Raw genomic sequence first — 57,671 nt, forward strand, 5'->3', positions numbered from 1 at the left:
GGGGATCGCCGTTCGGCAATCCCCCCTGCAGCATCAATCGATCTGGATGTCGATTGCATCCACGACTTCGGCCCACGTCTGTACTTCAGACGGCAGGAAAGCCGCAAACTCTTCAGGATCGCCGCTCAGCACAGTGCTGCCTTGAGCCTCGAGAAGGCTGCGCAGCTCCGGGTCGGACATCGCCGCCGCAATAGCAGCGTTCAGCGATGCGAGGACATCCTCGGGCATGCCAGCCGGACCTACAAGGGCCTTCCAATCGGATGATTCATAGCCCTCAAAACCGAATGATGCGACAGTCGGAACGTCGGGCAGCAAGGGGTCCGGCTGCGCCGATGTCACTGCCAATGCCCGCAAACTGCCCGAAGTGACATGTGGCAAGACGCTGGGCACACTGCCAATATAGATATCAACGACACCAGCCATGACATCGGAGATGGCCTGGGCTATGCCGGTATAGGGTACATGCTCGAGTTCAAGGTCACCCTGCACCGCCAAACGCTCGATCGACATGTGTGCGACTGTACCCGTCCCAGGCGTGCCGAACAGGACCGAGCCCGGATTTTCTCGAACTTCGTCGATGAAGTCCTGAAAGGTTTCAAATGGGGAACCATTGTGGGTGACGATCCCCATCGGCTGCGTCGTGACCAGCCCGAGGAGCGTGAAGTCCGTTAGCGGATCGTAATTGACTTCAGGATTAAGGGCGGGATTGACAGCAAGATTGGACGTTTGCGCCATGCCAATCGTAAGGCCGTCCGGATTGCTTCTTGCCAGCTGATCCAGCCCGATGGTTCCCCCGGCGCCCGGCTGGTTCAGAACGACGACGTTCCAGCCAGTCTGCTCCATCAACTTATCAACGACAATACGCGCCGGGATGTCAGTGCCGCCGCCCGGAGGGTAGGGCACGATGAAATTGATATTGCTGCCCGGGTAGTTCTGCGCGACAGCCGGAAACGCCACCACCAGGCCTATTGCGAGTGCAACTAAGCCGGATCCGTTACGATAACGCATGAGTAAGTCTCCTCCTTGAGGTTAAAAGACAGTCAGTTCTGTCCATGGAAGTCGCATCCCAATCGATGCAACGAGGCGTCGACCCAGGTTCGATCATTGGTCTGAGCCTTGATCGCCTCCATTTGCTGGGCCTCACTGCGCTGCTTTGCGCGAGCTTTCACAAGTATGTCTTCTGCATCATTCGCCGGGATCGCGACGACACCATCGCTGTCGCCCAGAATGAGATCGCCAGGCTTCACCACCATCCCACAAATAGCGATCGGCACATTGATCTCGCCAGGACCATCCTTGTATGGGCCCCTGTGAGTTACTCCGGCTGCATAGACAGGTAGATTTGTCTCGTAGATGGCGTCGGCATCCCGGATCGCTCCATTGAGCACGAAGCCGGCGATCTTTCTGTTGAGTGCGTGCGCAAGCATGAGTTCGCCAAAGAGCGCATTGGTGAGATCGCCTCCGGCATCCATCACAATGACGTCGCCGGGGGCGGCCATGTCGAGCGCCTTGTGAAGCATGAGATTGTCGCCTGGCCGGGATTTGACCGTTAGTGCCGGTCCAATGAGAACGCCGGAACGATGCATCTTCCGAATCTGTGGGCCGGCCGCACTCATCCGGCTCATGCTGTCGCTGACGTTGGCAACCGGGATGTCCCTGAACTGAGCAACAAGCTCTGGAGCGATTGAACCTTGGCGCGGGAATAACCGAAAGCCGATCGGCATGAAGTGATCCTTGAATTGCAGTTTGGTTAGGAGGTCGCGGCAGAACGCATCTCATCACGCACTGACAGGCTGTCTGCATTGACGATGCGGCCGGGTTCAATTGCCTTGCCTAGAAGGAAATCAACCACGCCCTGGGCCGCCTGCTGACCCACACGAATGTTTGCCGCGCGGGTCACACCTCCGATGTGAGGGGTCAAGACCAGATTTCTCTGGCTCCAGAAGGCATGATCTCCCGGCGGCGGCTCCTGCGCGAAAGTGTCGAGCCCCGCTCCGGCGAGGCGCCCCGCATCAAGAGCATCAACAAGGGCGCTCTCATCGATCAATCCCCCTCTGGCGGTATTGATCAGTATCGCGTCCCTTTTCATCAACCCGATGCTGTCCGCGTTGATCAGGTGCCGCGTTTCCGCCGTGAGAGGGCAATGCAGACTTATGGCGTCACTTGCCGAAAGCAGTTCTTCAAGGCTCCCAACCCGCTCGACGCCCGAGGCGACGAATTCGTGTGCCGGACAGAACGGGTCGAATGCCAGAACGCGGATGTCAAACGACTGGGCATACTTGGCGAAACGCCGCGCGATCGCTCCAAACGCAACCATGCCAAGTGTCGAGCCCGCCAGTTCGCGACCACTGAAGCCTGGCTTCTCCCACCGTCCCTCACGCACCCCGGCATCCAGCGCGGGAAGCCGCTTTGCGACGGCGAGAAGCAACGCCATCGCGTGCTCGGCAACCGACACCGCATTGGCTCCGCTGGCGACCAATACGGGGATCCCTTTCTCCCCGGCGAGCTGGATGTCGATATTGTCGACGCCGACCCCGTGCTTGGAGATTACCTTGAGGTGTGGCGCAGCATTCAGTACCGCGCCGTCAATTTTGCCCATCCGCGAAATGATCGCCACCGGGTCGGCGCGACGAACGGCTGCGACCAACTCTTCTCCCGAGCTGTAGGCATCAACGAATACGGGTGAGAGGCCGGCCGCCTCCAAGGTCGAGACCGCATCAGCCGCCAGGCTTGGGCCGGTTATTATTACTCTAGAGTTCATTTCACTCCCTTGGCGTACAGGCCGCAGTGCCGCCCGGTAGCAGCGCATTGGGGTCTCTGCATTGGTGCCTCCTCGTTCAACATGGCAGTGCTCTCGCCAGACGGGCTGCTGTTGACCAACACACGACCGTTGTACTTGGTACAACGCTATTTCATTTTTAATATGGCCTGCTAAAGGAAGGGCTGTCAACCTTGAGGTTGGCAAAGCGTTTCGTCGCGCTGCAAAGTGGTGAGAGACGTTTCTAGTGAGGCGGGCAAAAAGGACTGGTGTCGCTGGGACCGAATGCGTCGGTCGCTCTGCCGTAGGCCGATCGGCAGGCTGAGTGACCTCGCAGCCACTTTCTTGCCTCCCTGAGGTGGATTTCTACCGCTACATCTCCCCAGGCTTTCGCCGCTTTCGGGGAGAGGTGATGTCGCACCCGATAACCCGGAAACGCTTTCCAACCGGGGATTTTGCGCATGGAGGGCTAGCCCTCGCGCGCTTCGGTATTGCACAGTGCTGTACCAGCTGAGGCGAAATTGTAGGTCACCTAAAAGGGAAGCCATGCCCGGAAATTCTGCTGGCGTCGCCGCTGTCGAGCGAGCGGTCTCCTTGCTGGAGGCCTTCACCGAACACGATCGCTCTCTGACATTGGGAGAGCTATCCCGGCGCGTCGCACTCGACAAAGCAACCGTGCTGCGCATAGCGCGTTCGCTGGCTAAATCACATATGCTGGTCCGCAACGAGGACGCCAGTTGGCGGCTTGGACATAAACTGGTGCAGCTCGGCGCGCTCTATCAGTCCACCTTTAACCTTACGCCGATCGTCGAACCGCTGTTAGCCAAACTCAGCGACGACACAGGCGAAAGCGCAGCGGTTTATGCCCGAGAGGGAGATATGCGCATCTGCCTGCACCGGCACGATTCCAAACAGGCTATCCGTCACTCCGCTCGGGTGGGTAACGCGTTTGCGCTCGATAAAGGTGCGCCCGGCCACGTCATTCTTGCTTTCTCGGGTCAGTCGGGGGAGCTCTATGACCTCATACGGCAGCGCGGCTATCACGCAACGTTCGGCGAACGCGATCCCGAAGTTTCGAGCCTCTCCGTACCACTCTTTCGGGACGGCGCGGAGCTGTTTGGCTCCATCGCAATAACTGGACCGACAAACCGATTTACCGAAGAGTCGATCGAGCGGAACATGCCGAAAGTAAAAGCTGCTGCCGCGCAAATTAGCCAGGCCATGGGCGGCAGATCGATCTGAGGCACGCGCCGCTCCGCCTTGCCTGTTGAGTATCCCTCTCGGAGTTCTGCGCCTATTCCGAGGCCGGTGTTCGGCCGCGGCGACATTTTCCAATGCCGCTGGAAGCTCAGTCAACGCTGCGCCTCAACTTCCCTGCTATTGTACTTCATGAAAGCGCATTGTACCAAGGATGGCGCGTGTCTTCCTCCGCGGGGTCGAGCGGGTTGGTACGGGGCTGGACCGGCAGCACTCCGCTACTGCATTCCTGCGACCACGGTACCTCGCGCTGTCTTTTATCCGGACAATCAAACGGGGCCGGACCGCATACCCAATGAGAGCAGCGTTGCGGATGAACATCTGGTGTCTCACCTTGGGGGTAGCCCGGCATCGCACCCCCGGTGCGTTGTGGCCGATCTGCTCGCGGCTGTCCGAAGAGATGTTGATCCTGGTCTTGGCACCGTGGCCCGAGCCAGCGGGAATACCATCTTGCATGCCGGACGGAGTGCGCTCTCGCGTCGTCACGTGCAACTTGATGAAGTTGGCGCCACCTCTCCACATCAAGCCGCCGGCGCTGTCGACCGGCGCATCAGGGATATTCCGTTGCATTTCCAAGGCACTGGAGCGGCGTCGGGCTCGAAGGTTAGGGAGTTCAGACACCAGAAAGCGGTATTGGCGGACGAAGTCGGCTTTGGCGCTCCCGTTGGTACTGCGCCATGAAATTACCCCGGGCCGCCGAGCCACTTCGCCAGCCATCCTTCGTTGCCTACCTTTCCGGCCACGCCTTATCGACAGTTGGGACCTGGGCGCAGCGCGTGGTGATCTACTGGATCGCCTGGGATACCTCGAAGAGTACCGCAGTGCTCGGTCTGCTCGCCGCCGCCGACCTATTCCCCGCCGTTTCGCCGCTCCCTTGGCTGGCACGATGGCGGACCGAATGGATCGCCGCGTCTTGGCACTTCGCCTCCAATTATTCTCGGTCATCCCCGCTGTTTTAGCTCTGCTTGCAGTGCTTTTCGGCGCAACGAGCGTGCCCGTGCTTGTCGGCCTGTCACTGTTGACCGGAATTCTGAATGGGTTCGACCATCCGGTCCGAATAGTATTGGTGGGCGGCCTCGTAGAGCGCAACATGCTCACAAGTTCCGTGACACTCAACTCCATCGTTTTCAACCTGGGGCGCATGGCGGGTCCCGCGCTGGGAGGCGTAGCGATTGCCAGCGGACAGATCGAGGCGGTACTCTTATTCAATGCAGTGAGCTACCTGGCTTTCGCACTGTTGCTGGCGCGCCTGCGTTACAAGGCACATTCAACGTATCTGGGTCAGGGAAGTGACCCTCTGGGATGGCTGCATGTCTTGCCGCACCTCACGGTCACGCATCGGGTCGTGCTCGTCTATTTCGCCGCGGTGGCGCTGTGCATCCGGCCAGTGTTTGAGTTGCTGCCAGCTTTTGCCGACGGCTTGGCGTTGAGACCGGACTTGGCGGCTGAATTGTTTGCTTGGCTCACATCGGCCCAAGCGCTTGGGGCGGTTCTCGGCGGCGTGGCCATTGGCATACTGTCAGGACATGCTGCTCCTCTACGCTCAATACTGAGTTCGGGCCTCGCCATCATGGGCAGCATGGCGCTGTTCCTGCTCTCAAGCCGGCCATGGCTTTCGATAGTTGCACTGACATTGGTCTCGAGTGGGATTGTCGCCAATGGCGTAGCGTGCCAGGTCGTATTACAGACCCAAGTGTCAGACCGCGTTCGAGGCAAGGTCTTGTCAGTATACACGATGATGTTCCGTGGCCTTCCGGCCCTGGGCGCGCTGGTCGTCGGCGTCCTGGCCCAGTCCATTCCGCAGGCAAACTTGTTCTGGACCGGTATAGCGCTGATCGCGTTGGCGACATGCATCGCTTGGGCTCTCCTCAGACGGAGCATCGGTGGCGACAAGTCGGCCTAGCGATCAGCAACTACGGGGGCTGTGGCACGCCCGGGGCTCAAACTCGAACAATTCCTCGACAAGTCGCACGAGCGTCGGCGTATCTTTACCTCTTGACCGATGTGACGATCGGCATCGTCACAGGCTGCTCCTATTGCGACGAAGCGCTCGGCGTCACGAACCTCACCTAACGATATGGCAGCTTACAGGCCGTGGCAGATCGAAGTCGAAGTGCAGAAGGTCGACGCACATCCAATCCTACAGCACGCGAAAATCGGACGCGCGCAGTTGCGCAAGTTCCTAAAGCCGGAGCCCCCTACGGACACCCTCGCCGGTGAACCAAGAATGAGGGGGATTCAAGCAAGGAACAAACACTCAGGTCGCTGTGACGGGATGCTGTGACAGAATCCGCTCTTTGATTCGGATTCTACGCTAGCAATTTCAATGACTTAGGAATGGCGGAGGAAGTGTACCAAATACCGAACTCTCTCCACGCGGACTCCATGCAGCAGACCCGCAACAAACTGATGTGGCGCACCAATGCAGGGATCACGACGCGTTTCATGATCCGCGACGCCGATACTCAATTCTAAGCCAAGTTGGATGATATCTGAAATCCGATTGTGCCCGGGTCATCCAGATCTCGCACAAGGTACCGAACCCCAATTCCCTCTCCAGAACCTTCATCGGCACGGCGCGCGGGATGAAGAGGAGACGGACCAGATTTGACCCAGGCGATCAGAGACCAAACCGAGACATCGCCCAAAGGTCCGATCAGGTGAGGGGTCACATGTGACCAACCGTTGACATGCGGCCCCGTCTAGGGTCTTTCATGGACATTGCTGGTCAATGATGGCCATGCTCGCGAGGGGCGAGGAACATGAAGCTTCTCACAGTTCAGGACGTCGCGGACGCGATGAAGGTCTCCGAGAAAACGGTCCGACGACTGATCAAGCGCGGTGATCTTGCCGCCTACAAAGTGGGCGAGCGCGGTCAACTCCGCGTCAAAGAGTGCGACCTTGAGGGGTACTTGGAGGCGCAGCGAGTGGAGGTCGGATCGACGGGAGAAGCGAATGCGGAAGGGACGGAATCAGGCGAATGAACACCACTAGACAACAGGACTTCTCGATTGTCGCCGTCGACAAGTTCATCCAGGCGACCCGCGACTCGGGGTACAAGGGAACGTCGAATGCTGTCGCAGAACTTGTCGACAACTCGCTGCAGGCGGGCGCGACCTCAATCACGGTGTCCCTCACGGTGGACGAAGAAGAGGACGGGCGCTCGATCGTCCTAACCGTTATCGACAACGGATCTGGCATGGACGCCCAGACCTTGCGGACTGCGCTTCGGTTCGGCGGTAGCACTCGCTTCAACGATCGTGACGGCCTTGGGCGTTACGGCATGGGTCTGCCGAACAGTTCGTTGAGCCAGGCTAAGCGGGTCACCGTGCATAGTTGGAACTCGAAGCGCGGTCAGGTACTCACTTCCTATCTCGATCTCGAGATGATTGCGGCCGGGAAACTGACCGAGGTGCCGCAGCCACGTTGGGTCAAACGACCAGAGTTCGTAAATGGATATGAGTCTGGCACCGCCGTAACTTGGTCGCGCTGCGACCGGCTCGATCACAAGCGCATTTCTACGATCACACGGAAACTCTTGGGGGCTCTGGGGCGGCAGTTCCGACACTTCTTGTGGAACGGCGTGTCCATCAAGGTGAACGGCGACGCTGTACAGCCCATCGACCCGCTCTTCCTCCACCCTGCCGCGCTGTACAGTGGCGCAACTCAGTTCGCAGAGGACATGGTCTACGAGGTTGCAGCGAACCCCGACGACCCCAGCATCACCGGTATCGTGAAGGTACGCTTTTCGGAACTGCCTGTCGACGATTGGTCGAAGTTGAGTAACGAGGAGAAGAGAACCCGCGGGATCGCTAAGGGTGCGGGCGTATCAATCGTACGTGCGGGTCGCGAGGTGGATTACGGTTGGTTCTTCCTTGGAGGAAAGCGCCGCGAGAACTACGACGACTGGTGGCGCTGCGAGATCAAGTTCGACCCAATCCTAGACGAGGCGTTTGGCATCACCCACACGAAGCAGCAAATCCGGCCACGCCTCCACCTCATCGAGGCACTGAGCGCAGATTTGGAGGTGATGGCTCGCGCACTCAATAGCCGCGCGAGAAAGGCACACCTAAATGCGAAGGTCGCGGAGCGCTTCACGAGGTCTGAATACCGCGCAAGCGAGAAGGACGAGATGCTGGTGCCGCTGCCGCCGAAGCCGCGGCTTCGCGACAAGAGGGTCCTCGACGCGTTGGGAAAGAAGCTGACGTCAACCGAGAACGCACGCGACAATTGTGGTGGCTCGACCGAGTACCGAATCGTCCCTACTGCACTAAACGAGACGGCCTTCTTCAACTACGCGCGCGACAAAGGCCGGCTGATCCTCGTGCTAAACCCGGAGCACCCATTCTATAAGCTTGTTTACAAGCCGCTGCTTGAATCGGACAATCCAAGCGACGACATCGTGCGATCGCAGATCGACTTACTGCTGCTCGCGGCGGCGCGTGCCGAGGCGCTGCTCGAGAGCAAAGAGACTCTCAAAGTCGCCGAGCAGTTGCGGGCCGGTTGGAGTGACACACTAGCTACTTTCCTGAACGGTTAGAGGATGAGCCGCCAAGCACAAAACAATTGGGTCGTGCTCTCACCACCACTCCCAGAGCGCAGCCACGCGAAGAAGGCCTTCCGCGCCCATGCGGCGAGTTTGTCAAAACTGCTGAGTGAGGAAGGCGACGGCGAGAACTTCGATGAGGCTCTCAAGCGCTTACTACGCGTCTACACCGAAGACGAGCACGATGCCGCCTTGCGCGCTGCGCTGTGCGTCTTGACTGACCTGGCTCGGCAGCGCTGGTCCATCCGCGTCAACGAGGAGCGCGGCGTCGAGGTGAAGCGCCCCGCAGAAAATCAACTCGACCCTTTGCGCGAAAAGGCGCGCATCCGAGCCCAGGAACTGATCAAACGCGATGAGCAACTGCGAGAACCCGCAGCGAGGCGATTCATTAAGGGGATGGAGCAGAAGTCCTTCCACAATGGGAATTTAGTGTCGATCTACTCGGTCATTCGGGACGGGCGAGAACTCGCGGAGGCGCTCCGCGCCGCGCGCGCACTAAAAGGCGAAGATCGCGTTCGCGCGTTGAGGAAGGTGATCAATCCCTACCTCCAGTTCGTCGACGGGGCCGAGTACTGCGAGCATACCGGGCTCCGTCTGCAAGACATCTGGCGATACTTCCGCCACACATGGACGAACCAGTACACGGCCACACCCGGGCGCTCAATGGCCTTCTTAATCCGAGACCGCGCGCGTGAGTACCACCCAGTCATAGGGATCGGGTCTCTCGGGAGCCCAATTGTGCAAATTCGCGAACGCGATGCCTGGATAGGCTGGCAACCAGAGGCGTTCTTGGAGTTCGCTAGCGAGTCGCCGTCCGCAGAACTCGGGATTTGGCTCCACAAAACAGTGGAAACCGCGATTGGCGAGATCTACCTCGACGACTTTTTTGAGGAGGAACTGCTGTCTCCGCTCGACCTCCGCACTCCGACGCCGGAGGTCCTACGGTATCTGTCCGCTTTCGGGGAGAACCAGCGGGAACTCCACCATCGACTTGCCAGTTCGAAGGATCTGAAGCGCTCAACAAAGCGCGACGATACAGGCAGCACTGATGCGCACTGGAAGGCGCGTGCACGGACACACCTCTACCGCAGCAAACGAGCGCTCTCACTGGTGGACATGCTCCGATCGCGCATGGTTCTTCAGCAGCACCTGTCCTCGCCGCCAACTGCCGAAGAAGTGCGCGCGCTGCTAGACACGAGCGATGGGCGCAGGATAGTGAAGAACATCCTGCGGAAAGCCAAAGCTGACCGCGTCGGTATCGCAATGGCGGACATCACGGTTTGCGGCTCGGTAGCCCCTTATAATCTGATCCTCGGGGGGAAACTCGTCTCGATGCTCGCAGCCAGCCCGGAGGTCGTGACTGCCTACCGCAATAAATATCTGGAGCAAGAGAGCGAAATCGCTTCCTCGATGGCGGGACGGCCGATTATCCGGCGATCAGAACTCGTGTTCCTAGGGACGACTTCGCTCTACGGGATCGGATCCAGCCAATACAACAGGTTGCGGATGCCGGCCGAGCGCATCGGTGGCAAGAAAGGCGAGCAACTCGCGTTTCTTGAACTTGGCAAGTCAGACGCCTACGGGACTTCGCAATTTAGTTCGGACACGGTCAGAGCCCTCGTCTCTTTGGTCCAGCAGTCTAGTAACGGCCAGCGTGTCAACAGCATCTTCGGCGAGGGCGTGAGCCCAAAACTCCGGAAGATCCGAGACGGGCTCGACGCGCTCAAACTTCCGACCGACGTGCTCCTCCAGCACGGACGGCAGCGCATCGTGTATGGCGTTCCGGTCGTAAGGAACCTTCGCGAGTTCCTCCTTGGGATGGATGATGAACCTGAGTACTGCTTTGACATGAACGAACCAGAACGCAGCACTGAGGAGATCGGCCGCTGGTGGACAGAGCGTTGGTTGAGAAATCGCATCGAGTCCGACGACGTCTTGGCGCGGGTAGAGCAACATACTCTAGTCCGACCTATCCGCCACGGGGCGCGGGTCGTACTCCCTAATATCGACGACGGTCAGGCGACCCTTTTTGAAGATTTCACATACTAGCGCTGAGCAACTATGGCCCACGAGGTCCCACGACCAAGCTTTAAGCATTACAGTGCCTTGCGTGCTGCGCCGCTATCGCGTTCCAGAAACGTATTGTCGGCTGTTCGACCGCCTATGAAAGCGAGTTCGCCGCTGGAGAGGACGAGATGCTCTTAAAGATTGCGAACGAGGGCAACTGGCGCGCGAGCGAGCGCGTCTCCAGCCACGCTGCATCTGCGTCGTGCGACGAATGCCCGAAATTGCTCCGTGCTCACTGCGCTGTTCGGAAAAACCTATCGCGCGGCGGGCCCAATGCTTGAGACGCACAACAGACTCGACGAGAGGTACCGCACGCTCCGGGATTCAAGAACGGGGCCGGTCTTCTTTTTCGAGCACGGGTTAAGTGAAGACGAGGTCACTGACGTCTTCGCGAACGTTAGCCATGTCTTAAGCACGCACCCGATTGAAAGCGGATGGTGGCGCACCAACTGCCTCCCACTGCTCGTCGCGGCCACAGAGGTCGGGTACCGCTATAGAGGGTCAGGGACTGACTTTTGGCCGGTATTTGAGGCCAAACTCGGCCTGCGTATCAGTGCGCCTGATCGACATCACATTCGCGATCTCTTCGCCAGCGCTGCAAAGACCTACCGAGGTGCGCAGCCGCCAGTTACCCCGTGGGCCGACGCCTTCCGCTTCATCGCCTGGCCAATCACTCACGCGCTTGTGCCTCTTGAGTTCCATCGTCCGCTCGCGCTCACGCTTGCGAACCTGCGCGTGAACGTCGCCGAACTCGATGACGATGGTCTGCACCGCGCAATCCGAATAGTTGCTTCCAACTCTTCGGCGCGGTTCGCGACTTTGCTCGAGGACGCAACTCTGGTGGTAGCCGTGACGAGAAGGTTGTTGGGTGACGACAGTGCCGAACTCTGTCCCCAGACGATGGAGCGTATCGCAACTGACCTCGCCTCCGACCAAATCGCTCGGCGCGCAGTTGCGGTCGCTCGCCGGAGACAACGGACTGTCGCGCAGCGAAAGACACCTGCCGCATCATCGGGGCTGCAACTTCCATCGATCGCAGGTTCGCTCACAATCCGACGCCAAGACAGTTCAATGACGCTCCAGGCCGCCTTTCCACAAGTGGAAGCGGACCTGCAAGGGAAACTCCGTCGAGCGCTGCGCCGTCGCCGATACGCCGCACGTCTGTGGGGCGTATCAGGGCCGGTTCCCAGTGAACAGTTGCTCTCCGGGCTCCCCTTCACGCTCAAGTTAACGTCGGTCCCGTCAGAGGTTGCGGAACTCTTTCCAGACCTCGGCCAGGTAGAAATCGACCAGGAACTTCGCGACGTACTTGCCACCTTCGAACTGAACATCGCGTGCCCCTTGCTATTCGCCGTTGATTCCGATGAAGAAATTGGACGTCGAGTTCACGGTCCGAGTATCTCTGGCCACCGCAAGTATTGGCTCCTCTCCCCGTCAGGCGAAGGCCCTCCGGGTTTCGCAGCCCTGAGGGACGTTGGGCCGTACGACTGCTATCTGCTAGACCCCGCGGAAGAGATCGCGCGGAAAGTTCTGCGCGAACTTGGATTTCATGTGCACTTCGGCATCTCAGTTGAATTTGCAGGCAGACCTCCGCTTGAACGCGATGCGCCGGTTCCGGTCTTCGTGGTCGGCGACCAACGGACTGTGGTGCCTCGACGTGTTCCGCCAGAGGGCTTGAGTGTCCAGTTGGACGACGAACAGGTCCATCTTTCGAGCGACGACGTCGTGACCGTTTTAGTTGAGCGAGGTGACCATACGCTGCGGGTGTCGAACGGTAGTGAGGACCGCGATTACACGTTCCGCGGGACGCTAGCGCCTCGATCTGTGCCGCCCACGATCTGCTCAATAGAACCGCGTTTCGGTGACCTGACAGTCCAGGCGTTCTTGCGCGGCGCGCTCGAATTCGCCGTCGAGAGTTTTGCCCCGCTCGACGGCCTGGAACTTACAGTTGAGATCGATGCCAGCGGTCGAAGGCTCTTTGCCACCGCCCCGCTCGGCCCTCTCCCCTGCTCGGTTTCCTCGGAGCAGGAGCCCTTCGCGACGCTACTTGATGACGAGACTCGTGGGCTACTGGCGCGGTCTCCCTCGCTCAAACTGCGGCTCAGCGTGGGGAACCTATGCTCACACTATATGATGTTGGAGCAGCGCGTGCGGCCCTGTTGGTGGCAGCGAACTGACGACGGTACGATTGCCCTAACAAGCGAAGTCGGGATGCTCCCCTTCGGCTGGGTGCTGGCGACCACTCCAGCGACTCCGCCAGCGCCGGAACTCGACGACGCGCACGAAGTGGCGCGACTGCTCGCACCGATCGGGCTTGACGTCTCGGAGCACGGCGGGGTCGCCGAGTTCACCACGCTCTGCATCGCTCCCTCGCATGCGCGACTAGGGTTACCCGCTATCAAGAAGCCGATCCTCACCAGACGCCGTTACGCTGGAAATGGCGCGCTCGGCCTCGAGGACATGGTCGAGAGTTACCTAAGATGGTCCCTCGCCGAAAGTACTACGTTCATCGCCGAGATATGGCGCCGGCAGATCGCCGCGGTACTGGACGGATGGCTCACAGAAATCTGCTGCGGCGAGGAGTGGGTGCGTCGCGAGGCGGCGCTGGGCGATGTGGACCCGTGGGAAGAATTGGCCCGAGACTGCGATGAGACAGGCTTCGGACGTGACTCGTATGTCGAACTCTCGCGCGAGGACGAGGTTGAGGTGACACGCATCGCCGTCCGAGAGATTCGGTCTGAGTTCCCAGACCTCTGGGCGCGCGTCGGCCCGCTTTGCGCCCTGAGCCAGGAAGACTATGAGGCGCTCGATCTGGCCTGCGCCCGCGCGTATACAGAACTTGCCGATAAGTACCGAAATAAAGGTAAGGAGGACTTCGCCACAGGGATTGCAGAGGGCGACCCCGGCGCAGCGCCAGACGACTGGGACTCCGTCCTTAGACGCGTAAAGTCTACGGCAGAACTTCAGCCGCTCGCCGAAATGCTTCTCCCATCCGACACCGCTCATGGGCTCATGACGCTCGAACCGTCCATGATGACGCTAGACGAACTTACCGAGGAACTCACCGCGTGGGCCCGAAGCGCGAGGAGAGCGCTTTCCGGGAGCGTGCCGCCAAGCGACACCCTCAAGGTAATCCTCGCGCTGTGGGCCGAGCCCGAGGCCGCCGCAAGCCTGGACTGGCGCCGCGCACTTGACGTGCTGCTCGCTGAGCGGTCCGTTGCTCGCGCTGCACGATACTTGGCCCTGCGAAGTCGACGGGCGGCCCGAGGAAGTAGCAGCAGATGAGAAACATTTACGTCGACCTGTGTCTACAAATTCAAGCCGTCCGGCGCGATTTCGAACGCATCCGGACGCCGCTTGCTCCCGCAGTCGGCATAGCTGCATCGCTCTACACACATCAGGTCGCGAACGTGCATAGGGTGCTGACGGACGTAAGGGTTAGGCATCTGCTTGCCGATGAGGTTGGGCTCGGCAAGACCGTCCAAGCTCTGATGGTGCTGAACGCGCTTCGGAGCCAGAGGGCTGACCTGCAAGTACTGATCATGGTGCCCGATCAACTTGTCGCTCAGTGGCGCGACGAGATCATGACGCGAGCTCATACCGCACCGTTCGGGGAACACGACGCGGCCGAGGGCAGGCAGTATATCCGCTTGGCTTGGGAGGAGCAGTTCGGGATGCGTGACGCCGCGGGCAACCCGAAGTTCGCGCTCTCTGACATCGACCCCGACCGCTTCGATGTCCTCGTAGTTGATGAACTCCATCGCTTGCGCGCAGATGTCCAGGACCGGATTGTTCGCGTCGCTGCCCGCTTCGAGCACGTACTGGCGCTCACGGCGACGCCCGCCTTCCAGCACGTCAAGCGACATGCGCAGCTATTCGCGTTGCTAGAGCCGGAGCGGGCCTCGCTCGCGCGAGCAAGAATCTCCACCGGAGACCGCGGAGTTGCCGAAGGTCTGGCGGCTGGCGACGACGTCTCTAAGTGGCCCGAATGGGCTGCGGCCGCCGTGGTCAATGAGTTTATCGAGGCTGATCGCACCGCGGCGTCCGCCTCAGTGCATTCCAGCCTTTGCACTGCGGCGCTAGCTCATTGCGCGTACCGTAGGGTCATTCGAACGAGACGGGTGGATTACAGCGGCGTGCTCCCTCGCCGCTGTCACCGGCCGCTTGTCGTCGAGCCTCTCGGCGCGGAAGTTGAGCGGCAGTCCTTGATGTGGCAGTACTTCGAACACCTCGGCGATCTGAGCCGGGAATTCGATTCAGTACGTCTCGCGAAACGTGTTGTCCTCAGCCCACCGTCGCTCGAGCAGCGCGTAGACTTCCTCCGGCGAAGAGGGCACGAGCGCGCTGGCCTGCTTGAGCGCGTCAAACCGCTCGTTCACCGCAGCCAAGGTGACTCCCGCGCCGATGCCCTCATCGATCTTCTGGCGGAAATCTGGACCGAGGACCCAACTGAACGCGTACTCGTAGCAGCGCAGGACAACCTGACAGTCGATTATCTCTTTGATCTCGTCCAGGCGCGACTCTCGGTCGTTGGTCCACTCTCCCAGCGAGTCCCGCTGGTTGCAGCTCGGGTTCGCCAAGGGATGATGACGGGGGCGGTCGAGGATCTCGGTGGATTTGGCAACGAGACAAACGAGAACCTTGAGGCCTTTCAACGCGGCGACGCGCAGGTATTGTTCGCGCCAGAGGCCGTGCAAGTCGGCCTGAATCTCCAATGCGCACGCGTTCTGGTTCTCTACAGTGTCCCGTGGCGCCCCGAGGAAGTTGAGCAGTGGATCGGCAGGCTCGACAGGATCGGCAACGTCGCCGCCTTCTCGAACGAGGGCGGTGCAAAGACGATCGACGTGTACACCATTGCTCAGCGTGGCCTCGTCGATGAGAAGGTCGTCACTGTTCTCCAGCGCTTCCATGTCTTTGAGAGAAGTGTGAACCTCGACGGAGACCACCTCGACGAGCTAGCGAGCCTCATTGAAGACGCCGCGTTACGCCCAAAACGGATCGACTGGCGAGAACTAGCGGACACTACGGAGGAGATGGCGGCCGAAGACGAGGTACAGGAACTCGCCTCTGCTCTGCGCAAGCACCTCCCTTGGACAGTCGACTCAGCCACCGCTGAGCGCCAGTGGCTGGATTCAATACCTCCCGCTCCTCCTGTCCTCAAAGCTCTTCCCGAGCACTCGGCGTTAGGCCCCCGAGCGTGGGATCGGGCGCTCGAGGGGATGCTAAGTTTGCTTGACTATGCTGCCGACTACCACATCCGCTGGAACACAGACCCGGAGACAGGTGGCCGTTTTCGGACGCTGTGGTATCAGTTCGGTGAGAAGGGGATGTACGGCCGGCGAGAGGTCCGGTCGAAGGTGGTTTTCTCGTTCGGCGCGGATCCATCGCACGAGCGCAGCCCACGACACGCGTACGCATTCATAACTCGTCGCGGTGACATCGGGACTCCCCCTCGGCGGAGCGTCACCATGGTGCTGGACGGTGACCATGTCCGACGGACTCTTCGGTTCCTCAACTTTGGCGATGCGCTCCACGATGAACTAATTGACGGCTGGTTACCGCAACGTAATGGCCTATTGAAGCTGGGCGTCACGTTCTTCGACGATCACACCGTTTGGCAGTATGGGGCGCCCGGTCTGTACCTTCTTAGGCTGTCCGTCATTGATCCGGCGGATGCACTCATGGCACGAGGCTTGGAGGAGAGGACGCTCGGAGCCGTGGTCCAAGCCGCAACTCTCAGTGAAATTGATCGACTTCCCGATCTGTTGCGTCCTTTTAGGAAAGTTATGCGTTGCGCGATGGAAGCTGACGTTCGTTGGCTCCGCGCACAGTTCACCGCGTGCATGACCCTCGATTTACGAAGACAGGAGCACGGAAATTGGGTCCAGGTCGAAGCCGAGGAGGCTGCGGCGCTCTTCAACCCTATGGCACATGAGCGCAATGGCGTCCCGAGGGCAAACGACCTGCGCAAAGACGGGGCGGACATCGCCTCCGCTGAGGCGGAACTGTCTAGTCAGCGGCAGGCTGACGCGACGGCCGCACGCTCAGCGTGGAGCCATCGCTTTTCTAACTTTGAGGAGTCGCTCACGGCTCGCTTGGTGGTCGTCGAAGAGGAAGGCCACGATGCGGTCGCAATTGCCACTGAGGAACTGCGTCGGGCTGAGGCGGCTCTTGAGTTGGCACGGGAGCGAGGCAATCGAGCACAGATCACGCGTGCGGAGAATGCTCGTAATGCCGCTGGGGACACTCTGGGCATGACCCGCGCGTTTTGGGACGAGCGCACTCGCTGGCTTCGGGAGTGCAAGGAGGAGGTTCGCACGGTCCTCCCTCGAGAAAAGCTGACAGCAATAATTCAAACTCGAAAAGTCTCCTAGCCATGGGAGCGTTGGCCTAGGTTAGCAGTCGCCACAGGTCGGGGCCCTTCGGACTCACATCCCATGCCCATGCGCCGCTAGGACTTCCAAGGATATCCATGGCCGCGCGCAACTGAACCGGCGCCGGGAACGTTAACTGGATCCTGAGCCCGTCTGCACGTACGACCTCCTCGGCGCCGACACGCCTCCCACGCGCGAGCACAGCCCATCGCCACTCATCCTCGTCGTAGAGGTCAAGCGCCCGCTGACCGTCTCCAGCCACGGCGACGATGCATGGGTGCCAGTGAGTGTCTCCGTAGCCGCGGCGATAGGCACACCACAGCCCCTCTCCCGGATCTGTCGTCCACCTACCCTCAGGCTGCGCCGAGTTGTGACGGCCGAAGAAATCTCCTGGACGCCCCCCTAGAAAACGCACCTCAGCGTCAGCACTCACCGTCAGTCCTTCCTCGGTCAGTGCCTCCTCAAGTAAGTCCCAGAAACGGCCGAGCGTGACCGCGTCGCTCCTCGCAGGCTGCCGCATTCGCCTACTTGCGTGACGAAGGTAGCCTGGAGGCACCAACCACTCCGAGAGCGATACCTCCTGCACCCCAGCAAGTTCCAAAATAGCGACTTCGTCGTCAGTGCCGACACGAAGTCTGCGAACTATGTCGTGGTTGTCGCTGTCCACCAGCGAGAGTCCATCGGGGGGCTCCGACACTCCCAGAAAAGCGGAGACACCCTCACCCACTGAGATCCACCTCGGTGTAGTCGGCGCCAAATAGAGTTCGTGCCCAACGTAAACCTCTTCGCATTCGCCTATATCGACAAGCCGCCGTAAGACGCGTGGGATATCGCTAACATCTTCAACGCCGCTGGCCCGGAACTCGGCGCGTGCGTGCTTGACAACATCTCGCTTGGGACTCAGCCCCCAGCGGCTCAGCGGCGCGCGCACAATATTTGCGATTGCACGTTCGCTCGGCCTCCCCTCGGCATCGAGGTAGCCAAACTGGGTGCTGAGTTGGGCACGAGACTGCGTTCGAAGTCTCATGCCTACGCCTCGGAAACTGATTGGGCCGCTGTTATAACCTCGCGACACTGCTCCCCATGCACGACCGCGATCAGCAGCACCTTGGCGCGTGTGCACGCGACGTAGAGGTCCTCCCTTCGGAACAGTCGGCCGAAACCGTCGAGATCATACAGCACGACCACCTCGGCCTCGAGTCCCTTGAATGAGCGGGCCGTGGTTACGAGTATACCCCCACCGTCGCGCCACTCCTCCGCTGACATAACTAGAGGTACGCCATCAATGTCCGTCAGGTCTGACAGACTACCGTTCTCCTTGGCTGCAGGTCCTATCACCGCGATCTGTCTAGGCGCCACGTCCTCCCGCTGCAACAACGACCGTAGTTCCTGAATTACCAACCCCTTTTGCTGCCTAGAGGAATTGGCGCGGAGCACTCGCAGAGCACTCCCCTGGGGTGCACGCGGGAATATGTGACACTCTAGATTGAGAACCGAGGCGCTCGCCAAGGCGATCCGCCTTGTATTTCGGCAGTTGATCGTCAACTTGAAGCGCGCTGCAAATTCGACATCAGGCCACTGCACTTCACCGCGAAGCGACTGATTGGGATCTATGAAGGCATAAAGGGGGCCATCTGCCTCCGACAGAAGCGACTGTGTCAGCGTGTACCACCAGCCCAACGAGAAGTCTTGCGCCTCGTCCACGACAATGGCGTCGAAGTGGATCTCGCGACCCTCCATGGCGAGATCGACAATGGCCTGCTCCATGAGGTCAGGGACTTCGTCGTTCCAGAATGCCTCCGTTCGAGCGCCACCAGCCGCAGGGCGGAAATCTAAGCCCGCCTCAGTTGCAAGTTCCGCGGCGAGACCATGGAAATGCTTGACCGTCAGCAAATCGCGGAAGTCGGCCGTACTCGGATCTTCCTGCACCTGTCGCCGAATCCAGGCCGCGAGTTCCTTGTTGAAGCAGACGAACAGGGTCTTCATACCCTCGCGCGCGAAAGCTAGCGCCCGATGTATCGCGAGGAACGTCTTACCAGACCCAGCCACTCCCTCAACCAGCACCCGGTCTTGGACGTAGAGACCGGTGAACACTTGGGCCTGTGTCTCGGTAAGTTCGAGCAACTGGTTGGCCACCAGTTCAATATCCGGGCCTACGGGCCTGAAGACCCTGAACTTGGGCATCAGGCAGTCGTTCACGAGCATCGTGTATCGATCGCGAGGAAGCAATCGCGGTTCATCGGTCCAAGCCGCGAATGCAGTCTCGATTGCCTGTGCCATGAAGGGGAGATTGCGCCGAGAGATCACGATGGCCTTGTCGGCGTGAGGTGGCGGCAAACCCTCGTAGTCTAGGTGTGGGAAGACAACCGCATAACCATGTACGAGGTCCTGCTTTCGGATCCGTTCTCCCGATCGCTCTCGTACGATTTCCAAAAGCGCGTGCATGTTGCGCTGCGCCTGCCTAAACGGGTCTTGGAACTCGTCCGGCCCGGTCTTTGTGTCGCGGAACCACCGGTAGCCATCGTAGCGGATCGTATCCCCTCCCTTGACCTCGAGGATGAGAAGACCGCGGGAAGGGTGGAGCACGACAAAATCCGCTTCGCCTTCGGCAAGAGCCTTGCTGCGCCACGGGCGAAGCCACGGATAGGAATGTAGAACGATATAATCGTCGCCCAACTGGTCGCGTAGCGCGACATATACAGGTTCCTCTGAGGCGTGCTGGAGTTGGGAAGGATCAACGTCGGGCAGCATCCGCGCCATTACGCCTCTCCCAACTTGTGGAGGACACCGTTTACGAACACGCCAAACGCTCTCCCTAGGACGCTCACGTCCTGGGCCCGCGGCGTCTCCGAGCGGGGCGCGACATGGGATAGATACAGGACACTCACCTTGTCCTTCCGGAGGCGCGGCAAGCCAAAGGTCCAGCGGTCGTTTGTGGCGTTGAATGCCCCAGCCTTGCTGACAAGCAAGCGAGGCGTGTGGTCTTTGTTGCCGACTACGAAGTCATCCTGATGCGTCGGTGTGAAGACCACCCAAGCCCCCGCGGCGAACTCACTATTTCCCATTCGTTCCAGCGTGGGGCGTGCTAGCTGTACGATGAACGATCCCGATGGGGCACCGCCAACCGCCACCCTAGCGAGCGGCTCTGGCTGCTCGTCGATAGCGAGAGAGGCCGGGTCGTAGACGGGGCAGCCGTCGTCTTCTGAGGGGAGAAACGCAGGTAGCGTGAATCCAGAGCTGCCGCCTGTTTTTGCCCCAGTGGCCTCCCGAACCGCTGCTGGGAGTGCTCTGTCCACGAGCAACTTATCCACTACGACGTGAGGCGCTCCGCTCGCGATGAGTGCTCTGCCGGTCGCTGAGCCGGCCGCGCCGGGCGTCATCGGATGCCCGAGCACCACGATCCGACCCGAGAGGTCCAACAGCCTTAGTCCCCCCTCTAGCCGCTCCACTGTATGTCCCGACTCAGTCAGGTCCACCTCTAGCGCTTGAAGGAGGCGTCCTTCGTCATCGGTCCCGAGTGTAGGCGCTTCACCATGAATGACGTGGCGAATGAATGCCGCGCCCAAGTTGCGGTCGAGATACTTGTGGTCCCACTTGTTCTTGTAGCTGCGCAGGCACTCGTAGCAGGAATGCGTGCAGTCACAGGACTCCAAGCGCGTGAGGGCCTCCTCGAAGAGCCTTTTCGGATCTGCGGCCGCAGAGCGCACAAACCCGGCGCCGCCCGGTGTGAGGTCATAAAGGTATACCTCGACTTCGTTCCCCGTCCGGCCTCCGCTTGTCATCGCCACGCGGAACTCAGCGCCGATATCAGACTCTTCTATGTCCATGATCTTTGCCGCTGCGGAGGCAAGTGCCTCCGCAGCGGTGGTGAGCACAATCTTGGCCACGACCGACCCCGGCGGTAGGGCGACAGCGCCGGCCAATCGAAAGCGGAATAGAGCGATGTCCGTCTCAAACTCATTGCCTAGGACCACCACCGTGGGGGTACCGTTGCAACTCGCGCCATGCGGATGATGGTCTGGGTTTGGACGAGGGTGACCGCCCCGCTGGAAGCGGCCAGCAGCCCACCCGTTCGGCTCTGCTCGACCGCACTTCGGGCAATAGAGGAAGCCCGGCTTCATCTGATCATGGGAGCCCGTGTTCGTTAGAACGAGCCGCTGCTTGGCAGTCCAGATTTCGTAGCCTGCGCCGTTGGCTGCAATGTCCGACCTTTCGGCTGGTCCGCTGTCGGTGAAGGGCGCGCTCAGTTTCGCGCGGGTCGGCCTTGTGGGAGTGGGGCTGTCATCTAGGGGGAGTTCAGCGTCGAGGTCGACCGGATGCGCGAAGCCCGGCGGACGAAGCCAGCGCGTACCGACCCCTAGGGAACCACCAGAACCACAGGCTGGGCAGTCTAGAACTTGGCCAACATAGTGTTCGTCGCTCCGCTGCTCGACGCGAGCGTAACCGCAGCGGTCGCACTCGAAGTAGACTTTCATGCCGAACCACGCCTGCCAGCAGTCCCGGCGGTTGAATGGCGTCCAGATGGCGAACGAGTAGTGGCGCTCACCGTTCACCCAAACCTCTCGACCTGGCGCATAGCCCGATAGCGCTTGGTTGAGACCGAGTTGCGGAGAGTACTTGAGGACTGCCTTGCGCTCGGTACTCGCGGCCGGATCAAAGACGTGAAAGGTCACCACATCAGTAGGGAACGCGTATCGTGGGAGCACCCCACGATCAAAGAGACGATCCAGCAACTTCTCCGGATCGAGCCCTCCGTCGGGCGCGTCCTCGGTCCGATCAACGTCCGCCGAGGTGTGCGCTGCTTCAGGTGCGCCGGTATCGACCGCATCGAAGTCTACGTCGTCACCCCAGCCCATCATTAGCGTGCCACGGGCAGCTTGTGCCTCCTCCCCGCCACCTTCCGCGACGAGTTCCTCGACGGCGGGTGAGAACTGATCCTCCACCTCCGATGCCTCCAACGGGCCGGCGCCCACCTCGCGGAGTGCGGACAGCAGCGCCAAAGGCACGTCGTCCACGAACCCTGGTGCCGCAGCAACAACGGACGCAGGGACGATCTCCTCTAACGCACCGCGGACTCGGGCCGCCTCTCGATTGAGCCATGCCTTGAGGCCGGCGTAGGAGAACTCCATCGCATCTCCGGTCCGGAAGTCCTGCAGCATTCCGAGGCTCTCGAAGACGTTGGAACTGACGCTTTCGTCGTCGGGATCGGCGATCGCGGCCATCTGGAACATGCTCATCACGAGCGCGAAGCAGTGCCGGCGAATGATCTCAAGGTTGTCCAGGTTCAGCGTCGGGTCAGGCACTGGGCCGCTAACCATCGCTGCGGGGTGCGAGTAGAACTCCTGGTCATGGCTGTCCGCGCCGCAGTAGGTAATTACGGTCGAGAGAGCAGAGCCCCGGCGACCGGCCCGGCCGGCGCGTTGCTGGTAATTTGCCCGCCCAGGCGGCACGTTGCGCAAGGCTACAGCCGTGAGGCTGCCAATGTCGATGCCGACTTCCATCGTCGTCGTGCATGACAGAACGTCGATAGGGCCGTCGCGCCGCCCCTCCGGACCCTCAACGTCGAGATCTTGGAACCTCAGTTCATGCCATTCCGCTCGCGCCACTGCGCCGCTGTTGCTGCTGTCGTTGAGCGCAGCGGAGTGCTCGGCGGCGACGTATGGGTGGGGCGCGTAATCGGGCTCGGCCGCGAGCCTCTCCACATGTCGGCGGAAGTGCCCCTTTCGCGACCGGAACACGGTGTCGGTCGCAGGATCTAGCGCGCTAGTCGTGCCGGTGCAGACCCTGTGGCCCGGACGAACGCGGCAGCGATCGGCGGCGAGCGGGTTGAACGGCTGGGCTGTGGTGCACGTATCGCAGCGGCGCCACTCGATTTCCTCTGTAACCACTCGGAGCTTGGCGGCCCTCAGTATAAATCCATTGGCGGTCTCGTTGGTCCCGAAGACCTTCGAGAGGAACTTCCCCCATTCCGACGGCGCTCCTGTTCGTCCTTTGAGGTTTGCGTTGAACCACTTCGTACCGACGAAATCCTTCACGAACGATGGAAACGTCGCCTTTGTGCGCCGTATCTTCGCCCCTGTGCTAGCGTCGAGCCACTCGCTCGGCGTGGTGGGCAGATACAATGCGTGACTAAGGACCGCGTCGTTCAGCCAAAGATCAAGCAGCGCCCAACGGCGCTCTTCCTCGCTAAGGTGAGCGGGCTCAGGCGGCGCCGGCAACTTCTGGAACGCTCGCAGGTCTGTTGGGTCGAGCGAGGCGCGGATTGTCGCCAAGCCAAGGGCGCTGAGCCCGGTATGTGGGTCCTTCAGCACCGGATAGAGCGCGAGCATCAGGGCCTTATTTGTACGGTGCGTGTTCAGTTCCGCTGACCTGCTGCGGATTTCCTGCTCCGTGGTTGGCGGGGCGCTAGTCAGCAATTCCCGGAATAGAGCAAGATCCTCCTCAAAGTGCGGCGCCTGAGCGGGGCGCAGGGTGACACCGTTCATGGCGCAGCCTGTCAGGAGGGCGGCGTAGGCATGGTCGAGTGTCACCGGACCTCCAAAACGCTGCTCTAGCTGGCTCAACCCGTCCAGGAGCAGCGGCCGCACCGCGTCGCGCATCGAATACTGTTGAAGTTTCCCGGCAAGCCGTGAGGCTGCTTGTCGCCCGTCGGAGAAGATGAGTGCTTTGCGCCCCTTGAGCGGAGTGTCGACCTCTTGGCGCGGGGGCTGCTCGAGGACCTGCGAGGAAACGATCTCCTGGAACGGCTCATCGCCTTTCGTCACATGGTCCATTATGTGGTCTGAACCGTCCGCTCCGCAGCGGAGGCAGTTTTGAAACTCTCCGGGGCTCGTGTCCTTTTGCCCAAGAGGCGGGAGCCATATCTCACGAGCTGCGTCGTTCCCTGATCCTACGCGGCCAGACACCGGATCCAGGTACTCGAACCGCGCTCCTGAGCCTGCGGGAGGTTCCTCCAGTGAGAGAAATACGGGCTGGACGACCCCGTCCACGCCGTCCACTTCACCGATATCCTCTGCCCACAGATAGTCGGGAGCGCCGGGATCGAACGAATAGGCCTTAAAGTATGCGCAGCCACACGACCGGCACGTGTAAACTTCGAACACCCGCGCTCCACACTCGCATGTCCGACGAGGCTGAGCGTAAAGCGCTCCAGTCGGCGGTAATGTGTCCCAACGCTCTCGCTGAGAGTCGGAGACATGGGAGCACTGCGGATCCGAGCATGCCCATAAGCCCGGGAGCCCTCGAAAGAATGCATGGGCGCGAGCAGCTAGGAGTGGTGCCTGCTTGCTGTCAGGCTTCGCCATGGAAGTGAGTTCAACCAAGGCGTTAGTGGCAACGCGGGCAAGATCAGCCTCAACTTCCGGAAAGAGCCGTGAGGCCAGTTCTCCGATCTCCTGAGCCGGTCCCACGCCTGCAGAGTCACGTTCGAGGTCTTCGTCGGCTACCGCGCCGCTTGTGAGGTTCACGAGGCGACCGGTCACCGGGAACTGCTTGAGCGCGCGGTGGAGAGCCCTCCCCAACGGATCTCCGTCAGGCGACGCGCTTGCCTCGTCCAGCAGGGACTCAGACGAGACTTGAACGTCTGCCAACTGAAGAACCGGCATGACCGCGTCAAGACGAGCCGCCAGGTCGCCTTCGTAGACCCGGCGGAGGTCCACTCCCGCAAGCGTCTCCGCAACTCGCCTGTCGCCGGGCCCGGAGGGATGAGACGCGCGCTTCGTCCCTCTAAGAACCTCAAATCCTTCTGGAGGCTTGCCCGCGAGGTCAGCGGCGAACTTCTTTGCCGCTGAAGGATCTGAAAACGACGCGCTCGTACAGATGACCTGCAACTGCTCCGGACGAAGTGCCAGTCGGTTACGCAGGCGGCGGATCAACATCGCCACCTCAGTCCCCTGTGCGCCTCTGTAAAGGTGGGCCTCGTCCAAAATGAGGATCAGCCGCTCTTCTGGATGATCCGCATAGTACTCGGCGGTCACCCTGAAGATGTCCCGTTCAATGGGACGAAGGAGCATGTACTCCAGCATCGAGTAATTGGTGACAAGGAGATCAGGAACCCCCTCCTGCGCCTCGTGCCGCAGGAATAGTTCTGGATCCTCTGGACGCTCGACAGTACGGACCCACTCGTCACCTCGCTTCCAAGCGCCCTTGCCCAGCCAGGCGCTCATGCCGTCCTCGCAATCCGGGCTGGTTGGCGGCTTCGCTGGCCATTTGCCGCGGCGCCGCAACTCGCCGATCAAGCGTTTCACGTCGGCATCAGAAGCTGCGCGATCTTCGAGTTTCGTGAAGAACTCGAGCGGCTCTTTTAAGCGCGTCCAGTGCTTTTTAGTGTCCTCCTTGCGGCTGCCTGGGTACAGGGTCCGCCCCGTATAGCGAGCGAACTTCATTGGGCGCCCACCTTTGTCAGTGAACCAGCGTGCGACGTTGTTGTCGCCGAAGAGCACACGCAAGCGGCCGAGTTGATCGTTGACCAGCGCGTTCATCGGGTAGAGGAGCAACGCCCGAACGGCGCGCGTCGAGAACGAGCTCCCGCACATAGCCTCCTCCGCCATTCGGCCCAATATCGGGAGGAGGAAGGTCTCAGTCTTGCCCGAACCAGTTCCGGTCGTCACGACGAGGTCACGGAACGGTGGTGTAAGCGCGAGTTCGAGAGCATGCGCCTGGTGGTCGTACGGCGGATCGAAAATAACCCCTCGCTCGCCGAGCCATCTCAGAAGGCCCGCCACATCCGACGGAAGCGAAAGTTCCTCATAACGTCGCGAAGCTGCGTACCTCGCGGTGCTCTCTAGGTAGGGTGTCTGCGCAATAGCCCCACTCCGAAAGAGCAATTCATCTCGTAGATCGACCAAGGCGGGGTTCGAAATATGGTAGGTGGAAGTAATGTAGGTGCGGAGCGCGTCCGAATAATGCTGGAGTTCTTCGTACACCTTTAATCCTCGCTGCCTCGCAAAACACTAGCGGCTTCATTGGCGCCGCCCTGACGGACCCACTGATCGACATCTGCCAGCTTAAGCTTCCAGTGCCGGCCAACGCGGTACGCAGGAAGACCCTTCGTTTCGATCCAACGGTAGATAGTGTCCCGTGAGATACCGAGATGCTCAGCGACATCTGTCACGGAGACCCAACGATCGCTCATTGCTTCCCATACGTCTGGATACGACTGAGGTGAGGCTATCACAATCGTTATACTGCGGATAGAGTCGGAATGAGTCGGCTTAGATAGCAACTGCGATCCGAGACGAACGGAGGCCGCGACACATACTAGGCTGACGCCCTGTCTGGGCAGTGCGACTGCGCTGCTGCTCCTCAGCCAACTTTCATCCCCCAAAACGAGGTGTGATCGGCGGCGAAGTAGCCGTCCGCGACCCGGAAATACCCCTGCAGCTCGACGGTATCGCCTGCCGTCAGCGGCACCATGGTCTGCAGCCAGATCGCGGTAGCGAGCGAGACGTGGGTGGCGGAGATTTCCCCGAGGGAGCCGCGGATTTCGGTCGTGCCGTTCAGCACGAGCCGTCCGCGCATGCGGGCCGTGGCGCTGGCGTTGATCTTGTAGAGCAGCGTCGCGCCGAAGAGGTAGGTGCCGTCCACCGGCGCCACGAAGTGGTTGTTCGCGGCGTCGAACGCCCCCTGGTCGTTGTAGTCGGTGTTGTTGAGGCCGATCTTCGTCCAGGTCCCGACGCCGACATAGTTGTCGTAGTTCGTGTAGGCCTTGAAGCGCGGCAGCCGGGGCTGATCGACGATGCCGGTCGCGTTGTCGACGCTCAGCCCGTCGAAGAAGGTGCTGCCGTCGGCCGAGACTGCGAGGCGGAAGCGGTCCGAGCCGAACAGCCCCACCAGCGCCTTGGTCACGAAGCCGGTCTGCAGTGTCAGGCCGAGATCGTCGCCCGCAGCCTCCTTGTTCATGGTGTAGAACAGATCGCCGGTGCCGCCCTCGGCGACGGTCTTCGCCGTCCAGAGCGCGGCGTTTAGCTTGGCCGAGAATGGGTTCGACGCATCCGCCGTTGTGCCGACGCCGAGCAGGGCGAGGTTCTGCAGCGCCGCGGGCGTGGTGCCGACCCAGCCAGACCCGTCGTAGACCATCAGCAGGCCCTCGTCCTCGACCCACGCCCGCCAGCCGGTGCGCGGTGGCAGGCGCAGCCAGGCGCCGTCGGTCCAGAGCGCGACGTTCAGGTCCCAGCCCGCCCAGTCACCCGTCGCGCCCGAGGCGACGATGTAGCGGTCGCCGTCGGTGGGGCTCGCCGGGGGTGCTGCCAGATCCCGGTCGAGCACCGAGAGATGGACGAGACCGTCGAGGATCCGCAGCGCCTCGTTGTGGGTGACGTGCTTCTGGGCCTGCGCCGCCAGGATGTAGGGCAGCAGGAGATGGGTCGTGGCGTCGGACATGGGATCCTCAGAAAGTCAGCGTGGCGGTCTTGGGCGCTCCTCGCCCGACGAGGGCGGAGAGCTGGTAGATGCGGATGTCGAGCGTGTCGCCGGGGCCGAGCGGCACGCCCCAGTCGGCGGTCTGCTGGGCGGCGGTGTAGACCGCGCTGGTGGTGGCCGTGCTCAGCACGCGCTTCACCGTTGCGCCGTCGAGGATCTCGACCTCGAGGGCGTCACAGGCGGCGAGTTGCGCATCGACGGAACGCTGATCAATCGCCTCCCTCCCAAGGACAGGGACATCGCGATGGTTTTTCAAAGCTATGCGCTCTACCCGCACATGAACGTCGGGGACAATCTCCGGTTTACGCTGAAGCTGGCACAGACGCCGAAGGCCGAGATCGAATCTGCGATCGCAAGAGCTGCTGAAATCCTGGGCTTATCAGATCTGATGGAACGGTATCCGCGGGAACTCTCAGGGGGGCAGCGCCAGCGCGTCGCCATGGGCCGCGCTCTTGTGCGCGAACCAAAGGTGTTCCTGTTTGACGAACCCCTTTCAAATCTCGACGCCAAGCTCAGGGTGCAGATGCGCGCGGAGATCAAGTCGCTCCACCAGCGGCTGGCAACCACGACCATCTATGTCACCCATGACCAGGTGGAGGCGATGACGATGGCTGACAAGATCGTCGTCATGCGGGATGGGCGGGTCGAGCAGATGGGCTCCCCGCTCGAACTTTACGATGAGCCCGACAACATCTTTGTCGCAGGCTTTATCGGCTCGCCCGCGATGAATTTTCTGGAGGGCCGGTGCGTTGACCGGCAATTCGTCACGACGGGCGGGACGAGCCTGCCCGCGCCCTTTTCCTCGGCCGAGGCGCGAACCTATGGTGTGCGGCCGGAACACATCATGCTGTCGGAGACGGGACTGCCGGCAAGGATCGTGATGCTCGAACCCACCGGCTCGGAAACTGTCGCGACGCTGGAACTTGGGTCGCATCTGGTGAACGCCCTCTTCCGGGAGCGAATGCCGCAAAAGGTCGGCGACGCCATCACCGTCTCAATCGCACCTGATCGCGTGGCACTTTTCAATGAGGATGGCAATAGAATCCGGAACCATGACATGCACGTCGCGATGGCGGGACTTTCCGACAGACTCGCAGTTCAGGAGACACACCTCTGACATCGGGCTATTGCCGCGCGACGCGCTAGGGGGCGAAGCTTTCCAACATTGGCCAGGGGTCCGGGGTTGGTCCTGATACGGTTCGGGCGTGGCTCGATGCATCAGACTTCGCGTCTTACCGCCGGAGGAAGGTCCTCAAGGAGGTAATCGGCGGCCAAGGGCAAGCGGCGCAGGTTTGCTCACACTGCCGAAACAGACAAGGTGATTGAGGATCATCTGTCAGCAGGCGAGACCTTCCTCTCGATTGCGCGTGAGCTTGAAACCACGCGGCGAGTTGTTCGGGCTCGCGTCAGGTTTGTACAGGCTAAGCGCCTATTGCATCAATCGGCAAGATGATCCTGGCCGTGTACTCTAATCACCGGACCGAGCAGTTGACGCCAGATCGCCCCTGCTCGCCAATCCTTTTCGACCAAGGCGCGCGTCAGGATGAATCGTCTGGTCGACCTACAAGAACAGCAGTGCAGCGGGTAACGTTCAGACTAGGGCCTCAGGCCGCTTGCGAATGCGACAAACACTCAAAGCTCAGCAAACGGATTGCCACGATGATCCTGCGGGAGGGGATCCCACGGCCGCCGGCCCAGCGTCGCCATGGCGGAGACGCGGCTGCGCGAGGATGGGGACAGCCCAAGCTCCGTCATGAACTTGTGCATGAGCTCGAGGTTCTTGTTGGCGATCGCGAGCCAGGGGTTGGGCTGGACGTAGCCGGCAGGCGTCCTCAGCAGCGCCGGGGTGGTCTTGAGGTTCTTTTCCGCCTCGGCCCAGCGGCCATAGGCCTGGCAATAGGCGGCAAGGGCGCTTCGGTCGAGTTCGCTCAGCACGCCCAGCCCGTGAAGCTGCCGGGCCAGCCGTTTCCACTCCGCTTTCGCCGTCGGGGAGAGATGGGCCGGACAGGTGGGGATCCCCGGCTGTGGCCTTGGCTCACGATGATTGAGCGGCCGGTGTCCTGGATTGCCCTCGATCAGCTTCAGCGCCGTGGGCTTGGGCTTGCGACCGCGCATGGCTCAGAAGGCCTGCAGGCGCTCGAACAGGCGGCGCAGCAGGTAGGAGCGCGCCAGCGAGCCCAGCATGAAGAGCGCGGCAATCGCGCTGTCCTCGGCAAGGGTGGTGTCGATGCCGAAGAGCGGATAGGCAAGCTGCTGGATCAGCAGCGCCAGGACGTACCCGANGGATTGCCCTCGATCAGCTTCAGCGCCGTGGGCTTGGGCTTGCGACCGCGCATGGCTCAGAAGGCCTGCAGGCGCTCGAACAGGCGGCGCAGCAGGTAGGAGCGCGCCAGCGAGCCCAGCATGAAGAGCGCGGCAATCGCGCTGTCCTCGGCAAGGGTGGTGTCGATGCCGAAGAGCGGATAGGCAAGCTGCTGGATCAGCAGCGCCAGGACGTACCCGACCAGGAGGTTGGCGACCGCCTCCAGCATCGAGCGGGCGCGGCTCTGAGCGACGCGCTTCGTCATGATGCCGCCCCCTGCCCGTCCGCGGCGGCAAGGCTCGCGAACGCCATGCCATCCTCCCGGGTGGCGGTGCCGCCGGTCTGCTCCTGCCAGCGCCGGATGATGACGTCGCAATAGGCCGGGTCCAGTTCCACCAATGCCGCCACACGCCCCGCTGCCTCGGCAGCCATCAGGGTCGTGCCCGAGCCGCCAAAGGGATCGAGGATCCTGTCCCGGGTCTTGGAGGAGTTGCGGATCGCCCGCTCCACCAAGGCGATCGGCTTCATCGTCGGGTGCAGGTCGTTGCGCACTGGCTTTGCCAGCGGCCACACATCCCCTTGGTCCCTCGCCCCGCACCAGTAATGGTCGGTGCNTGCCTCGGCAGCCATCAGGGTCGTGCCCGAGCCGCCAAAGGGATCGAGGATCCTGTCCCGGGTCTTGGAGGAGTTGCGGATCGCCCGCTCCACCAAGGCGATCGGCTTCATCGTCGGGTGCAGGTCGTTGCGCACTGGCTTTGCCAGCGGCCACACATCCCCTTGGTCCCTCGCCCCGCACCAGTAATGGTCGGTGCCCCTGGGCCAGCCATAGAGGATGGGCTCGTACTGGCGCTGATAGTCGGAGCGGCCAAGCGTGAAGCTGGTCTTGGACCAGATGACGAAGGTCGACCAGTGCCCCCCTGCCCCCTCGAAGGCGTGCTTGAGCGTGCCGATCTCGGAGGAGCTCNCACTGGCTTTGCCAGCGGCCACACATCCCCTTGGTCCCTCGCCCCGCACCAGTAATGGTCGGTGCCCCTGGGCCAGCCATAGAGGATGGGCTCGTACTGGCGCTGATAGTCGGAGCGGCCAAGCGTGAAGCTGGTCTTGGACCAGATGACGAAGGTCGACCAGTGCCCCCCTGCCCCCTCGAAGGCGTGCTTGAGCGTGCCGATCTCGGAGGAGCTCATGCAGATGTAGATGGCGCCCTTGGTCACCTCCAGCATTGCCCCGCAGGCGGCTCCGAGGAACCGGGCAAACGCCGATCCCAGGGCGTCATTGGCAATCGGCCGATGGCCATCGGGGGTGTAATCCACGTTGTAGGGCGGATCGGTGAAGACCATGTCCGCCAGCCCGCCTCCCAGCACCCGGACGAGGTCCTCCCGCCGCGTGGCATCGCCGCAGAGCAGCCGGTGTTCGCCGAGGCACCACAGATCCCCCGATCGCGTCACGGGACGGGCTGGCGGCACCGGAGCTTCATCCGGGAAGCCGTCGCCCTCGTCCTGATGGTTGAGCGCGAGCAGGCGGTCGANTCGGTGAAGACCATGTCCGCCAGCCCGCCTCCCAGCACCCGGACGAGGTCCTCCCGCCGCGTGGCATCGCCGCAGAGCAGCCGGTGTTCGCCGAGGCACCACAGATCCCCCGATCGCGTCACGGGACGGGCTGGCGGCACCGGAGCTTCATCCGGGAAGCCGTCGCCCTCGTCCTGATGGTTGAGCGCGAGCAGGCGGTCGATCTCGATGGCGTCGAACCCGGCCAGCTCGGGATCGATCCCCATGGCACCGAGATCGGCGACTTCGGCGGCCAGCATGGCATCGTCCCAACCGGCGTTGAGCGCGAGCTGGTTGTCGGCGAGGACGTAGGCGCGACGCTGCGCCGGGCTCATCGCCGCAAGCTCGATGACCGGGACCCTCGTCATCTCGAGCTTGCGTGCGGCCAGCAGCCGGCCATGACCGGCGATGACACCGTTGTCGCCATCGACGAGGATGGGGTTGGTCCAGCCGAACTCCCGGATCGAAGCCGCAATCTGTGCGACCTGACGATCGNATCGGGGGTGTAATCCACGTTGTAGGGCGGGTCGGTGAAGACCATGTCCGCCAGCCCGCCTCCCAGCACCCGGACGAGGTCCTCCCGCCGCGTGGCATCGCCGCAGAGCAGCCGGTGTTCGCCGAGGCACCACAGATCCCCCGATCGCGTCACGGGACGGGCTGGCGGCACTGGAGCTTCATCCGGGAAGGCGTCGCCCTCGTCCTGATGGTTGAGCGCGAGCAGGCGGTCGATCTCGATGGCATCGAACCCGGCCAGCTCGAGATCGATCCCCATGGCGCCGAGATCGGCGACTTCAGCAGCCAGCATGGCATCGTCCCAACTGGCGTTGAGCGCAAGCTGGTTGTCGGCGAGCACGTAGGCGCGACGCTGCGCCGGGCTCATCGCCGCAAGCTCGATGACCGGGACCCTCGTCATCTCGAGCTTGCGTGCGGCCAGCAGCCGGCCATGACCGGCGATGACACCGTTGTCGCCATCGACGAGGATGGGGTTGGTCCAGCCGAACTCCCGGATCGAAGCCGCAATCTGTGCGACCTGACGATCGGTGTGGGTGCGGGCGTTGCGGGCGTAGGGGATGAGGCTGGCGACGTCGCGATAGCTGATGGNGCTCATCGCCGCAAGCTCGATGACCGGGACCCTCGTCATCTCGAGCTTGCGTGCGGCCAGCAGCCGGCCATGACCGGCGATGACACCGTTGTCGCCATCGACGAGGATGGGGTTGGTCCAGCCGAACTCCCGGATCGAAGCCGCAATCTGTGCGACCTGACGATCGGTGTGGGTGCGGGCGTTGCGGGCGTAGGGGATGAGGCTGGCGACGTCGCGATAGCTGATGGCCAGGTCCCTGAGCACTGCGGAGTTGGTCGCATGATCGGGCCCTCCAGGATGCTCGCCAGCGACTGCCAGGGCTTTGGATTGTTTGAGTTCTGCTGCCTGCGCCACTGCCGGTGACCCCCATGCCAATTTCGCGGGTGTGAAAGTTGGACGGCCCCACCGGTCAGGGATCGGATCGGCGGAGACTTTTCCACCTCCCCCCCGCCTTCAGGCCATGGTCAATTCTACGCCGGCAGCTATGGCTATGGGAATCCTGACATTTCTTCGAAAGGAGCCGCAGCTCTACGCAGGATTACTCCGATCTGAAGACCGACCCGGCGTGGGAGCCCTTTCTGGCCAATCTTTGACCCGTGCGATTCGCAGCGGCTGATGCTCGCGCCGGAGGTTCATTCCAGTTCGGATTGGACTTTGGCGGGTTCCATGCGTTGTGCCCATCTACGGAGGACACGCCATGACCAAGCAGAAGAAGCCTGACGATCGAAGCAAGACCACAGCGGCCACCCGACAGACACCGATCCAGCCCTACGATGTGGCCGACGGCGTCATGACGGTGAGAGGTGCAGATGGCCGGCCACATGAAACGCCAGCCTCAGAGGCCGAGGAAGCCAATGAGGCGCTCAACAGGTCGACGGAGAAACCTGAACGTCCATCGGTCGGGCCGGCGGGTCTGCGCGGCAGTCCCGACTGACCATTCGCTCCTTGAGCCCCCCGCCAAAGCGCGCACTGCGCGAGCGTCGCGTCGTGCCGTTCTCTCCCCTTCCGGAAGGCGGGCCGCGCGGTGCGGCCACGCCATACCTTTAGGTATGGTCATGAGTTCCGCAAACCTCCGCTTTATTTTTCAAGGGGTTAGACACCCAACCTCCGCGACTTCCGCAAACAGTTCCGCACCAGCAAGATCAATGACTTAGTACATGGACTTCCGCAGACCTCCGCAGACTTCCGCACGGGTCAGAGCCAGTTCAACACACGCAACCCTTTACGCTTGCTCCGGCGTTCAAGTATGTCCAGGACGATGATCTCATTGTCGGTCCAAAGGGACAGGAGCCGGCTGATATCGGCCTGCTTCAGGCCGAAGCGCTCCGCCAGACATCGTGGTGCATATCGGCCTGTCGCCTTCGACTGCGGCGCGGTCGATAGCGGATTGTTGCTCTTCCAGCCTTCATCGATGACTTTCAGCATCTGGCGGCAGACCTCTCGCGACGGTAAGGCCTCGGCGTCGTCGGCAGTTTCGGCGGCAACCACCACGCAGCTTGTCACCTCTTCGCCATCCTGATCCTTGCCGAGCGAGACGGTCTCCAACGCGAAGCTGAACGTGTCGCCGCCCTGGTGATCGCGCTGCTTGGTCACTGCCGCGACCCGCGTCCCGGCCTCATCGAGCTGCACCTCGATCTCGGTATCGGTGGCGGCCCTCAGAGAGTTGTGGCCGCGGGCGCCGCGGGCAAGGTCCTTGCCGGTGTGATGGACGACAAGAACATGAGCGCCCGTCGCCTGCCGCAGTTTGTCGACGTTCGCAACGAACGCCGTCATGTCTACCGGACCGTTCTCGTCGCCACCGGCGATGACGCGCGAAAGGGTGTCTATGACCAGAAGCCTCAGAGGATTGCCGGTGCTGATCGCCCCGGCAAGTTCGATGAGCCGCGGCAGGTCCGCATCCGGATGGAGCAGGTCAAGGCCCGCCCGCCGCAGCGCCAGCGGTACTGCGGTCCGATCGAGCCGGCGACGCAGCGCCACCATGCGATTGGCAATGCCGTTGCCGCCCTCCGCCGCAAGGTAGAGCACGGTCCCGCCTGCCACCCGTCGCGTGCGCCAAGGCATGTTGGCCGCCACGTGGAAGGCGAGATCGAGAGCGAGGAAGGTCTTGCCCGAATTGGATGGGCCGTAGACCACGGACATGGCGCCCTGGTCCAGAAGACCCTTGATGACATAGGCAGACCCAAGGGCAGGCTCGATCTCGGAAAACCATTCGATCTCGTCGATCATCGGCGTTATCGGCCTTCGGCCTGCCGCCGACCCGTTCGGACCGGTCGAGGGCGTGAACGGCTCGTAATCCCATGGGTCGGTGCTCATGCCGCCCTCGCATTGTCTGCGGCAGCAACGACGATCTGTTCGTCGTCGACGACGCTATGAGCCATGCGCAGCAGCTCCCGGGCGTGAGCGCGATCGCGTGCTGCGATGGGACCGGGGATATCCATCAGCTGGCGCGCCGCAAGCCTCGGTGTAACGACCGCCGCGCCCGCACACCCGGCCTTGAGCCAGTCAAGCGGCGTGCGGTGCATGACGAGCGCCTTGCCCAAGGTGTAGGTCGCAGGATTGAGCGCGTGCCAAAGCCCTAGCAGCGGCGCCCGTCCGAACATGGTGAGCACATGGCCCGGCCCGTCGACCGGCCAGGCCACGATGTCGATGGTAGTTTCGCCATCGACGTCATAGGCCTCGCAGACGAAGGCATCGTACCGGCTGCCCGTAGCGTCCCAGTCGAACCTGCCATTGCCGCAGTCGACTACGGACATGACCGCCGTCCCCCCGACAAAGTCGGAGATCAGCCCCACGTCCAGGACATGGCGACGCACATAGGCGATGTAGGCCGGGGTCGGCCAGGCACGCTCATAGAATTGGTGGCGGGCGACAAGGAGACCGGGATCGAACCGCTCGCACTGGCCAACGGAGCGCTGGCTGGGATATCGCGGATCCCGTCCGCTCATGGCTGCTCTCGCGTCGGAGACGCCGAGCCTGGTGAGACGATGTGCAATCTGGCCGACTCATAGGCCTCGACATCCTCGAGCCTGTAGCAGACCCGCCCGCCGATCTTGACGTAGCTCGGACCATCCTTCTGCCAGCGCCACCGCTCGAGCGTGCGAGGGCTGACATTCCAGCGGCGTGCGAGTTGGCGTTGATCGAAGTGCTGAGTGGTCATTCCTGTTTCCTCACATTCGCAATTGAACGTGAGCAAGATCGTGCAGGACAGAGAAGCGGATCGACCAGCCAGAGAGGGCGCAAGAGCACGCAAGAGAACTCTGCCCGAACCCGGGGAGATCTCTGCGAACGAGCGGGGAGAACTCTTACCTCGCGCTATTGCGCGGCATCTTCGCTCTCGCCAGTATCGGCATTTGGCACGAGCCTGCACCTGCCGTTGCCGAATACGATATGCCGGCGAAGTTTCTCCCAGTTGGGGCTTCCGGTGAAAGCCTTCGCGATGGAATCCGCATTGGAGCCTGCCTCAAGCAGCACCGCCCTGGTCTCCAGATCGCGATCTTCCTTCCAGGCATCGACCAGCAGCTTGACGATGTGTTGCTGGATCTCGCCGCGCAAATGCATGCGGTCCTCGCCGATGACCAGAAGTTCCAGATCCTCGGACAGGGAAACCAAATCGGTGTCGTCGTCAGCATCGTTCGGAGCGGCCCGCTCTCTGTTGGTGAAGAACGAGCGGCCGAGCAGATGGGCCATCGGATGCTCGTGCAACTCGATCCCGATCAGTTCGATGTCTTCAAGCCGCGCCGTGGCGGACGCGTAATCGAGCTCCAGCAAGCCCCAGATGTCTGCCGATATCTCCTCGCGCCGACTCTGAGGTGTGAGCGGCCGGCGAAGAGCCGTCGCCACGAGCCTGTATTCGCGAATGGCGCAGTTGAGCTCATGCTCCAGTCGACCACGGTACACTTCCCGCTGCTCCTCAATGGCGATGTCCTCGCCCACGGGATGCTGATCGAGCCATTCCACGATCTCGGGATCGCCAAAGACCCTGAACGCCTCCGAGAGCGGATAGGAACGGCGCGGTAAAAACATCCCGAACATCCAATTGCTCCAACTGCCAGGGCAGGAACATAGAATGAACATGAACAGTGGTGGAGTCCTGACCTTCCTTGTGAACCGCATCGCTTCGCGGCCCTGCTTTTGTAGCCGCACCTCTTCGCCAAGCCCCTGATTTTGTTTGTGTGGCCCATCCGGTAGCGGCATGTTCGGGCTCATGAACCCGCTCCATCCACGCCATATGAGCACCAGCGAGCGCCTCGCTGCACTGACGAAGATCCTGGCGCTGGGTCTCGTCCGGCTACGGCTCGCGCAGTCAAGCGAACACTTGCCGCATGATGGAGATAGTTCGCTACGCTACCTGCCCGACCAGAGCGGTCATGCAACTCCAACTCATCGGAGAAGTGCATGACGATCCCCGACCCCATCCCCGCGCGCCTGGCCGCGCTCAAGACTGCTGCCACGGCTGACCTGAAGCAGCAGTGGCGCGACCTGTTCGACAGCGAGCCGCCACCGTTCAACCGGCGCTATCTCGAAAGCCGCCTCGCCTATCGCATCCAGGAACTGGCTTATGGCGGGCTCAGGCCCGAGACGATCCGAAAGCTCGAACGGCTTGGCGAGGACCTGGATGGCGGCGACAGGACGAAGCGCGGCATGCGTCTCGACCGTGACCGTCCCATCACCGGCACACGGTTGCTGCGGGAATGGCAGGGTGTCGAACAGATCGTCACGGTCACCGCTGACGGCTTCGAGTGGCAGGGGCGGCCCTACAGGTCGCTCTCGGCCATCGCCCGCGCCATCACCGGCACGCGGTGGAACGGCTGGACCTTCTTCGGGCTCAGGAACCACAGGGGGCGGACATGACGAAGCTCCCGGAGAAATCGAAACTCGTCCGCAAGCTGAGATGCGCGGTCTACACCCGGAAATCTTCCGAGGAAGGGTTGGAGCAGGAGTTCAACAGCCTCCACGCCCAGCGGGAGGCCTGCGAAGCGTACATCGCCAGCCAGCGTTCCGAGGGCTGGGTGCTGGTCCGGGACCAGTATGACGACGGCGGCATATCAGGCGGCACGCTGGAACGCCCGGGGCTGAAGCGGCTGCTGGGGGATATCGAGGACGGCCTGGTCGACGTTGTCGTCGTCTACAAGATCGACCGCCTCAGCCGCTCGCTCGCCGACTTCGCCAAGCTGGTCGAGGTGTTCGACCGGAACGGCGTGACCTTCGTCTCAGTCACGCAGTCCTTCAACACCACGACCTCCATGGGCCGGCTGACGCTGAACATCCTGCTCTCGTTCGCCCAGTTCGAGCGCGAGGTCACGGCCGAGCGCATCCGCGACAAGGTCGCCGCGAGCCGCAGGAAAGGCATGTGGATGGGCGGCGTGCCGCCCTTCGGCTATCGCGTCGAGAACCGGAAGCTCCTGGTCGACGAGCATGCAGCCAATCATGTCCGCTGGATCTTCACCCGCTTCCTCGAGATCGGGTCATGCACGGAACTGGCGCGGGAGGTCGGCACGCGCGGCATCCGCACACCGCGCGGCAACAGGATCGACAAGAAATACATCTACCGCATGCTCGGCAACCGCGTCTATATCGGCGAGGCGGTGCACAAGGGCGACAGCTATCCAGGCGAACACGACGCGATCATCGACCGCGAGACCTGGGACAAGGTTCACGCCATCCTGCAGGAGAGCCCGCGCAAGCGCGCCGCACGCACCCGCGCCGACACGCCCGCGCTGCTGAAGGGGCTGCTCTTCGGACCCGATGGCGCGGCGTTCTCCCCGACCCACACCCGCAAGGGCGGCAGGCTATACCGCTACTATGTCAGCCAGACAGTGCTGAAGCACGGCGCTGGGTCGTGCCCGGTGGGCCGCGTGCCTGCGGGCGAGATCGAGGCTGCCGTCATTGACCAGCTGCGCGCCGTGTTCCGCCAGCCGGAGATCGTGGCGGGGACGTGGAAGGCAGCACGTATCCAGGACGAGGAGATCACAGAGGCCGACGCACGGGCAGCGCTTCAGCAGCTCGACCCGCTGTGGGATGAACTCTTCCCCACCGAGCAGGCGCGTATCGTTCAGCTGCTGGTCGAACGTGTCGACATCGGCATCGATGGGCTGAGTGTCCGACTGCGCATGAATGGTCTCGACGGCCTCGCGCGCGAGATGCAGGCAGACGCGCTGGAGAAAGCTGCATGACCCCGGCGCAGCACGATGCCGACACGGTCACGGTCCACGTCCCCTTCCGCATCGTGAAGCGCGGTGGGCGCAAGCAGATGCAATTGCCGGATGGCGCAGCTCGACCACGCAAAGCCGACAACACGCTGATCAAGGCTCTGGCGCGCGCCTTCCGCTGGAAAAGGATGTTGGAGTGGGGCGAGTTCGCCACCATCGCCGAACTGGCCCAACGCGAGGGCATCGCGTCCTCTTACATGACCCGGGTCCTGCGCCTCACCCTGCTCGCGCCAGCAACCATCGAGGCGGTCCTCGACGGAGCGCAAGCGGCCGATCTGACGCTGTCGCGGCTGCTGGAGCCGTTTTCCGAGATCTGGTGGATGCAGCCCGGCTACGGGGCGGCCGTGGGAGCTCGACCTGATGACCACAGCAGCTGATCGCCCTGAGCCCTCGCCACCACGATCACGTCTGCGGGGAGCAGACAACGACCTCGCTACGGCGGCTTTGCGCCCTCATTTCAGCCCCTCAGGCCGCCTTTTCGATTTCCTGAAACCTGCCGGTCCCCTTAGCCACTGGCGGTGGCAGCAAGGGGGTGGAAAACGGACTGTCGGGTTTTGGCGTGGCGCCGCCGAAAGCGGCCTCGGCTTGTTTGCCCCGTGCTTGCAGGGTGCCACATAGGCTTCTTTGTCGACAAAGTTTTGGCGGCATATCCAGAACCCTCATATCGATATTTGACATATCAACGTCGACGATCTAGGCATCAATCATTGTGTGTTTAGAGGACTCCTATGATCACTGGGCCACAGATGCGCGCCGCGCGCGCCATGCTCGGTATCGACCAGAAGACACTGGCGGAACTAGCCGGGCTTTCCGTTCCGACAATACAGCGCATGGAAGCCAGCAATGGAAATGTGCGTGGTGTCGTAGATAGCCTGACCAAGGTGGTCGCGGCACTCGAACTTGCTGGCGTCGAACTCATCGGAGAAGGATCCGCCAGCACGGCAAGCGGACGAGGCGTGCGCCTGAAGGCGCCCCCACCCAGACACTGATCCCTCAACCCCGCGACGGCGACCGCCGACGACATGCCGACGATCCCGCCGCAACCCTCAAAGGTGCGGCCGAAGATGGAAGACCAGACCACCAGACAGAGCGACGCTCCGAGCTTCGCCGAGCTCTTCACCCCGAAACTCGTCACTGTCCTGCGCGAAGGCTACGGGCTGCCACAATTGCGCGCCGACGCCATCGCCGGAGTGACCGTCGCCATCGTGGCGCTGCCGCTGTCCATGGCCATCGCTATTGCATCGGGCGCAACTCCGGCGCAGGGCCTCTACACCGCCATCGTGGGCGGGTTCCTCGTCTCGCTCCTCGGCGGCTCGCGCTTCCAGGTCGGTGGCCCAGCCGGCGCCTTCATCGTTCTGGTGGCCAGCACCGTCGCGCTCCACGGAATGGATGGGCTGATCCTCGCGACGTTCCTGTCGGGACTGATGCTGGCCGCTGTCGGGTTCCTGCGGCTCGGCACCTTCATCAAGTTCATTCCCTTCCCGGTGACCGTCGGGTTCACGGCGGGCATTGCGGTGATCATCTTCGCCAGTCAGATCAGGGAGCTGTTCGGGCTGGCGCTGGAGCATGAGCCTGGCGAGCTTCTGGAGAAGCTTCCCGCCTTGTGGGCGGTCCGGGACAGCGTAACGCCTGCTGCGGTCCTCCTGTCCGTCGCGACAGTTGCGGTCATCCTCGGCTTGCGCCGCTGGCGTCCACACTGGCCGGGCATGCTCATCGCGGTCGGGCTGGCTGCGGCGGGGGCCGCCCTCCTGGGGCTGCCCGTAGAGACCATCGGCACGAAGTTCGGCGGCATCCCGTCGTCACTGCCGGCCCCGAGCCTGCCGGATCTGTCGATGGAGAAGATCATGGCGGTTCTTCCGGCTGCGATCTCCTTCACCCTTCTTGGCGCCATCGAGTCGCTTCTGTCGGCAGTCGTCGCCGACGGCATGACCGGCCGCAGGCACCGCTCGAACTGCGAGCTAGTCGCTCAGGGGGCGGCAAACATCGGCTCGGCGCTCTTTAGCGGCTTCTGCGTGACGGGAACCATCGCACGCACAGCGACCAACGTGCGTGCCGGCGCGCATGGGCCGGTCGCGGGGATGCTGCACGCGGTGTTCATTCTTCTCTTCATGCTCGTGGCGGCGCCACTCGCCGCCTACATCCCGCTTGCGGCACTGGCGGGATTGCTGGCCGTGGTGGCGTGGAACATGATCGAGAAGCCCGCCATCGCGATCCTGCTGCGCTCGGGCTGGGGTGAGGCGACAGTGCTTGGCGCCACCTTCTTCCTGACCATCTTCCGCGACCTGACCGAGGCCATCGTCGTCGGCTTCGCGCTCGGGTCGGTCCTGTTCATCCACCGCATGAGCCGGACGACCGAGGTTGCCACCAATACCGCCTTCGTCGGCCGCGATGAGGCGGACACCGTGCGCCCGCGCGAGGCCTATGACGAGGAACAGGCGGCGGACCCAGATGTCGTCATCTACCGCATCAGCGGGGCGCTGTTCTTCGGCGCGACGGCTTCGATCGGTTCGGTTCTCGACCGTATCCAGGACACCCACAAGGCGCTGATCGTTGACTTCTCCGAGGTGCCGTTCCTCGACTCGACCGGCGCCAACATGATCGAAGGTCTGGCGCACAAGGCGCATCGACGCGACGTCACGCTCTGGCTGACAGGTGCAAGCCGGGACATCCGGCGCGCGTTCATCACCCATGGTCTCAGGAAACCGCTGGTGCGCTATGCGGCGAACGTCGAGGATGCAATCACCAACATTGAAGCTGCGCAAGCTACTAAGGAAAGTGAAAGACAGGACAGTGCCGCCGTCCTTGCCTCTCAGTAGTTTGTAGGCGCTGAACAATGGCTGCTTTCGATCAGAGACAAAAGCTGCGGGAAGGGCAAAGGTGGGGTCGGTTGCCGCCAGATGGTGATCGGCGGCGATGCGCATCCGGGGTGGTAAGCAGAACGGCCGGTTCCGAGTAACATGATGGCCTGAACCAGACATTCGCGGTCTGTCGCTGCCAGTGATGTCAAAGGAGAGTTGTCGGACCCGTAACAGCCAGCATCTCGGCTACGCGTAGAGAGAAAACGGCCCATCTGCTAGAGCCAAAGTACCGCCGAGCTGACGAATGATCTGTTGTGCTCGGTCACTAGCGGAACTGTTTCCGTCCAGTTCCAGCGAGCTTTGACACGCAGGCTCTGCGGCCACGCTGAGGGCGGCCCGACTGACGAGGAGGCCAAAATCGTACGAGCGCATAAGTGCGCCCATCTCGCCGCCGCCAGCCAGGAACGCTGAGGACGCTATATGGTCATGCATGTGGATGTTGCAATCTGCTGCTGATCTGGGTCGCTAATGGCATTTCGCGAGCAAGTAGATCAGGGCAAGCCATTTCAACGCAAGTAGATTTCGACGACACTTGGTCGCCACATGCCGGAGACAATGGCGCTGCCGCCGTCGAATTCACCGCATGCGAGTTGACCGATTTGATCACCGCCATCCAGGCGGTGGAGGTCCAAGCACCTGCCTTTAGGGCAGACATCCTGTCCGTGTCGGTTGTCGAAGCTGCACCCAGGGTCTGAAACTGCCTTTGCTCTGCGTCAACGTCGACAGGAAGGAAGCAGAAGGAACGAGAATACCGCTTGCGGTTCATCGGAGCGCGGGGGCGCAACGGATGCAACTTGGCCGATGTGTTCGAGAAGTTCTGCAACAGTGATAGTCAGGCCTGTCTCAAGGCCGCCTTGTTCCTGCACCGCCCGCAAATGGGCGGCGGCTCTTCCATAGTGCCGAGCAGACGGCCGCGGCTTACCTTCCCGGAGCTTGACCCCAGCGGCTGCAAGCAGGATCAGCGCCTTGTAGAAAAGGCGCTGCGGCGTTGCTGACTCCGCCTGCTGCCACAGCAGCTCCCAGGCTTCGTGGGCCTCCCAGTAGTAGCCCTGATTGAACAGGTCTGCTCCCCACACGAACTCTTCAGATGCATCGGCGAGTTGACTGTCATTACCAGCTCCGAAGCTGTGTCCTGCCGGATCACGCACGGGATGAGGGAACTTGCCCGGCAGATAGGCGTAACGTGGCAGAGGCCGTTCAGGCAGCAAGCGGACGGGGCCAACTTTATCCATCGTCATCTCCGGTTTTCGACTGTCAGCAACCTGTGCGCATGCAACAGGCGCCGCCTCAACCCCTGCGTCTGGAGCGGCGATTGGCCGGCCTCATGAACCAAACATAGCGATGGCTCGTTGGACCACCAGACCCTCAACCGTTGCCGGAGCGCCAGCATGTCGAACAATGACCGGTCCCGCCACATCACTCAAGGCATAGCTCGCTCTCCCAACCGGGCCATGTTCTATGCACTTGGTTACGACGAGGCCGATTTCGACCAGCCACTGATCGGTATCGCCAATGGTCATTCCACAATAACCCCGTGCAACGCCGGGCTGCAGAAATTAGTGGATGCTGCGGTGGCGGCCATCCAGTCCGAGCATACAAACGCCCAGGTGTTCGGAGTGCCGACCATCTCGGACGGGATGGCGATGGGGACGGAGGGCATGAAGTACTCTCTGGTCTCGCGAGAGGTAATCGCTGACTGCGTTGAACTTTCCGTGCAGGGGCAGTGGATGGACGGCGTGCTCGTTGTCGGAGGGTGCGACAAGAACCTTCCCGGCGGTTTGATCGGTATGCTGCGTGCCAACGTGCCCTCGATTTATGTGTATGGCGGGACGATCAAACCAGGACGCTGGAAGGGCGAAGACCTTTCCATAGTTTCTGCCTTTGAGGCGGTCGGCGCTTACATGGCAGGGCGCATGAACAAGGAGGACTTCGAGGGCATCGAACGCAATGCATGCCCAACGACCGGGTCGTGCGGGGGAATGTACACCGCCAATACCATGGCCGGCTCGTTCGAGGCCTTGGGCATTTCGCTTCTGGGGTCATCCACAATGGCCAATCCGGACGAGGAAAAGGTGGGCTCCGCTGCTCTATCTGCACGGGTACTGGTGGAGGCGGTGCGAAATGGCCTGAAGCCGCGAGACATCGTGACACGCAAGGCGATCGAAAACGCCGTTGCCCTGGTCATGGCAACGGGCGGCTCCACCAATGCGGTGCTGCACTACCTTGCGATCGCCCGTGCGGCAGAGGTGGAGTGGGAGCTCGACGACTTCGAGCGGATGCGCCAGCAGGTTCCCGTCATTTGCGATCTCAAACCCTCTGGCCGCTTCATGGCCGTTGATCTGCACCGTGCCGGCGGCGTACCGCAGGTACTCAAAATACTGCTCGATGGCGGCAAGCTGCACGGGGAATGCATGACCATCACGGGCCGCACACTCGCGGAGGAATTGTCGACTGTTCCATCCACACCATCCGTTGACCACCAGGTCATCACCACCCTTGATTATGCGATTTACCCCGTAGGCCATCTGGCCATTCTCAAGGGCAACCTGGCGGAGGATGGGGCTGTGGCCAAGATCTCCGGCCTTTCGATGACATCGCTCCAAGGGCCGGCAAGGGTTTTCGAGGATGAACAATCCGCCCTGGACGCTATCCTTGACGACAGGATAGTTGCCGGCGACGTCGTCGTGCTCCGCTACCTGGGACCTCGCGGAGGGCCTGGCATGCCGGAAATGCTGTCGCCCACGTCTGCACTGGTCGGCAGGGGCCTCGGCGAAAGCGTGGGCCTGATCACCGATGGGCGGTTCTCCGGCGGCACATGGGGGCTGGTGGTTGGCCATGTCGCCCCCGAAGCTTTCCAGGGCGGTGCAATTGCCCTGGTGGAGGAAGGAGACCTGATCACCATCGACTCGGAGACCCGCTTGCTCCAGCTCGAGGTCGACGATGCTGAGCTGCAGCGACGACGCGCCCTATGGAAGCAGCCTGCGCCGAAGTATACCCAGGGCGTGTTAGGCAAGTATGCGCAGCTGACCGGACCGGCAAACCACGGAGCGGCTACGGGTTGAGCGCCGACCTCGTTGGTAATGCATTAAGATACTGGGGACAACCATGGCTCTGAGACATGCCGATTCCGCCGAAGTCGTAAAGCTTGTGCCTGGAGAAGCTGAAAAGCCGCATAAGACAGCAGCCATCGTCAAGCACCACGATTTCGAGGCGGTGCGGCTAGTGGTCAATGCCGGAACCGAGATCCCGCCTCACCAGGTGGAAGGTCCAATCACCCTGCAGTGCGTCTCAGGCAGTGCTGTTCTGGGATTGGAAGGCAAGGAACTGGAACTCAGGCCGGGGCAGTGGACCTATCTGGAAGGTGGCGTGCGGCATTGGGTCAGGGGGGTCGAAGATTCGGTTCTGCTGCTGACGATCATCTTTAAAGCCTGAGTGTTGTTGTCCTTGCCGGCTGCACCAGAAACCACCCAAGGGGATGCTGAATGAACGTCGACATACTGCTTCCTGCCGCCCGGGAGAAACTTCGCGCCATCTCTGATCGCGCGCCACTTATCGAAGCGGCTGGTTTACTCAAGTCCGGATTCGATCTCGTCGCCGTGTGTGGAAACGAACAGAACCTGGTGGGCGTGGTCAGCAAGACAGATGTGGTTGAGAGGATCAGCCAGTGCCAAGGCTCGAGCTGCACCTGCGCGGTGGCCACGGTGATGACGCTGCAGGTTCTGACCTGCACACGCTTCGACACGCTCTCAGGCCTGTGGGAGCAAATGAAGTCACGAAGGATCAAGAACGTGCCTGTGCTGGACGAAGCCCGAAGGCCCGTGGGGATCATTACGGCGCGGGACGTTCTCCAGACTCTGCTTACTGAGGCAGCAAGCGAGGAAAACATGCTGCGCGACTATGTGATGGGCTTTGGGTATCGCTGATCCAAGCTACAGGCTCCGGTGCCAGCCCGCCGCATCAGCACACCTATGCATGCTGGCAATCTCGTCTCGTTGAAGGGGCGTACCAGGGTACCGCTCGGCCGGACGCCTATAACTAGCGGGATCGCGCCGCACACACCTCCCACGAAGCGTTAGTGCATGGTGAGCATTGCTGACGACGTCCAGCCAGAACTCTGATTGGGCTCGGCGATTATCCTTCGAAGATCTTGCCTCGGATACTCATCCAGCTCTCGAGTTCATCTTTGATGCGCTTGATTTCAGAAACCTCTACGGACGACTGATCCGCATGGAGCTCCAGCCAACGGTGGCACCCAAACAGCATCGTTGACACTGTGGCCGATTGATTGACTGCGGCCAGCCCACCATCTTTTTTGACCTGCGTCCACCAATGGACAATAGCTGGGGCGTGGTTGGAGGTTGGCATGTCATACTCGGGATCATTGCGAGATTTGTCGCAGCTTACCGGGAGTCTGGTCGGCGGCTGATCACATTCGTCGTTCTTGCGAAAAATTTCTCCACGGGCTGCAAGTAACCTGTAAAGCCCTGCTGCTGGAAATCGACGGACTTTGTCCAGCGTCCGGCGCAGGATAAAGTCCACGTATTCCATCGTGGTTGTGGACATCATCCTGATGGACGGCCCATGCCACGCCATCGTAGAAAAGCTGATGGCAGACAAAATTCCCTTCATCGTGCATTCGGGCGACCATTTCAAGCCAGCACATAGGCACGCCATTCGAGCATGGACGATGGGTAAGCAAGCCGGCGGACCGTGATGAACTGGTTGCCGTCGCCCGGACAATGCTGGCAATGTCCTCATAGCAGTTGATGATCGGGTTCAGGTGGATTCAAGTCCGCAGCCAAGGAGCGCCCTCTCACGCCTGCGGCAATGTCCGAAATCCGAACCTTGTTGCCAGGAGCGGCCTGTCCGCTACCGGCCCCTTTGCGGCCGCTCTTCTGTTTGCATGGGCTGCCGAGTATAAGCCTCGCGCTAAAGCACGAGTTCGACCCGAGGGCAATGGAAGGTCGGATGGAACCCGAAGCCAACCGGTTTTCGCCAGTCGAAAATCAATAGGACGATCAGCCACTTGCGGGCTGAACACCAAATGACGGCAGTCATCAGGTCCGGAGAATATCGGCACTGAGAGACCGCTTCCGGGCCTCCTGGCGCCCGGACCAGTGCTCAGCCCCACCCGCATAACCCTCGAATATAATGAAAAAATCCGGCCGCAGCCGGATCGGGAGAACGCTTTCGCGAGAGCAAGTGGCGGAGAGAGAGGGATTCGAACCCTCGAGACGGTTCCCCGCCTACACACTTTCCAGGCGTGCGCCTTCGACCACTCGGCCATCTCTCCGCGGGGGCGCCAGGGGCGGCCGCTGCCTTTCGTGCGCCGGTGGAAAGCCGGTGCGGGCGCGCGCAATATACCCATCGTTGCGCCGGGGGCAAGCCATCACGATGCCGGGATACGCACTTGTTGCGCCCTGGCGCACGCCTATCTTGTGCGCGAGGAGTGCGCATGGCACAAAAGGGCCGATATTCCGCCCGCCCGGGGCGGTCCAAACCCCGTGCTGGAAGAGAAGTGCATGCGTCTCATCGTGCGTGTGTTGGGCACCTGGCTGCTCGGGGTCGCGGTGATCCTCCTGATCATCGATGGCACCAAGTCGCTGGCGGCCAATGCGCTCGTCATCACCTCGCTGGGCGAAACCTGGTCGGGCCTGCATGCCGAAAGCATCGCCTCGGTCCGCGCCTTTTTCGCCACGCGGCTGTTCGGGCCGCTGCTGGACGAGAGCCTGACGGCGCTGCTCGATTTTCCGGCCTTCGCGGTGATCGCGGTGCCGGGCATCGTGCTGGCGCTCATGGGCCGCTCCAAACGCAGCCGGCTCTTCATGCGGCACGACCGGATCTGAACCGATCCGGCCCCCGCCAAAGGGAGTTCGTTCCATGTTCTTCTCGCGCAAGCCCCTGACCCTGCCCTCGCCTGAGGAGGCGCTGCCCGGTCGGCAGACGCCAATGGCGATCGCGCCTTCGCATTTCGTTTCGGGCGAGGCCCTTGAAGGCCCCTATCCAGAAGGGTCCGATACCATCTATTTCGGGCTCGGGTGCTTCTGGGGCGCTGAGCGGCTCTTCTGGCGCCTGCCCGGCGTGCACGTCACCGCGGTCGGTTATCAGGGCGGTCACACACCCAATCCGAGCTATGAAGAGGTTTGTTCGGGCCGCACCGGCCATACCGAGGCGGTGAAAATCGTCTACGATCCGGCGCGCATCACCCTTGCGGCGCTCCTCAAGACCTTCTGGGAGGAGCACGACCCCACCCAGGGCATGCGCCAGGGCAATGACACGGGCACGCAGTACCGCTCGGCCATCTACACCACCACGCCCGAGCAGGCCGAAATCGTCGAGGCGAGCCGCAGGAGCTATGCCGAGGCGCTGCGGCGGGCCGGGCGCGGGGCCATCACCACCGAAATCCGGCCGGCCGGCCCCTTCTACTATGCCGAAACCTATCACCAGCAATATCTCGCCAAGAACCCGGCGGGCTATTGCGGGCTCGCTGGCACCGGCGTCTCCTGCCCGTTGCCCACGGGGGTCGCCGCTTCGTGAGCCTCTTTGCGCGGGCGGGGTTCGAGGCGTTCATCGCCACCCTGCCCGCGGCCCGCATCGTTCATCAATGGCGCGACGATTCGGTGGCCAAGCTCGGCCCCCGGGTCTTCGCGCTGCTCGATGCCGGAGGCGGGGAGATCTGGTTCAAGGCCTCCGAGATGAGCTTTGCGCTCCTTTCCGAACTCGATGGGGTGCGGCCCGCGCCCTATTTCGCGCGGGCCGGCTGGGTGGCCGTCGCCCCTGACGCTCCGATCGAGGAGGAGGCGCTCCGGGCCTATCTCGGGGAAGCCCATCGGCTCGTCGCATCCCGCCTCACGCGCAAGCTGCGGAGCGAACTCGGCCTCGCCCTCGCGCCCTAGGCGGTCCCCGCCTCTCGACCACCAAGGGCAGGCCGGCCCGGCGGTTCACGACAGCGCCAGCGTCACCCGGCCCGGCCGGTCGGCATGATGGCGCAGCGTCCCGTCGATGAAGACGCAGAACCCCCGGAGCCCGAGCCGCGCCCCCTCGCTATCCCATGAAAGCGCAATGTCGTGGCCGTGATAGCCGAGCCCCGAAATCGAGAAGAAGGGCAGGGCCTCCTCCATTAGCGGGTTGAGGACGAGATCGTCCCCGAGGCCCGGGCGCAGGCCTAACAGGCCGGTGATCACCAGATCGATGAAGCTCGAATGGAAATAATGGCTGCCGATCGGGCGGTCGACCACCCAGCGGTCCTCGAAGGGATGGTGGAACTCGCCCAGATAGGGCACCCCGTCGCGGTGCTGCAGGGCGACATAGCGCATGAAGAGGCGCCGATAGGCGGCCGCGTCCATGCCGCCGGTGTGGCGGTGGGTGGCGAGCATGCGCGCAAGCCCGTTCAGCACGCGCGCGATCTGCAGCGGAAACGCATTGCCATTGGCCCGACAGTCGAACTGCACCGAAAACCAGGGGTCGCCCCGTTCGGCGGTGGTGGGCCCAAAGGGCGCATCGAAGATTTCGGGGTCAAAGAGCGTCTGCCAGGCCGCGGCGGTCTCCTCGGTGTCGGGCGCCATGCCGCGATACCAGGGCATGAGCCCGGTGAGCTCGCGGCCCCGTCCGCGTCCGTCGGCCTCGGGCTGGTGGCCGACCCCACGCGTCAGGGCGTTGGTCTGCCACAGGAAACTGCCCGCGCGGATGCTCGGCGCGCCGTGCCGGTCGCCATCGGCATATTCGTCGCGCCGCCACCGGTGCATGTAAAAGCCGCGTTCTGCGTCCCAGAGCGCGGCATGGGCGCGGGCGCGCAGCGCGTCGGCCTCCGCCCGGTATGTCGTTGCGACATCGCGGCGCCCCGCGGCGTCCGCAATGCGCGCGATGGCGTCGAGATCGGCATACATGTCCGCGTTGATATCGGGGCGATAGCCCGCCCCGCCACGGATCTTGTAGCCCTGGATGCCGCGCAGGGGCTCGTTCAGCTGGGCCGAGGCGAGGTTGTATTCGCCCGAGCTGTCACACCCGGTGTTCCAGTAGAGCCCCCGTTCGGGATCAAAGCCATTGTCGTGCGGATAATCGGTCCGGCCGGCCCGCCACCCCTCATGGTTTGCGATCAGCGCTTCGAGCAGCGCCGTTGCGGGCGCCACGTCGCCCGTCACCTCGGCGATCCCCAGCGCGCTTGCGCCGAGCGCACTTGCATAATTGCGCGGCTGCGCCCCGGGGTCGGTCAGAAGAAAGCGGAGGTGCTCGCGGGCCGGGCGCGGGTCCGCGAGCCAGCGCGCCTCGTTGATATGGTGGTCGGAGGCGCACACGATCGTGTTGCGCGCCCCGGCCCAATAGAGCTGCTCGGGGCTGTCGAACTCGCTGATCAGGCTGATCCCGAGATCGGCGTGAAAGGTGATGTGCTTCCGCATCACCCAGGCGCGGTAGTAATAGAGCCGCTCGAGCACCGGATCGGCGCACGCAAAGAGCGGCACATTGGCCCGATACCAGGGGTCCGCGCCCGCCCCCTCGGGCACGAGGCCGAGGAGCCGGGCGAATTCGGGCTCCGGGGGGCGCGGGGCCGTCACCGGTTCGCCCCCGCCGCCCCTAGAGCATGCCGGCGGTGCGCGGCAGCCACAGCACGAGGTCGGGAATGTAGGTGATCGCAAAGAGCAGCACGATCAGAATGCCCACGAACACCCAGATCTCGCGGATCATCTCGCCGAGCGGGATGCCGTTCAGCGCCTTGATGATAAAGAGCAATATTCCATAGGGCGGGGTGATGAGCCCGATCATCATGTTGAAGACGACGACGACCCCGAAATGGTGCAGGTCGATCCCGAGCGCGAGCGCGGTGGGGATGAAGAGCGGGGTCACCACCAGCATGATGGTCGAGACGTCGAGGAAGCAGCCGAGCACCAGATAGAGGATGTTGATCAGCAGCAGGAACACCCACTGGTTCAGCTCCTGGGCCTGGAAAAAGGCGAAGATCGCCTGCGGCACGCGCTCGATGGTGATGACGTAGTTGAAGATGAACGCCCCGCAGAGGACGAGCGTCACCACCGCCGTGGTCTGCACGGTGGATTTGACGACCCCGAGGAAGTCTTTGAACCCGAGCGCGCGATAGGCGAAGATCGCGAGGATCAGCGCATAGAAGGCCGAAACCGCTGCCGCTTCGGTGGGGGTGAAGGCGCCCGAATAGATGCCCCCAAGGAGCAGCACCGGCATCATCAGCGGAGGCAGCGCCCGCAGGATGATCATGGGGAAGGCGCGCAGCGGGATGGCGTCTTCCACCGGGAAGCCGCGCATCTTGGCGATCACCATCACGAAGATCGAGAGCGAAACGCAGATGAGCAGCGCCGGCACGACGCCGCCCAGAAAGAGCGCGCCCACCGAAGTCGAGGAGATGAGCGCGTAAAAGACCAGCGGGATGGAGGGCGGGAAGATCGGCCCGACGACCGAGGAGGTCGCGGTGATCGCGCCCGAAAACCCGCGCGGGTAGCGCCCGTCCTTGGTCATCATGTCGGTGATGACCTTGCCGACGCCCGCGACGTCCGAGATCGCGCTGCCGCTCATGCCCGAAAAGATGAGCGAGGTGAAGATGTTGACCTGGGCGAGCCCGCCCGGCAGCCGCCCCACCACGGCAAGCGCGAATTTGAGCAGCCGCTCGGAGATCTGCCCGGCATTCATGATGTTGGCGGCAAAGATGAAGAGCGGCACGGCCAGTGCGACGAAATTGCCGAAGATGCCGTTGAGCACGTGCTCGGCCCCGAGCCCGATATCGCGGCCCGACATGGCAAGATAGAAGATCGAGGACACGATCATGGCGATGCCCATGGGCAGGCCGGCGACCGTGGTGGCGATCAGGATGACCACCATGATGGGCAGGGCGTAAGCGGCCAGCATGTGCCGGGCTCCTCGGGATCAGATGTGTTCGCGCCAGCCGGGCCGCAAGAGCCCCCAGAGCCGGTAGAGGGCCTGGATGGTGAAGGCGACGAGAAACAGGATGTAGCAGCCATAGACCCAGTGCATCTGCACCCGCAGGACGGGGCTGCGGCGGCGCTGCAGGAATTCGAGATAATCCCAGGTGTGCGGGATCAGCATGCCGAAGGCCGCGATCAGCGCCAGCATGCAGCAGATCGCGAAGATGCGGCGGGTATTGTCCGAGACGACGTCGTAGACCACGTCGAAGGTGACGTGGCCCTTGATCGGCACCATGAAGGCGGCCGACCAGAACACCGCCCAGATGAAGGCGATCATCACCGCCTCTTCGGTCCAGGCGATGGGGCTGTTGAGCACGTAGCGGAAGAAGACCTGGACGATGAAGCCGGTGAAAGCGGCAAGGAAGAGAAGGACGCCGACAGCATCGGCGCCCCTCTTGAGCATCACCAGCCAGTGCGGGATGTTGCCCTGCATGACTTGATCGCCCGGCCTTACTCGGCCATCGCGTTGATCTGCTCGATCCAGCCCTCGGGCCAGTCGGCGGCACGGTCGCTTTCGAGGTAGAAGGCCTGCACATGGGTGCGGAACGCATCGACGTCGGGGGTCGTGACCTGCAACCCCTCGCCCTCGAAGAAGGCGACGAGACGCTCTTCCTCGGCGAGGCGGCGCTCATTGTTCCAGTCGCAGGCCGCCTCGGCCGCCGTGGTGACCGAAGCCTGCTCCTCGGCGCTGAGCTGCTCCCAGGTCTGGTTGTTGATGGTCATGGGCAGCCCGTCGACGAGATGGCTCGTCAGCACGATCTGCTCGGTGACCTCGTAGAAGCGCGCGGCCTCGACCGATGGCAGGGGGTTGTCCTGGCCGTCGATGGTGCCGGTCTGGAGCCCGAGATAAACCTCGCCGAAGGGCAGCGGGGTGGGCGACGCGCCGAGCGCCTGGCCGAGGAAGAGCCAGGAATCCGCGCCCGGCATGCGCAGCTTGACGCCGGCGAGATCGGCCGGGGTCTGCACGTCGCGGGCATTGCGCAGGTTGAGCTGGCGGGTGCCGAGATAGCAGACGTCGAGGATCTGGATGTCCATCTCGTCGGCGACGGCCTGCTTGAACTCGGCCCCGATGTCGGACGCCATGAAGGCGCGATAATGCTCGGGGCTCTGGAAGAGATAGCCCGCGGTCAGAAGCCCGAACTGGGGCATGGCGTCGGCGATCAGCTGGAAGGCCACATAGGCCATTTCCGCATTGCCGCGCTGGAGCGCGTCGAGATCGGCGTTCTGCCCGAACAGCGACCCCGAATCGTAGAGCTGGATGTCGAAGCGGCCGGGCTCGAGCTCGTTGAGCGTGTCCGCGAAGACCTGCATCGCCTGGGTGTGCAGGTCGGTGGGCACGCTGGCGGTGGTGAACTTGAGCTCGATCTGCTCCTGGGCGAGGGCGCCGAAGCTGCCGAACGCCGCGAGTGCGGTGGTGGAGAGTGCGACGATCGCACAGTGCCGAAGAGTTTTCATGTTCCTCCCTCTCGAGGCAAATGCTGAACCCGTTGCCCGCCGCCCATGCGCCCGTGTTGGACGGGCCGGAGCGACGAGCTGGTGTCGAATGTGACCTTATGGACTTTGCACAAACAGCGGAGTGATGTAAACACTGATGTGAGTGATGATTGCACAACTGATTGGATCAGTTGACTAACCTGTTGACGCTGGAGGATAATTTGCCACACTCCGACCTGAGGGGCGTAATCGCCGCCGCCGCGACCCCCGTCACGGCCGACTTCTCCATCGATGTCGACCGGCTCGCCGCCCATTGCGCGCGCCTGCTCGCCGATGGCTGCGCGTTCGTGTCGAGCTTCGGCACAACGGGGGAAGGCGCGTCCTTTTCCACTGCCGAGAAGATCGCCGCGCTGCGCGCCCTCAAGGCCGCCGGCGCCTCGATGGCCCACCAGATCCCCTCGATCATGACCCCCTCGACCGATGAGGCCGGGGGCATGCTCGCCGAGATCGCCGCGCTCGGGTGCCGCGCCGCGCTCGTGCTCCCGCCCTTCTACTATCCGGTGACCGAGGAGGGGATCGTCGCCTTCTTCGCGCTCATGCTCGAGCGCGCGGGCAATCCCGATATCGAGCTGCTCCTCTACAACATCCCGCAGCTGAGCCGCACCGCCTTCACCCCGAGCCTCATCGACAAGCTGGTCGCCCGCTTCGGCAGCCGCATCGTGGGGCTCAAGGATTCCACCGGCGATGTCGAGAACGGCGTCATGCTCGCCCGGCGCTATCCGGGCCTCTCGATCTTCACCGGTGACGACCGCGTCGTGCCGGCGCTTCTCGCAGCCGGCGGGGCCGGCATGATCGGGGGTATGCCCAACGTCTTCGCCCGCGACCTGCGCGCGCTCTACGATGCGCCCGAGGGCCCGGCGGGCGCCGCGCTCCTTGCCAACCAGGCGGCCCGCATCGACACGGTCAACGCCAATGGCTCGCAGCTGGCGCTGAAGGCGGCGCTCGCGGAGGTCTATGCCGATCCTGAATGGGCCCGCGCCATGCCGCCGCTCGTCGCGCTTGGGGAGACCGAGGCCCGCGGCGTGTGGGACGCTTTCCTTGCCACCGGCTTTGTTTATGGTGACGCCGCCGCCTGATCGGACATGGCAAGGGAGGCGACGAGACAGATGGTGCAGGCACGCCGACAGACCCAGCCGGCCCGCGCGCAGGCGCTGACCGCGGTGAAGAAGGCGGCCTATGACCGCTTCCAGCAGGCTCTGCTGCAGGGCCGGCTGCGCCCCGGTCAGATCGTCTCCCAGCGCGACCTCGTCGCCATGATGGGCCTTTCGATCGGGGCGCTGCGCGAATTGCTGCCGCGCCTCCAGGCCGAGGGCCTGCTCAACGTCATGCCCCAGCGCGGCATCCAGATCACGGTGGTCGACCTGCCGCTGATCCGCGACGCCTTCCAGATGCGCATGGCGCTCGAGCGCGAGGCGGTGCTAACCGCGATCCGGCAGATGCCCGATGCCGTGCTCGAGGCGCAGCGCCAGATCCATCTCGACGTGCTCGAACGGCTGAAGTCGAACCCCTCGCCAGAGCTGCTCGACGAGGGCCAGGCCGTCGACTACGCCTTCCACGATCTGCTCGTCACCGCCACCGGCAACGAATTCCTGATCCAGGGCTACCAGGTCAACGCCATCCGCGTGCGGCTCATCAACCTCGATCGCATCCGGCTCAACGAAACCATCCTGCCCTCCGCTTTCGCCGACCATATCGGGGTCATCGACGCCATTCTCGCCCGCGACCGGGCGCGGGCGGTCGAGGCCATCGACGCCCATATCCGCAATGCCCGCGAGCGGGCCATCGCCCTCTAGGAAACGCCGCCTTGTCGCGCCTCACCGTCTCCGCCCTGCGCTGCGAGCACCTCGCGACGCCCCTCGGGCTCAATACGAAAAATCCGCGCCTCTCCTGGTCGCTCGCGGGCACCGATCGCGGCCTCGCCCAGAGCGCCTATCGCATCGTGGTCGGATCCGATGCCGAGGCGGTGGCGAAGGGCATCGGCGCCCTGTGGGATACGGGGCGCGTCGAAGGGCCGAGGCCCCATGCGGTCCATTATGCCGGCCGGCCGCTCGGCTCGGATGAACGGCTCTACTGGTCCGTCATGGTCTGGGACGAGACCGGCGCCCCCTCCCCCTTTGCCGCACCCGCCGCAATCGAAACCGGGCTCGACCCCGCCGACTGGCGCGCCGGCTGGATCGCGCGCTATTTCGTCCTGCCCGCGGGGCGCGAGGTCCCTGCCGACAATGCCTATGACAATCGCTGGCAGGCCCGTCCGGCCGATCATTTCCGCCGCGACTTCACCCTCGATCGCCCCATCCTGCGCGCGACGGCCTATCTGAGCGCCCTTGGGCTCTACCGGCTCCACGTCAATGGCGCGCGTATCGGGGACGAGGTGATGGCCCCGGGCTGGACCGATTATCACCAGCGCGTCCCCTATCAGGTGCTCGATCTCACCGACCGGCTCGTCATGGGCGAGAACTGCATCGGGGCGATCTGCGGGGAGGGGTGGTATTCGGGCCGCGTCGGGCACAACCAGCGCCGCGCCGGCAATCACTATGGCGGCCGGCCGGCCTTTCTCTGCCAGATCGAGATCCATTATGCCGATGGCGGGCGGGAAACGCTTGTCACCGACGAGCATTGGCAGACCGCACAGGGGCCCGTCTGCTACAGCGATTTCCTGATGGGCGAGCGCTATGACGCGCGGCTCGAGCGGCCCGGATGGGACCGCCCCGGACACGATGTCTCGCGCTGGCAGCCGGTCGAACGCTTCGTGCCCGATCCGCGCGCGCCCCATCTCGACGCCGCCCGGGTGCAGCCCGCACGCGAGATCGCCCGTTTCGCCGCGCGGTTCCTCCATGAGGTGCCGGACGGCGGGCGCATCTACGATCTGGGGCAGAACATTGCGGGCTATGTCGAGCTTGCGCTCACCGCTCCGCGCGGCGCCGAGTTCACCCTGCGCCACGCCGAAACGCTCGACGAGACCGGAGGCCTCTACACCGCCAATCTGCGCCACGCCGTCGCCACCGATCATTACGTGGCGAAGGGCGAAGGCCGCGAGACCTGGTCGCCGCACTTCACCTTTCACGGCTTCCGCTACATCGAGCTCTTCCTACCCGAAGGCGTTGCGCCCGAGGCGGTGAGCCTGACCGGCATCGCCATCCAGTCCGATACCCCGCTCTCGGGCCGTTTCGAGACCGGACATGCCATGGTCAACCAGCTCTGGAGCAACATTCTCTGGAGCCAGCGCGGCAATTTCCTCTCGGTCCCCACCGACTGCCCGCAACGCGACGAGCGCTATGGCTGGACCGCCGATGCACAGGTCTTCTGGAAGACCGCCGGCTACGGCATGGACGTCGCGGCCTTCCTCGAAAAATGGATGGAGGACATCGCCGACGCCCAGCTGCCGGATGGCGCCTATACCGATGTCGCGCCCTCCCGGCCGCTCAACCCGTACCGGCTCACCGGCCAGCCCGGCGCGCCGGGCTGGGGCGATGGCCCCATCATCATGGCCCACCAGCACTGGCTGCGCTATGGCGACCGCGATCTGATCGCCCGGCATTACCGGCGGTTCGTCGCGTGGATGGACCATGTCGAAAGGGCCAATCCGGACTTTCTCCGCCGTGGCGCCGTCTACAACAATTACGGCGATTGGCTCAGCGTCGGTCCGGCCTCCGACCGCACCATGGTCGCCACCGCCTACTGGATCCATATCGCGGACCTCATGGCCGCAATCGCCGGCGTGCTGCATCTTTCGGGCGACGTCGCCCGCTTCACGACCCTGGGCGCCCGCATCCGCGCTGCCTTCCTTGCCGCATTCGTCGATGACGATACGCGCATCACGGGCGACACGCAGACCGCCTATCTCCTCGCGCTCGATTTCGACTGCCTGCCGCCCGAGCATCGGCCCGCCGCAAGGGCGCATCTGCGCGCAAGGATCGAGGAAGCCGGAGGGCATCTCCAGACCGGGTTCCTCGGGGTCCGCCATCTCTGTCCCGTTCTTGCCGATGCCGGTGCGCCCGACCTCGCCATGGCGCTCCTTTTCAACGACAGCTACCCCAGCTGGGGCTTCTCGATCCGCCATGGCGCAACCACCATCTGGGAGCGCTGGGATGGCTGGACGCCCGAAAAGGGCTTCCAGAGCGCGGCGATGAATTCGTTCAACCATTATGCCTATGGCTCGGTCGGGGAATTCCTCTTTGCCCGGCTCGCTGGCATCGACTGGTCGGTAGAGGGCCCCGGTTTCGAGATCGTCCGCATGCGCCCGATCTTCGATCGGCGGCTCGGCTATGTCCGGGCCCATTACGACGCCCATGCCGGGCGGGTCGAAAGCAGCTGGACCTATGAAGGCGAGCGCATCCAATGGTCGATCGCGCTCCCGCCGGGCACGCGCGCGGATATCGCGCTCCCCCTACCCGCCGACCGCATCAGTCTCGACCATGCCCCGCTCGCGGCCTCGCTCGACCTTTCCGGGCTCGTCGAGGCGGCCGGGATCACGCGGTTTTCCTGCCCCTCGGGGCGCTATGTCTTCACCCTCACTCCCTAGCGTCAAAGACCCTCTCGATGCCCAAGCTCCACCTCATCGGCAATGCCCATCTCGACCCCGTATGGCTCTGGCGCTGGCAGGAGGGGTGCGCGGAAGCCATCGGCACCTGCTGGGCCGCGATCGACCGGCTCGAGGAGGGCGAAGGCTTCGTCTTCACCAAGGGCGAGGCGCTGATCTATCTCTGGATCGAGCGCTACGAGCCGGCGCTCTTCGAGCGCATCGCCCATTACGTGCGCGAGGGCCGCTGGAAGATCGTCAATGGCTGGTGGATCCAGCCCGATTGCAACGTGCCC

General features: G+C 62.7%; 49 protein-coding genes and 1 tRNA gene (1 of these 50 cut by a window edge). 24 read left to right on the forward strand and 26 right to left on the reverse strand.

Features of this window, described 5'->3' with window-relative positions:
• Nucleotides 1-33 precede the first annotated feature (33 nt).
• From EMQ25_RS17090 to EMQ25_RS17100, 3 genes are read right to left on the reverse strand one after another with little or no spacing between them, the layout of a single operon-like run.
• Nucleotides 34-1,008 carry a Bug family tripartite tricarboxylate transporter substrate binding protein gene (locus EMQ25_RS17090; RefSeq protein WP_127189828.1) on the reverse strand — a complete coding sequence of 325 codons (975 nt, stop codon included), beginning with the start codon at nt 1,006-1,008 and terminating at the stop codon, nt 34-36.
• A 32-nt stretch (nt 1,009-1,040) separates the two neighbouring features.
• Nucleotides 1,041-1,724: an RraA family protein gene (locus EMQ25_RS17095; protein ID WP_127189829.1), complete on the reverse strand. Its 684-nt coding sequence runs from the start codon at nt 1,722-1,724 to the stop codon at nt 1,041-1,043.
• A 26-nt stretch (nt 1,725-1,750) separates the two neighbouring features.
• On the reverse strand, nt 1,751-2,761 hold the full coding sequence (locus EMQ25_RS17100) for a hydroxyacid dehydrogenase (protein WP_127189830.1): 1,011 nt from the start codon (nt 2,759-2,761) through the stop codon (nt 1,751-1,753).
• A gap of 543 nt (nt 2,762-3,304) precedes the next feature.
• Here EMQ25_RS17100 and EMQ25_RS17105 point away from each other — a divergent pair.
• The 5 genes from EMQ25_RS17105 (at nt 3,305) to EMQ25_RS17125 (ending at nt 10,610) form a co-directional block, all read left to right on the forward strand.
• Entirely contained in the window at nt 3,305-4,000 is a 696-nt protein-coding gene (locus EMQ25_RS17105; protein ID WP_127189831.1) for an IclR family transcriptional regulator, read from the forward strand.
• Nucleotides 4,001-4,511: 511 nt separating this feature from the next.
• Nucleotides 4,512-5,918, forward strand: coding sequence for an MFS transporter (locus EMQ25_RS18135; RefSeq protein ID WP_280177647.1), 1,407 nt, complete (start codon nt 4,512-4,514; stop codon nt 5,916-5,918).
• A gap of 859 nt (nt 5,919-6,777) precedes the next feature.
• Nucleotides 6,778-6,999, forward strand: coding sequence for a helix-turn-helix domain-containing protein (locus EMQ25_RS17115; RefSeq protein ID WP_127189833.1), 222 nt, complete (start codon nt 6,778-6,780; stop codon nt 6,997-6,999).
• Nucleotides 6,996-8,555, forward strand: coding sequence for an ATP-binding protein (locus EMQ25_RS17120; RefSeq protein WP_127189834.1), 1,560 nt, complete (start codon nt 6,996-6,998; stop codon nt 8,553-8,555). Before EMQ25_RS17115 ends, EMQ25_RS17120 begins: the two co-directional genes overlap by 4 nt.
• A 3-nt stretch (nt 8,556-8,558) precedes the next feature.
• The gene (locus EMQ25_RS17125; RefSeq protein WP_127189835.1) at nt 8,559-10,610 is read left to right on the forward strand and encodes a Druantia anti-phage system protein DruA; all 2,052 of its coding nucleotides are present in this window, start codon (nt 8,559-8,561) and stop codon (nt 10,608-10,610) included.
• Between the two features lie 519 nt (nt 10,611-11,129).
• Here the strand turns inward: EMQ25_RS17125 and EMQ25_RS17130 are convergent.
• On the reverse strand, nt 11,130-11,399 hold the full coding sequence (locus EMQ25_RS17130) for a hypothetical protein (protein WP_127189836.1): 270 nt from the start codon (nt 11,397-11,399) through the stop codon (nt 11,130-11,132).
• 300 nt (nt 11,400-11,699) lie between these two features.
• Between EMQ25_RS17130 and EMQ25_RS17135 the strand changes: the two genes are divergently transcribed.
• Together EMQ25_RS17135 and EMQ25_RS17140 are read left to right on the forward strand one after the other, a co-directional pair.
• Nucleotides 11,700-13,913, forward strand: a complete 2,214-nt coding sequence (locus EMQ25_RS17135; protein WP_127189837.1) for a hypothetical protein — start codon at nt 11,700-11,702, stop codon at nt 13,911-13,913.
• Nucleotides 13,910-17,002 carry an SNF2-related protein gene (locus EMQ25_RS17140; protein ID WP_127189838.1) on the forward strand — a complete coding sequence of 1,031 codons (3,093 nt, stop codon included), beginning with the start codon at nt 13,910-13,912 and terminating at the stop codon, nt 17,000-17,002. Before EMQ25_RS17135 ends, EMQ25_RS17140 begins: the two co-directional genes overlap by 4 nt.
• A 16-nt stretch (nt 17,003-17,018) precedes the next feature.
• On the opposite strand, the gene EMQ25_RS17145 is transcribed toward EMQ25_RS17140, so the two are convergent.
• The 5 genes from EMQ25_RS17145 to EMQ25_RS17165 all read right to left on the reverse strand — a co-directional run bounded on the left by EMQ25_RS17145 (nt 17,019) and on the right by EMQ25_RS17165 (nt 27,382).
• Nucleotides 17,019-18,029: a hypothetical protein gene (locus EMQ25_RS17145; protein ID WP_127189839.1), complete on the reverse strand. Its 1,011-nt coding sequence runs from the start codon at nt 18,027-18,029 to the stop codon at nt 17,019-17,021.
• A 2-nt stretch (nt 18,030-18,031) separates the two neighbouring features.
• Complete coding sequence (locus tag EMQ25_RS17150) at nt 18,032-19,762, reverse strand: NERD domain-containing protein (protein ID WP_127189840.1); 1,731 nt, start codon at nt 19,760-19,762, stop codon at nt 18,032-18,034.
• Nucleotides 19,762-25,926, reverse strand: a complete 6,165-nt coding sequence (locus EMQ25_RS17155) for a DEAD/DEAH box helicase (RefSeq protein ID WP_127189841.1) — start codon at nt 25,924-25,926, stop codon at nt 19,762-19,764. Before EMQ25_RS17155 ends, EMQ25_RS17150 begins: the two co-directional genes overlap by 1 nt.
• A 2-nt stretch (nt 25,927-25,928) precedes the next feature.
• Entirely contained in the window at nt 25,929-26,135 is a 207-nt protein-coding gene (locus tag EMQ25_RS17160; protein ID WP_127189842.1) for a helix-turn-helix domain-containing protein, read from the reverse strand.
• A 170-nt stretch (nt 26,136-26,305) separates the two neighbouring features.
• On the reverse strand, nt 26,306-27,382 hold the full coding sequence (locus tag EMQ25_RS17165; protein WP_127189843.1) for a DUF2793 domain-containing protein: 1,077 nt from the start codon (nt 27,380-27,382) through the stop codon (nt 26,306-26,308).
• On the opposite strand from EMQ25_RS17165, the gene EMQ25_RS17170 reads away from it, so the two are divergent.
• Nucleotides 27,369-28,538: an ABC transporter ATP-binding protein gene (locus EMQ25_RS17170; protein ID WP_280177648.1), complete on the forward strand. Its 1,170-nt coding sequence runs from the start codon at nt 27,369-27,371 to the stop codon at nt 28,536-28,538. The genes EMQ25_RS17165 and EMQ25_RS17170 overlap by 14 nt on opposite strands.
• A 515-nt stretch (nt 28,539-29,053) precedes the next feature.
• Here EMQ25_RS17170 and EMQ25_RS17175 read toward each other — a convergent pair.
• From EMQ25_RS17175 to EMQ25_RS18435, 6 genes are all read right to left on the reverse strand, one after another.
• The gene (locus EMQ25_RS17175) at nt 29,054-29,536 is read right to left on the reverse strand and encodes a phage terminase small subunit P27 family (protein WP_127189844.1); all 483 of its coding nucleotides are present in this window, start codon (nt 29,534-29,536) and stop codon (nt 29,054-29,056) included.
• 3 nt (nt 29,537-29,539) lie between these two features.
• Nucleotides 29,540-29,764 carry a DUF7220 family protein gene (locus EMQ25_RS18555; protein ID WP_425290254.1) on the reverse strand — a complete coding sequence of 75 codons (225 nt, stop codon included), beginning with the start codon at nt 29,762-29,764 and terminating at the stop codon, nt 29,540-29,542.
• Nucleotides 29,761-29,988, reverse strand: a complete 228-nt coding sequence (locus EMQ25_RS17180) for a DUF7220 family protein (RefSeq protein WP_127189845.1) — start codon at nt 29,986-29,988, stop codon at nt 29,761-29,763. Before EMQ25_RS17180 ends, EMQ25_RS18555 begins: the two co-directional genes overlap by 4 nt.
• The gene (locus EMQ25_RS18430; RefSeq protein WP_425290252.1) at nt 29,985-30,737 is read right to left on the reverse strand and encodes a DNA-methyltransferase; all 753 of its coding nucleotides are present in this window, start codon (nt 30,735-30,737) and stop codon (nt 29,985-29,987) included. The genes EMQ25_RS17180 and EMQ25_RS18430 overlap by 4 nt, the downstream gene beginning before the upstream one ends.
• Nucleotides 30,738-31,164: 427 nt before the next feature.
• Nucleotides 31,165-31,743, reverse strand: coding sequence for a ParB/Srx family N-terminal domain-containing protein (locus tag EMQ25_RS17190; protein ID WP_244606638.1), 579 nt, complete (start codon nt 31,741-31,743; stop codon nt 31,165-31,167).
• Nucleotides 31,632-32,702, reverse strand: a complete 1,071-nt coding sequence (locus tag EMQ25_RS18435; RefSeq protein ID WP_425290253.1) for a ParB/Srx family N-terminal domain-containing protein — start codon at nt 32,700-32,702, stop codon at nt 31,632-31,634. The genes EMQ25_RS17190 and EMQ25_RS18435 overlap by 112 nt, the downstream gene beginning before the upstream one ends.
• 343 nt (nt 32,703-33,045) lie before the next feature.
• Here EMQ25_RS18435 and EMQ25_RS17200 point away from each other — a divergent pair, with 343 nt between their 5' ends.
• A complete protein-coding gene (locus EMQ25_RS17200; RefSeq protein ID WP_127189848.1) occupies nt 33,046-33,282 on the forward strand; it encodes a hypothetical protein in 237 nt (78 codons plus the stop codon).
• A gap of 260 nt (nt 33,283-33,542) precedes the next feature.
• Here the strand turns inward: EMQ25_RS17200 and EMQ25_RS17205 are convergent, their stop codons facing one another.
• The 4 genes from EMQ25_RS17205 to EMQ25_RS17220 form a co-directional block, all read right to left on the reverse strand.
• Entirely contained in the window at nt 33,543-34,661 is a 1,119-nt protein-coding gene (locus EMQ25_RS17205; protein ID WP_244606636.1) for a helicase RepA family protein, read from the reverse strand.
• Complete coding sequence (locus EMQ25_RS17210) at nt 34,658-35,293, reverse strand: hypothetical protein (protein ID WP_127189849.1); 636 nt, start codon at nt 35,291-35,293, stop codon at nt 34,658-34,660. Before EMQ25_RS17210 ends, EMQ25_RS17205 begins: the two co-directional genes overlap by 4 nt.
• The gene (locus EMQ25_RS17215) at nt 35,290-35,505 is read right to left on the reverse strand and encodes a helix-turn-helix transcriptional regulator (RefSeq protein ID WP_127189850.1); all 216 of its coding nucleotides are present in this window, start codon (nt 35,503-35,505) and stop codon (nt 35,290-35,292) included. The genes EMQ25_RS17210 and EMQ25_RS17215 overlap by 4 nt, the downstream gene beginning before the upstream one ends.
• Before the next feature lie 155 nt (nt 35,506-35,660).
• Nucleotides 35,661-36,554: a hypothetical protein gene (locus tag EMQ25_RS17220; RefSeq protein WP_127189851.1), complete on the reverse strand. Its 894-nt coding sequence runs from the start codon at nt 36,552-36,554 to the stop codon at nt 35,661-35,663.
• Between the two features lie 189 nt (nt 36,555-36,743).
• Between EMQ25_RS17220 and EMQ25_RS17230 the strand changes: the two genes are divergently transcribed.
• From EMQ25_RS17230 to EMQ25_RS17250, 5 genes are all read left to right on the forward strand, one after another.
• A complete protein-coding gene (locus EMQ25_RS17230) occupies nt 36,744-37,199 on the forward strand; it encodes a DUF2924 domain-containing protein (protein ID WP_127189852.1) in 456 nt (151 codons plus the stop codon).
• The gene (locus tag EMQ25_RS17235; RefSeq protein WP_127189853.1) at nt 37,196-38,521 is read left to right on the forward strand and encodes a recombinase family protein; all 1,326 of its coding nucleotides are present in this window, start codon (nt 37,196-37,198) and stop codon (nt 38,519-38,521) included. The genes EMQ25_RS17230 and EMQ25_RS17235 overlap by 4 nt, the downstream gene beginning before the upstream one ends.
• Nucleotides 38,518-38,934 carry a hypothetical protein gene (locus EMQ25_RS17240; protein ID WP_127189854.1) on the forward strand — a complete coding sequence of 139 codons (417 nt, stop codon included), beginning with the start codon at nt 38,518-38,520 and terminating at the stop codon, nt 38,932-38,934. Before EMQ25_RS17235 ends, EMQ25_RS17240 begins: the two co-directional genes overlap by 4 nt.
• Nucleotides 38,935-39,285: 351 nt before the next feature.
• On the forward strand, nt 39,286-39,546 hold the full coding sequence (locus EMQ25_RS17245; RefSeq protein WP_116653553.1) for a helix-turn-helix domain-containing protein: 261 nt from the start codon (nt 39,286-39,288) through the stop codon (nt 39,544-39,546).
• A 75-nt stretch (nt 39,547-39,621) separates the two neighbouring features.
• Nucleotides 39,622-41,373 carry a SulP family inorganic anion transporter gene (locus tag EMQ25_RS17250; RefSeq protein ID WP_127189855.1) on the forward strand — a complete coding sequence of 584 codons (1,752 nt, stop codon included), beginning with the start codon at nt 39,622-39,624 and terminating at the stop codon, nt 41,371-41,373.
• Between the two features lie 755 nt (nt 41,374-42,128).
• Here EMQ25_RS17250 and EMQ25_RS17255 read toward each other — a convergent pair.
• Nucleotides 42,129-42,647 carry a DUF309 domain-containing protein gene (locus tag EMQ25_RS17255; protein WP_127189856.1) on the reverse strand — a complete coding sequence of 173 codons (519 nt, stop codon included), beginning with the start codon at nt 42,645-42,647 and terminating at the stop codon, nt 42,129-42,131.
• A 156-nt stretch (nt 42,648-42,803) separates the two neighbouring features.
• On the opposite strand from EMQ25_RS17255, the gene ilvD reads away from it, so the two are divergent.
• The 3 genes from ilvD to EMQ25_RS17270 are packed head-to-tail and all read left to right on the forward strand — an operon-like array spanning nt 42,804 to nt 45,338.
• Entirely contained in the window at nt 42,804-44,477 is a 1,674-nt protein-coding gene (ilvD, locus tag EMQ25_RS17260; protein ID WP_127189857.1) for a dihydroxy-acid dehydratase, read from the forward strand.
• 43 nt (nt 44,478-44,520) lie between these two features.
• Complete coding sequence (locus EMQ25_RS17265) at nt 44,521-44,847, forward strand: cupin domain-containing protein (protein ID WP_127189858.1); 327 nt, start codon at nt 44,521-44,523, stop codon at nt 44,845-44,847.
• Nucleotides 44,848-44,897: 50 nt separating this feature from the next.
• Nucleotides 44,898-45,338 carry a CBS domain-containing protein gene (locus EMQ25_RS17270; RefSeq protein ID WP_127189859.1) on the forward strand — a complete coding sequence of 147 codons (441 nt, stop codon included), beginning with the start codon at nt 44,898-44,900 and terminating at the stop codon, nt 45,336-45,338.
• Nucleotides 45,339-45,546: 208 nt separating this feature from the next.
• On the opposite strand, the gene EMQ25_RS17275 is transcribed toward EMQ25_RS17270, so the two are convergent.
• Complete coding sequence (locus tag EMQ25_RS17275) at nt 45,547-46,032, reverse strand: hypothetical protein (RefSeq protein WP_127189860.1); 486 nt, start codon at nt 46,030-46,032, stop codon at nt 45,547-45,549.
• A gap of 586 nt (nt 46,033-46,618) precedes the next feature.
• Nucleotides 46,619-46,708: transfer RNA gene (locus EMQ25_RS17280), tRNA-Ser, on the reverse strand.
• A gap of 229 nt (nt 46,709-46,937) precedes the next feature.
• Here EMQ25_RS17280 and EMQ25_RS17285 point away from each other — a divergent pair.
• Genes EMQ25_RS17285 through EMQ25_RS17295 form a run of 3 tightly spaced genes read left to right on the forward strand, consistent with a single transcriptional unit; the run spans nt 46,938 to nt 48,311 of the window.
• Nucleotides 46,938-47,261, forward strand: coding sequence for a hypothetical protein (locus EMQ25_RS17285; RefSeq protein ID WP_127189861.1), 324 nt, complete (start codon nt 46,938-46,940; stop codon nt 47,259-47,261).
• A 34-nt stretch (nt 47,262-47,295) separates the two neighbouring features.
• Complete coding sequence (msrA, locus tag EMQ25_RS17290; protein ID WP_127189862.1) at nt 47,296-47,952, forward strand: peptide-methionine (S)-S-oxide reductase MsrA; 657 nt, start codon at nt 47,296-47,298, stop codon at nt 47,950-47,952.
• Nucleotides 47,949-48,311 (forward strand): MmcQ/YjbR family DNA-binding protein, encoded by a 363-nt coding sequence (locus tag EMQ25_RS17295; RefSeq protein ID WP_127189863.1) that lies wholly within the window; start codon nt 47,949-47,951, stop codon nt 48,309-48,311. Before msrA ends, EMQ25_RS17295 begins: the two co-directional genes overlap by 4 nt.
• 45 nt (nt 48,312-48,356) lie before the next feature.
• Here EMQ25_RS17295 and EMQ25_RS17300 read toward each other — a convergent pair whose 3' ends face one another.
• Genes EMQ25_RS17300 through EMQ25_RS17315 form a run of 4 tightly spaced genes read right to left on the reverse strand, consistent with a single transcriptional unit; the run spans nt 48,357 to nt 52,817 of the window.
• Complete coding sequence (locus tag EMQ25_RS17300) at nt 48,357-49,967, reverse strand: MGH1-like glycoside hydrolase domain-containing protein (protein WP_127189864.1); 1,611 nt, start codon at nt 49,965-49,967, stop codon at nt 48,357-48,359.
• Between the two features lie 19 nt (nt 49,968-49,986).
• Nucleotides 49,987-51,285: a TRAP transporter large permease gene (locus tag EMQ25_RS17305; RefSeq protein WP_127189865.1), complete on the reverse strand. Its 1,299-nt coding sequence runs from the start codon at nt 51,283-51,285 to the stop codon at nt 49,987-49,989.
• 18 nt (nt 51,286-51,303) lie between these two features.
• Complete coding sequence (locus tag EMQ25_RS17310; protein ID WP_127189866.1) at nt 51,304-51,795, reverse strand: TRAP transporter small permease; 492 nt, start codon at nt 51,793-51,795, stop codon at nt 51,304-51,306.
• A gap of 17 nt (nt 51,796-51,812) precedes the next feature.
• Nucleotides 51,813-52,817: a sialic acid TRAP transporter substrate-binding protein SiaP gene (locus EMQ25_RS17315; protein ID WP_127189867.1), complete on the reverse strand. Its 1,005-nt coding sequence runs from the start codon at nt 52,815-52,817 to the stop codon at nt 51,813-51,815.
• Nucleotides 52,818-53,017: 200 nt separating this feature from the next.
• On the opposite strand from EMQ25_RS17315, the gene EMQ25_RS17320 reads away from it, so the two are divergent.
• The 4 genes in view from EMQ25_RS17320 to EMQ25_RS17335 are tightly spaced (at most 30 nt apart) and all read left to right on the forward strand, a layout consistent with a single transcriptional unit that may run on beyond the window.
• Complete coding sequence (locus EMQ25_RS17320) at nt 53,018-53,932, forward strand: dihydrodipicolinate synthase family protein (protein ID WP_158626130.1); 915 nt, start codon at nt 53,018-53,020, stop codon at nt 53,930-53,932.
• Nucleotides 53,933-53,962: 30 nt separating this feature from the next.
• Nucleotides 53,963-54,649 (forward strand): GntR family transcriptional regulator, encoded by a 687-nt coding sequence (locus EMQ25_RS17325; RefSeq protein ID WP_127189869.1) that lies wholly within the window; start codon nt 53,963-53,965, stop codon nt 54,647-54,649.
• An 11-nt stretch (nt 54,650-54,660) separates the two neighbouring features.
• Nucleotides 54,661-57,378: an alpha-L-rhamnosidase gene (locus EMQ25_RS17330; protein WP_127189870.1), complete on the forward strand. Its 2,718-nt coding sequence runs from the start codon at nt 54,661-54,663 to the stop codon at nt 57,376-57,378.
• 17 nt (nt 57,379-57,395) lie between these two features.
• Nucleotides 57,396-57,671: the 5' end (the start) of a glycoside hydrolase family 38 N-terminal domain-containing protein gene (locus tag EMQ25_RS17335; RefSeq protein WP_158626131.1), read on the forward strand. The gene runs 2,103 nt beyond the window's last position; only the first 276 of its 2,379 coding nucleotides appear in the window; the start codon lies at nt 57,396-57,398; the stop codon falls past the right edge of the window.

The sequence above is a fragment of the Arsenicitalea aurantiaca genome, assembly GCF_003994485.1.
GTDB lineage: Bacteria > Pseudomonadota > Alphaproteobacteria > Rhizobiales > Devosiaceae > Arsenicitalea > Arsenicitalea aurantiaca.

Bases quoted from the DNA above. Each gene is read 5' to 3' on its own strand.
- EMQ25_RS17090 (WP_127189828.1), bottom strand. From the start codon at position 1,008: ATGCGTTATCGTAACGGATCCGGCTTAGTTGCACTCGCAATAGGCCTG.
- EMQ25_RS17095 (WP_127189829.1), bottom strand. From the start codon at position 1,724: ATGCCGATCGGCTTTCGGTTATTCCCGCGCCAAGGTTCAATCGCTCCA.
- EMQ25_RS17100 (WP_127189830.1), bottom strand. From the start codon at position 2,761: ATGAACTCTAGAGTAATAATAACCGGCCCAAGCCTGGCGGCTGATGCG.
- EMQ25_RS17105 (WP_127189831.1), top strand. From the start codon at position 3,305: ATGCCCGGAAATTCTGCTGGCGTCGCCGCTGTCGAGCGAGCGGTCTCC.
- EMQ25_RS18135 (WP_280177647.1), top strand. From the start codon at position 4,512: ATGAAGTTGGCGCCACCTCTCCACATCAAGCCGCCGGCGCTGTCGACC.
- EMQ25_RS17115 (WP_127189833.1), top strand. From the start codon at position 6,778: ATGAAGCTTCTCACAGTTCAGGACGTCGCGGACGCGATGAAGGTCTCC.
- EMQ25_RS17120 (WP_127189834.1), top strand. From the start codon at position 6,996: ATGAACACCACTAGACAACAGGACTTCTCGATTGTCGCCGTCGACAAG.
- EMQ25_RS17125 (WP_127189835.1), top strand. From the start codon at position 8,559: ATGAGCCGCCAAGCACAAAACAATTGGGTCGTGCTCTCACCACCACTC.
- EMQ25_RS17135 (WP_127189837.1), top strand. From the start codon at position 11,700: ATGACGCTCCAGGCCGCCTTTCCACAAGTGGAAGCGGACCTGCAAGGG.
- EMQ25_RS17140 (WP_127189838.1), top strand. From the start codon at position 13,910: ATGAGAAACATTTACGTCGACCTGTGTCTACAAATTCAAGCCGTCCGG.
- EMQ25_RS17145 (WP_127189839.1), bottom strand. From the start codon at position 18,029: ATGAGACTTCGAACGCAGTCTCGTGCCCAACTCAGCACCCAGTTTGGC.
- EMQ25_RS17150 (WP_127189840.1), bottom strand. From the start codon at position 19,762: ATGGCGCGGATGCTGCCCGACGTTGATCCTTCCCAACTCCAGCACGCC.
- EMQ25_RS17160 (WP_127189842.1), bottom strand. From the start codon at position 26,135: ATGAGCGATCGTTGGGTCTCCGTGACAGATGTCGCTGAGCATCTCGGT.
- EMQ25_RS17165 (WP_127189843.1), bottom strand. From the start codon at position 27,382: ATGTCCGACGCCACGACCCATCTCCTGCTGCCCTACATCCTGGCGGCG.
- EMQ25_RS17175 (WP_127189844.1), bottom strand. From the start codon at position 29,536: ATGCGCGGTCGCAAGCCCAAGCCCACGGCGCTGAAGCTGATCGAGGGC.
- EMQ25_RS17180 (WP_127189845.1), bottom strand. From the start codon at position 29,988: ATGACGAAGCGCGTCGCTCAGAGCCGCGCCCGCTCGATGCTGGAGGCG.
- EMQ25_RS17200 (WP_127189848.1), top strand. From the start codon at position 33,046: ATGACCAAGCAGAAGAAGCCTGACGATCGAAGCAAGACCACAGCGGCC.
- EMQ25_RS17205 (WP_244606636.1), bottom strand. From the start codon at position 34,661: ATGAGCACCGACCCATGGGATTACGAGCCGTTCACGCCCTCGACCGGT.
- EMQ25_RS17210 (WP_127189849.1), bottom strand. From the start codon at position 35,293: ATGAGCGGACGGGATCCGCGATATCCCAGCCAGCGCTCCGTTGGCCAG.
- EMQ25_RS17215 (WP_127189850.1), bottom strand. From the start codon at position 35,505: ATGACCACTCAGCACTTCGATCAACGCCAACTCGCACGCCGCTGGAAT.
- EMQ25_RS17220 (WP_127189851.1), bottom strand. From the start codon at position 36,554: ATGAGCCCGAACATGCCGCTACCGGATGGGCCACACAAACAAAATCAG.
- EMQ25_RS17230 (WP_127189852.1), top strand. From the start codon at position 36,744: ATGACGATCCCCGACCCCATCCCCGCGCGCCTGGCCGCGCTCAAGACT.
- EMQ25_RS17235 (WP_127189853.1), top strand. From the start codon at position 37,196: ATGACGAAGCTCCCGGAGAAATCGAAACTCGTCCGCAAGCTGAGATGC.
- EMQ25_RS17240 (WP_127189854.1), top strand. From the start codon at position 38,518: ATGACCCCGGCGCAGCACGATGCCGACACGGTCACGGTCCACGTCCCC.
- EMQ25_RS17245 (WP_116653553.1), top strand. From the start codon at position 39,286: ATGATCACTGGGCCACAGATGCGCGCCGCGCGCGCCATGCTCGGTATC.
- EMQ25_RS17250 (WP_127189855.1), top strand. From the start codon at position 39,622: ATGGAAGACCAGACCACCAGACAGAGCGACGCTCCGAGCTTCGCCGAG.
- EMQ25_RS17255 (WP_127189856.1), bottom strand. From the start codon at position 42,647: ATGGATAAAGTTGGCCCCGTCCGCTTGCTGCCTGAACGGCCTCTGCCA.
- ilvD (WP_127189857.1), top strand. From the start codon at position 42,804: ATGTCGAACAATGACCGGTCCCGCCACATCACTCAAGGCATAGCTCGC.
- EMQ25_RS17265 (WP_127189858.1), top strand. From the start codon at position 44,521: ATGGCTCTGAGACATGCCGATTCCGCCGAAGTCGTAAAGCTTGTGCCT.
- EMQ25_RS17270 (WP_127189859.1), top strand. From the start codon at position 44,898: ATGAACGTCGACATACTGCTTCCTGCCGCCCGGGAGAAACTTCGCGCC.
- EMQ25_RS17285 (WP_127189861.1), top strand. From the start codon at position 46,938: ATGCGTCTCATCGTGCGTGTGTTGGGCACCTGGCTGCTCGGGGTCGCG.
- msrA (WP_127189862.1), top strand. From the start codon at position 47,296: ATGTTCTTCTCGCGCAAGCCCCTGACCCTGCCCTCGCCTGAGGAGGCG.
- EMQ25_RS17305 (WP_127189865.1), bottom strand. From the start codon at position 51,285: ATGCTGGCCGCTTACGCCCTGCCCATCATGGTGGTCATCCTGATCGCC.
- EMQ25_RS17310 (WP_127189866.1), bottom strand. From the start codon at position 51,795: ATGCAGGGCAACATCCCGCACTGGCTGGTGATGCTCAAGAGGGGCGCC.
- EMQ25_RS17315 (WP_127189867.1), bottom strand. From the start codon at position 52,817: ATGAAAACTCTTCGGCACTGTGCGATCGTCGCACTCTCCACCACCGCA.
- EMQ25_RS17325 (WP_127189869.1), top strand. From the start codon at position 53,963: ATGGTGCAGGCACGCCGACAGACCCAGCCGGCCCGCGCGCAGGCGCTG.